Genomic DNA, 57671 nt, shown 5'->3' on the forward strand with positions numbered 1-57671 from the left:
TCGCTTTCTCCGCCGCCTCGCGCGCTTGCTCCACACGCGCTAACGCCGACCGCGCTTCCTCCAGGAACACTTTCCCCGCATCCGTTAATTCAACGTGCTGCTTGCTTCGGGAAAATAACGAGAACCCGAGCTCTTCCTCCAGCTTGCGGATTTGCTGGCTTAACGGGGGCTGCGCCATGTTGAGGCGTGCAGCCGCCCGGCCGAAATGCAGCTCCTCCGCAACGGTAACGAAGTATCGTAAATGACGCAATTCCATTGTGCCTCTCCCCTTTGATTTTTCAATCCTTCAATTTTACTTAAATTATACAATAGGGACGAATCATTTTGGAAAATGTAGCATAAAAAGGAATAGGACCTGACCCAAAAAGGCCAAGTCCTGCATTATTTTTAGGTTAGCGGAATTAAGATGCGCTTCAGCCCATGGCTTTGGCAAGGAGGGCATATAAATCCGGCACTTCTCTGTCGATCCGCACCGGCTTCCAGTCCTGGTTCAACCAGACATGCTGCGTTCCCCCGGTAACCAGCAACTCCTCGCCGCGTTTAATTTCATAAGCAAACCGGATCCGAAGACTCGTCAACTCAACAACTTTGGTATCAATCGTCACCAAATCGTCGTAACGGGCGGGCGAGCGGAATTTCAGGTCCGCCTCGATCACCGGCAGCAGCAGGCCGCGGGTCTCCAGCGCTTGATAAGGCATACCCAGCTCGCGGATCATCTCGGTCCGGCCGACTTCAAACCAATTCAAATAGTTGGCGTGATACACGACGCCCATCTGGTCCGTCTCCTGGTAGCGGACGCGTAAAGTATGCTGCATACAAACCTCCTGAATCCCCATGGAAGAAATTTATAAAGCAAAGGAGCGAAACCGCTGTTCGATTTCGCTCCGATTATTCTGCTATCGTAAGGCTTCGACGACGTTTTATTACAGCACGCGGGCGCGGCCGGAATAGATGACGCCGACTTCCGGATAAATGGATACTTCGTCGTTGTCTTTCAAGATGCCCAGCGCGTTGTTTACACCGACGATGACCGGTTTGCCCAAGCTGATGCCGACAACCGCCGCATGGGACGTAATGCCGCCCGTTTCGGTAACCACTGCCGCCGCTTTCTCGAAAGCCGGCATGTAGTCTTTATCGGTCGTCACGGTAACCAGAATGCAGCCCTCGGTCGTCTTCGCATTCGCTTCTTCGGCGGAGCGGGCCGTCACGACGTGGCCTGTGGCGATTTGCGTGCCGATTCCTTGGCCTTTGGCAATCATTTCACCGATTTGATGAACTTTGATCAAGTTGGTCGTTCCGGAGCGGCCGACCGGTACGCCTGCGGTGATAACGACGAGATCGCCCAAGCTGACGAGGCCCGCCTTCACGCTGGCGTCTACGGCATGCTCGAACAATTGGTCCGTCGAGGTGCAGGTCTCGCCCTTCACCGGAATAACGCCCCATACGAGCGACAGACGGCGCAGCACGCGATCGTTCGGCGTTACCGCGATAATCGGCGCTTTCGGACGGTACTTGGACACCATACGCGCCGTATAGCCGCTTTCCGTGGAAGTCAGAATCGCTTTGGCGTCCAGATCAAGCGCCGAGTTCGCTACCGCTTGGCTAATCGCCTCGGTTACGGTCGTTTGCTGCGCATTGCTTTGACGGATGAAAATTTCACGGTATTCCAGCGCCGTTTCCGCACGCTCGGCGATGCGGGCCATTGTCTGAACGGACTCTACCGGATATTTCCCTGCCGCCGTTTCACCGGACAGCATCACGGCATCCGTGCCGTCAAAGATCGCGTTCGCCACGTCGCTCGCTTCCGCACGCGTCGGGCGCGGGTTGCGCTGCATGGAGTCCAGCATCATCGTAGCCGTAATAACCGGCTTGCCGACCTGATTACATTTTTTGATCATTGCTTTTTGCACGATCGGCACGTCTTCGGCCGGAATTTCCACACCGAGATCACCGCGCGCTACCATGAGGCCGTCGGATACCTCCAGAATTTCGTCGAGGTTTTCCACGCCTTCCTGGTTTTCGATCTTGGAAATGATTTGAATATGCGTTGCGTTATGGCGGTCTAGAATTTCACGGATTTCAAGGACGTCGCTCGCTTTGCGCACGAAAGAAGCAGCGATAAAATCCACTCCCTGCTGAATGCCGAAAATGATATCGTTCGCGTCTTTTTCCGTGATGCCCGGCAGGTTGATTTTCACCCCCGGCACGTTCACGCCTTTCTTGCCTCCGAGCATTCCTCCGTGTATAATCCGGCACACGATATCGGTTCCGCGGATATCCTCAACCGTCAGACCGATCAAGCCGTCATCGATCAGAATGGTGGAACCGATCTTTACATCTTTGTAAAGGTCCCTGTATGTGATGGAAACACGCTCGGCATCGCCGAGTACTTCCTCCGTCGTTAGAGTGATCAGGTTGTCCTGAAGCAGTTCGACTTTTTGATCGTCCTTCAGCTTGCCGGTCCGGATTTCCGGTCCTTTGGTGTCAAGCAGAATGGCTACGCTTTTGCCGAGCTCCTGACAAGCTTGACGCACGTTCTTGATTCTGTTGCCATGCTCTTCGAAATCGCCGTGGGAGAAGTTCAGCCGAGCAACGTTCATCCCTGCATCAATGAGCTTCTTGAACATGTCCAGCGATTCGCTGACCGGTCCGATGGTGCACACAATTTTTGTTTTACGCATGATTTCCCTCCTGGATGGTGGTGAACCGACCGATTTGTCTAAATTTGTTATAGCGGTCTTCTATTAATTCATTCTCTGTCATCTTCAGCAATTCCTGCAAGTGAGTCCACAACATTTGCTTAATTGATTCTGCCTGCAGGACAACATCCCGATGGGCACCGCCCTTCGGTTCGGGAATAATCGCATCGATAACGCCGAGCTTCAAAATTTCGTCCGCCGTGATCTTCATCGCTTCGGCTGCTTCCATCGATTTTGAAGCGTCTTTATATAATATCGAGGCCGCGCCTTCCGGGCTGATGACCGAATAAATCGCATTTTCAAGCATAAATACGCGGTTGCCTACGCCAAGCGCCAGAGCGCCGCCGCTGCCGCCTTCGCCGATGACGACGCACAAGACGGGCACCCGTAAGGACGCCATTTCCATCAGGTTCCGGGCGATCGCTTCCCCTTGCCCTCTCTCTTCCGCCGCATTGCCGGGATAAGCGCCTTTCGTATCGATGAACGTGATGATCGGGCGCTTGAACTTGTCCGCCTGCTTCATAAAGCGCAGCGCTTTGCGGAAGCCTTCCGGATGCGGGCTGCCGAAGTGACGCGCAATGTTGTCCTTCGTGTCTTTCCCTTTCTGATGGCCGACCACCGTCACCGGGATCCCGTTAAACCGCGCAATGCCCCCTACAATGGCCAGGTCGTCGCCAAATAAACGGTCCCCGTGCAGCTCGATGAAATCGGTGAACAAATGCTGAATGTAGTCAAGTGTCGTCGGGCGCTGCGGATGACGGGCTACCTGCATTTTTTGCCGGGTCGACATGCCGGCGTACAATTCCGTTTCGAGCTGCTCCAGCCGCTGCTCCAAGCGCTTGATCTCCTCGGAGAAATCGATCTGCTTGTCCGCTCCGAACTTGCGCAGCTCGTCGATTTTGGCGCGAAGCTCGACTAGCGGCTGCTCAAAAGGCATTTCACTAGCCATTAACGGTTTCCTCCTTTACCGCGTGCATGCTAAGAAGACGGGTCAGCGTACTGCGCATTTCTTTGCGGTGCGAGACCAGGTCCACTTGTCCATGCTTCAGGTTGAACTCCGCCGTCTGGAAGCCTGGCGGCAGCTTGATTTTCATCGTCTGTTCGATGACGCGTCCGCCGGTAAAGCCGAACGCCGCGCCCGGCTCAGCAATAATGTAGTCTCCGAGCATCGCGAAGCTCGCGCTGACGCCGCCGAAGGTCGGGTCGGTAATGACGGAAACGTACAGGCCGCCCTGCTCGTTCAGCTTGGCGAGCGCCGCGCTTGTTTTCGCCATCTGCATCAGGCTGAGAATGCTTTCCTGCATCCGCGCGCCGCCCGATGTGGAGAAAATGATAACCGGCCGGTTCGTCCGGGTCGCAATCTCGATCGCGTTCGTCACCTTTTCGCCGACAACCGATCCGAGCGATCCGCCCATAAAGTCGAAGCTCATCACCGCTACGACAACCGGATACCCTCCGATCGTTCCTTCGCCGGTAATGACGGCGTCCTGCATACCGGTAGCTTCGACCGCTTTGTTGTACTTGGCTATGTAGTCGGGGAATTCAAGCGGGTCCTGGGATGCCATCTCGCTGTCAAATTCCACAAAGCGGCCTTCGTCCATCGTCATCTGGATGCGCTCTACGGCATTCAGCTTGTAATGGTACTCGCAAGCGGTACATACCTTTAAGTTTTTATCAAGCTCTTTGTTGTACTGGATCGTCCCGCACTTGGGACACTTGTTCATCAGGCCTTCCGGGATTTCACGCTTCGGACGCTCTTCGGGAACGTCGATAGCTCCGTCCATCACCCGGTTCGGAGCCGTTCTGTCCACGGAAGGAACCGTGGCATATTTTCTTTTTTTTTGAAACAAGTCTTTAAATTGCACAATTACACCTCACTTGTGATATTGGGACTTGTTTAGGATCTATGCAAAATGGAGTTCAGCACTTCCTGAACCTCTTCCAATTCGCCTTCGGGAACGACGATTTCAAACTGGTTTTTGGTCATGTTGATAGCGCGGACTTGAACAAGGAAGCCTTCTTCCGTAAGTCTTTGCTTGATTCTTTCAGCGATTTTAGCGGTCGGAGCGATATAAATAACCGTCCACATGAAAAAAGACCTCCCGAACATAATGCAATAATGATATCATAAGTGCACTTTTTCCCGCAACCGAAGTTCGGTATGCCGGAAGGGGAGGTCTTTAGCCTTATAGTCTGCGCCGTCTCGGTGACGTCAGGTTTGCGGCGAGAGGCCATCCGCCTCGTCCTGATGCTTGTGCGCGATCCGGGCCGAAGCCGCGGCGGCCAGCCCCGCCACCAGATCGTCCAAAAACACGTGAATGCGCTTCGGATGGTCGTTCAGCTCGCGGATGATGCCCGGCTTCTTCTTATCCAAATACCCGAAGCTGGTCAGCCCGACCATGCCATATACGTGAACAATTCCGAGCGCCAATGTCTCATCCACGCCGTACAAGGGTGCGTCCGTCTCCATCAGTTCCTGCAGCGGTTCGGGCAGCCCCTTCCGTTCGGCCAGCTCGTCCAGCGCGATTCCGGTATAAAGCACGTATTGGACCTCTCGCTTTTGGAGAACCGTCATCACGCTCTCGATGCACGCCTCCGCGGAAAGCGCGGGATTATAGGGAAGCTGCAGCTCGCGCACAATGTCCGCTATGCGTTCGACGGTTACGCCGCGCTTCTTCAAACATTCGACAATAGGTTCGCAGGACATAAAAACAACGCCTCCTCCGGTTCCATTCGTAACTCGTGCAAACCGGCGAGTCTCACGTCTCGCCGAATGGGTGCGGGTTACTAAATGTATGCGGGGGAGGCGCGATTTATTTCACTTTAACACTCTCTTTGCCGAGCAGCTCCTCGATACGGGCGAACAGCTCGGGTGACGGCTTTACCTTGTATTGGTCGCTTAAGCCAAGCGTTTTCTGTGTCCGCTCGTAGTATAGCACAACCGGCAACGGACCGCCATGTCCGGCGATCAGCCGCTTGAGCGATTCCAGCACCGCCGGCTGCTCGCGCTGCGGGGAGATGCGCATGTAGACGCGCTGCCCCGTCGTTGCGGCGCGGGGGCCGCGGGTTGCGGCAGCTTCAGCGGCCCGGGCAGGCTGATCCGCAGCCCTGCGCTCCGCCCCGCCCGGCGAGGGCCCGGGCGCTTGATCTGCCGCCGGGGAAGCCCCCGCTGCGTACCGGCTTCGCGACTCGCGCGCAGCCTCCGCCGAAGCTGTGCCGCGGGGCGTGAAGCCGGAAGCGCGCCGCTGACCGCTTCGCGAGGAGCCCGCCGGAAGCGGGGCCGGCTTGACCGCCTTCTGCTCCAGGAGCGGATCGTCCAGCGCGATAAGCTGATCGGCCAGCAGCTTGTAGTCTTCGTCCCCGAGCTGAAGCTTGGCGACGACCAGCACGGGCTTGCCCTTCTGCACCAGCGGGGCGTACTTTTTCCACGTTTCCGGGAACAGCACGACCTCCGCCTTGCCGACACGGTCCTCCAGCTCCATGAACGCCATCGGCTGGCCTTTTTTCGTGACGATCGTTTTGTTCGAGATGACCAGACCGGCAACCATGACGTCACTGCCATCCGGATACTCCTGAAGCCGGGACAGCAGGTCCGTCTCCAGCTTCTGCAGCGCCGCATCGAAGTCGTCGAGCGGGCTGCCGGAAATGTACAGGCCAAGCAGCTCCCGCTCCAGCTCCAGCTTTTGCGTCAGCGTGAACGGAGGAATCTGAGGGTATTCGACCTCCCAGCTGACCTCCTCCGTGAAGCCGTCGAGCACAAGCTGCAGATCTTCGCGGTCCTTGCGCCACTTGACCGCCGCATCGACGGCGTCTTCCAGCATCGCAAGCTGCTGGGACCGGTGGCCCGGCAGCGAATCGAGCGCGCCGCCTTGAATCAGCGACTCCATCACGCGCTTGTTGCAGACGCGCAGATCGACGCGCCGGCAGAAGTCGATCAAGCTGGAATAGGCGCCTGTACGTCGCTCTGCGATGATCGATTCGATCGCGTGCGTCCCGACGTTCTTAATCGCCGCGAGGCCGAAGCGAATCGCGCCGCCCTTCTCCCCCGCAACCGGCGTAAACAGAAAGCCGCTTTCGTTCACGTCGGGCGGAAGCACGGCGATGCCCATGCGGCGGCATTCGTCAGCGTATTCCGCGATTTTATGATGGCTTCCCGTCACGGCAGTCAGCATCGACGCCATGAACGGCACGGGGTAATGAGCCTTCAGATACGCCGTCTGGAACGCGAGCACGCCGTAAGCCGTCGCATGCGCCCGCGGGTATCCGTAGTCGGCGAAGCGGACGATCATGTCGTATACCCGGTTCGCCTCGGCTTCGCTGTAGCCCTGGCTGAGGCTCCCTTTCACGAAGTGGTCGCGCTCCTTGTCCAGCACTTCCCGCTTCTTCTTGCTGACCGCCCGGCGCAGCAAATCCGCTTCGCCGAGGCTGAATCCGGCCATCTTCGAAGCGATCTGCATGATCTGCTCCTGATAAATGATGATCCCGCACGTATCCCGAAGAATCGGCTCCAGCGCTTCATGAGGGTATTCCACCGGCTGCTGCCCGTGCTTGCAGGCGATATATTTCGGGATGAATTCCATCGGACCCGGCCGGTAGAGCGCAAGCACCGAGATGATGTCCTCGAAGTTCGACGGCCGCAGCTCCTTCAGCACGCGGCGCATCCCGGCCGACTCCAGCTGAAAAATGCCCGTCGTATCGCCCCGGCTGAGCAGCTCGTATGTCGCCGGATCGTCGTCCGGCACTTTCGTCCAATCGAAGGGCGCTCCCGTCTGCTCGCAAATCCATTCCAGCGTACGTTCGATGATCGACAGCGTCCGCAGGCCTAGAAAATCCATCTTCAGCAGGCCGATCGCTTCCAGATGCTCCATCGTATACTGCGTCAGCGCCGTCTGCTCGGTTCCTTCCTGCAGCGGCACGTACTGCGTCAGCGGCTCGCGCGAAATGATGACGCCTGCGGCATGGGTAGAAGCGTGGCGGGGCATCCCCTCCACCTTCATCGCCAGCTCCAGCAGCTCCGCCGTCTTCGGCTGCTTGGCGGCAAGCGCCTTCAGGTCGGGGCTCGTGCGCAGCGCCTCCTCCAGCGTCATGCCAAGCTGATGCGGGATCAGCTTGGCGGCGCGGTCCACCTCGCCGTAAGGCATGTTCAGCACCCGGCCGACGTCGCGCACCGCCCCTTTGGCGGCCATCGTTCCGAAGGTGATAATCTGCGCCACCCGGTCCCGGCCGTACTTGCGCACGACATAGTCGATCACCTCGTCGCGCCGGAGGTCGCTGAAGTCGATATCGATATCGGGCATCGATACCCGCTCGGGGTTCAGGAACCGTTCGAAAAGCAGGTTGTAGCGGATCGGGTCCACATCGGTGATGCGCAGCACGTAAGCGACGATGCTCCCCGCCGACGACCCCCGTCCGGGTCCGGTTGCGATCCCCTGCTCGTGAGCGAAGCGGATGAAGTCCCATACGATCAGAAAATAATCCGAATACCCCATCCGCTCAATGACGGTCAGCTCGTAATGCAGCCGTTCTTCCAACTTGTTCCGCCATTCGGCGTCGTTCCATTCCTCAACCGCACCGTAGCGCTGCTCAAGGCCCTGCCGGCAAAGCCGGGCAAGATACGTCCCGGCCGTCATGCCGTCCGGAATCGGGGCGAATTCCGGCAAAATATACTGCCCGAATTCAAGCTCGAGGTCGCACCTCCGAGCTACCTCCAACGTATTGGCGAGCGCTTCCGGCGCATGGGCGAACAGTTCTGCAATTTCGTCCGGACTCTTCAAATAAAGCTGCGACGTATGAAACTTAAGCCGCGCTTCGTCGTCGATCGTTTTGCCCGTACCTATGCAAATAAGAATGTCCTGGACCGCATGGTCCGGCTCGCGAACATAATGCACGTCGTTGGTCGCGACCAGCGGAATGCCGGTGTCGCGGGCTAGCCGGAGCATGTCCTGCATCACTTTCTTTTGCTCCGTCAGGCCGTGGTCCTGCAGCTCCAAAAAGAAATCGTCCCCGAAGATCGCCCGGTAACGCAGCGCCGCCTCCTTCGCTTCGTCGTAGCGCCCGTGCAGCAGATGCTGCGACACCTCGCTGCCAAGGCACGAGCTTGTGCAGATCAGCCCTTCCGCATAGCGCTCCAGATGCTCCAAATCGATCCGTGGCTTATAGTGATAGCCTTCCAAATGTCCGATGGAGCACAGCTTCATCAGATTTTGATAGCCGGTTTTATTTTTGGCGAGCAGAATCAGGTGATAGATCGGCTGTTCCTGACGGCTGCCTTTTTGCCGGATGGAGCCCGATGTGAAATAAACCTCGCACCCGATAATCGGCTTGATCCCCCGCTGCTTGCACGCTTTATAAAAAGGAATGGCACCGTACATCACACCGTGATCCGTCAGCGCCAGCGCCTTCATGCCGAGCTCGGCCGCACGGCCGACCAAATCGTCGATGCGCGCGGCACCGTCGAGCAGACTATATTCGCTGTGCACATGCAAATGTACGAAATCGCCCATCCGGGCCGCCTCCCTGCGTTTGAAATATTTATCCATAGTTTAGCATAATGCGAACAAGTGTGCCATATATTTAGTAAGGCGAAGTCGGCCAAGCCCCGAACGGCTGGGAACGGCTCAACAGGTCCGGAAAGGATGAGGAACGATGTCTCCATTTGTATCCAGATGCTTTCTTGATTTTTTCGTGGCGTTCGGAGTCGTGCTCGGGGGGACGATGCTGGCCGGCATCAGCGCCGTATTGACGCTCGAACCGCCGGTGTACCGGATGACGAGCGTCGCGGAGCAAATCAAAATTTGGGCGATCGTCGCCGCCATCGGCGGAACGATCGATCCGATCCGCGCGATTGAGACGCATTTTATCGAAGGACACATCTCCCCGGCGATCAAACAAATCTTGTACATCGTCTGCGCCTTCGTCGGCGCGCATATGGGCTCGACCCTGATCCAGTGGATCTGCAAAGGAGGTAGCGAAGGGTGAAGGCGCCCGCTTCCGGTTCGTCCGGCGGTTTTTTGCGTGCGGCGGGCCTTCTTGTCGCCGGAATGGTCATCGGCGCCGCTTTGTTTCTAAGCGTGTACAATCAACGCTTGAATATGATGATCGAGCAGAACCGGGAGCTTCTCTCCGCCAAGGTGGATCTGGAGGTCAAAATCGCCGATTTGACCAAAACGAAAAATCAGCAGACGACGATTAATCTCCTGAACATTTATATCGAGCCCGGGGAGCACACGACGCTCGACAAGGTGACGGAAAGCGAGCTGAAGCGCCGCATTCACGGCGATTTGAAAAAAATCGTCGTCGGCCGCAAAATATCGGATTTTGCCGCCATGCCCGACGTGTACGAGCAAATTTTGACAGAGAAGCCTTACGTCGGCGTAATGGATAAGGATTATATCGTACAGGACGTCAAATGGATCGTGCTGACGCAAACGGAGCTTAAGGTATGGGTCACGGTCAAAGAGTGGAAGCGCATCCCGCTCTCGTATTCTCCTGCTGCCGGTTGATTTCCCTGGCGGAAATCGCTAAAGTGGAAGCAGAACCCGTACATAAGGATGTGCCGCTCAAGATGCAAACCATTCAATGGACGCTCAGCGTGCTGATCGTCATCTTCCTCGTATTGTCTTTATATTTCAGCATGCGTTACCGCCGGGAAGCGGAACCGAAGCAGCGCGGCCTGTACTCGGCCCGGATGAACATCTGCATGGGACTTATGCTTGTCGTGATCGCCGTATCCCAGCTGTTCTTCTTCGAAGATTCCGCAACCCGCCGCATCTTCGGAACCGTCTGCCTGCTGCTCGGCTTGTTCAATCTGTTTGCGGGCATCCGCAATCACAATCTGTTCAGCCGGAAATAAGCCGGCCCCGCCTAAAACGCTCCGAAAGGCACCGGAGGACGATAGTCCTTCCGGCCGCCCGCCAAGCCCGTGAAGCCATTGGCGGGCTTGAACGGCTCCGCAGCCGCCCTTGTTCCCGCTCCCCTCTAAGGCTCGAATACTTGCGCCGTCAGCATCGCCTTGGCCACCAAGACGCCATCGAGATGCATCTCGACATCGATTTTGCCGAATTTGCGGCTCACCTCGATGATGCGGGGACGAATTTCCACCGCGCTGTCGATCTGCACCGGCTTGATAAAATACGAAGCCATGTTGTCCAGCACAAGATCGCCCTTCTTGACATCCTGCACCGCGTGATAAGCGGCCTGCGTCATCAGCACCGTCAGCACGCCTTCGGAAACGGTGCCGAGCCGGTTCGTCATCTGCGGGGTAATCGTCCCGCGGAAGACGGTATGCCCGTCCCCGCCCTTCTCCTCGCAGAAGCCCGACCAGATCAAATCCTCGAACGTCTCCCCGTGCTGCGGCTGGCGCTGTATATGCTGCATCGCCTTCAGCACGTCCTTGCGGCTGATGACGCCGGTCAGCTTGCGGCTCATGTCGATGATCGGCAGCAGCTCGATGCCCTCCCATACCATCAGATGGGCCGCCGCCGCCACCGACGTGTTTACGCTTGCCGTCACCGGTCCCCGGGTCATCCGCTTGTCGATCGTCTGATCCGGCTCGGCGCCGATCAAATCCTTCGACGTAATCATGCCGATGACGCGGTTCCACTCGTCCACCACCGGAAACCGGCTGTGCCCGGTTTCCTCGTGCAGCCGCTGCCAGTCTTTCAGCGTATGATGCGCCTTCAACGCGTACACCTGCATCGATTGGGGGACAATATCCTCGATCAGCAAAATTTTCTTCTTGATCAGCCGGTCGTAAATCGCACGGTTGATCAAGGATGCGACCGTGAACGTATCGTAGCTGCTGGAAATGATGGGAAGCTCCAGCCGGTCGGCAAGCTCCTTGACCTCCTCGCTTGTTCCGAAGCCGCCCGTAATCAGCACGCCCGCCCCTTGCTCCAACGCGCCCAGATGCGCCGTGCTCCGGTTTCCGACGATCAGCAGGCTGCCCGGATCGATATAGCGCATCATCGCATCCTGCTCCATCGCGCCGATGACGAACTTGTTCAAGGTCTTCTCCAAGCCCGTCATGCCGCCGAGCACTTCACCGTCGACCATATTGACGACTTCCGCGAACGTCAGCTTATCCATCTGGTCGCGCAGCTTTTTCTCGACGCGGACCGTGCCTACCCGCTCCTTCGTCGCCACCAGTCCGATCGCATCCGCCTCCTTGATCGCGCGGTAAGCCGTCCCTTCGCTGACCCCCAGCATCTCGGCGATTTTTCGGACGGAGATTTTGCTGCCGATGTTCAAGCTCTCGATATATTTCAAGATTTGTTCGTGCTTGGTTGCGGCTTCCTGCACGTTGATCGTTTCGTTTTCACTCATCTGTCTCACCAATCCATTCTAATTCTGTATCACTCTGTACTATATCTTATCATTTTTTTTGCACGAAAAAAACTGTGCCCAGGACTAGAAAATGAGCCCGTCAGCATACAATGGATTAGGCAAAACCCCATAGGAGGTGTGGAATCCATATGCCAGACAGTCTACTCGCAGGCGAGACGCTGACCGTCTATGAGCTTGAAACGCGCGACGCGGAAGCATTCAACCGGTGCAAGGAGCGCATTCACAGCATATGCACCGAATATTTGCAGAGACCCGTGCGCGTATATACGGTTCACGGGCACAGCTACGAAGGCGTGATCGTGAAAGTCGACGATCATTACGTGTATTTGCAAATGTCTCCGGAGCACGGCCGCGCCCTGCTTCCCGGCCCTTATGCTTATCCGTACTACAATCCCTACTACAGCAACGTGGTATTGCCGCTCGTCCTATTCGATTTGCTGGCCATCTCGCTCATCGTGTAGCTGGAGCAGAAAAAAAGTCCGTTTTCCACCGCACAAGGGGTGAAAACGGACTTTTTTCGCTATTTTTTGATCTGCAAAAGGCTGCGCCTGCCCTGCAGCGATTGCTCCAGCCGCCATTTTTTCATTCGTTTGATCTTGAGCAGCTCCCGCTTCGTCTCCTCCTCCACGCCAAGCAGCTCGTGTAAATGCGCGGCCGTGACGAGCAGCGCAAAGACGATCCATCCTGCGCCGAATACGGCAGGCAGCGTCCAGCCCCCGCCGAAATCGAGCCTCGGTACGGCATATAGCATCATGCCCAGCGCCAGGGCCAACCCAACGATATTCCGGGTCCCCTTCAAAATTCCAGCCTCCCCTCGTACAACTTGTACGATACATTGTATGAGGGTCCCGGCCAAAATAGCACCTTATCGGCTCCTTAACTTCGCTAGGCGCTCCCTCCGGGGCTCGGCTTCGGCTTCTTGCGCCGGAACGGCCGCATGGCTTGTCCGTACAGGACCGTAGCGATCCACGGAACCGTCAGGCTAAGCGCGAACGCCCCAAATACATAGGCATGATAAGCCGACATGGCGCCGCTGTACGGGAGGACATGCGTTTTGTAATAGGTAAGCACCGCCGGATGCGCCAGATAGATGCCGAACGAGGCGGCTCCGAGCGCCATGAGCACACGCGCCGCCGCTTTTGCCCGCTCCAGCAGCAGTTGGCCCAACCGGATCAAGCTCATGGCGGCAAAACCCGCATAAGCGAAAAACAAAACCTGATACCACGGGTGGGCCAAAACGATGTTCAACCGCACTTCCATCTGGAACAAGCCCATGAAGCCGAAGCCCAGCACAGCCGTCAGCGGCAGCACCCAGACGAAGTGCTTGCGAATCCAAGCCGAAAACGCTTCGTAATGGAGGCCGATCCACCCGCCCAGCGTAAACATGCTGAAATAGTTGATGCAGAGCGAAGGCATATGGCCGAACGGCTCCACCCAGTTGTGATACGCATAAAACCCGGCCTGAATGAGCAGGCCGATCCAGATCAAGCCGCTGCGGAACCAGCGAAATGCCCGGCACAGCCACATCAGCAGCGGGAACAGCAAATAAAACTGGACGATGATGACCATAAAATACAAGTGATACGAAGCATCCGCCCACGGCAGCAAATCCAAAAATTCGCCCGTGTTCCAATGCAGGTTCGCCCGGAAATAAATCCACTGGTTGTACAAGTAATAAAAGAACGACCAAACCAGATACGGGTAGAGCACCTGCTTGACCCGCCTCAAATAAAACTGCAGCGCCTGCTTGCCGCCGAAGTCGTCCTGGTAGCGGTAAAACAGCACCAGACCGCTGACCAAAATAAACACCGGCACGGCAAAATTGGCAAGCTTGTTGAGCGCCAGATACACCGCCTGGGAGCCGCTGCCCGGCGGCAGCTCGACCGTGGCGTCGGACGTCGAGTGAATGAGCACGACCGCGAGAATGGCGATGGCCCGGACGATGTCCAGCTCCAGCAGCTTCGGTTTCGATTTTCTTTTCGTTTCTGTCACGTGCGTTTCTTTTCCCTTCTTGCGTAAGTTCATAGGCATTTGTACGCTTCAGCCATTGTAACATAACGCCCTCGCGGAATGCATCCGTTCGTTCAAATGATTTCCAGTACGTATTTTACTTACCTTTACTTATTATCGCTTGCAACATTTAAGTACTTTCGCTTATAATGCGGTTAAAGATATTGTCATCCTGCATCGGAAGGAGCCTGTCATGTATCAGGAGGAACGGTTAATCGCCATTTTACAGCACATGCAAGCGCATCAGCGCATTTCCGTGGAAGAGATCTGCGAGCTGTTTCAGGTTTCCCGGGATACGGCCCGCCGGGATATCGTCAAGCTGGAGGAGCAGGGAAAAATTTTGCGCACGCGCGGGGGAGCGATCTGGCCTTCGCTGAATAAAGACATCTCGGGCTACCGCGACCGGCTGCAAGCGGAATCCGACGTGAAACGGGCGATTGGCCGGCTCGCCGCTTCGCTGATCCACAGCGGCGACTACTTGTTCATGGACGCTTCCACGACGGTGCTTCATGCGGCGGAGCAGCTTCGAACCGACGGCCACGTCATCGTGACCAACTCGATCGACATTGCCGGTCTCCTCTCTCCCAAACAAGGCAGCACCGTGCATTTGCTCGGCGGAGTCGTCCACCCGCACCACCGTTTTATTTCCGGCGCGCGAACGCTCGAGATGCTTCGCGACTATCAGGCCGACAAGCTGATCCTCGGCACCAGCGGGCTGACGCCGGACGGGCTGACCAACCCCTTCGAGGAGGAAGGCTATGTTATGAAGGAGATGATCCGCCGCGCCGATCAAGTGATCGTGCTGGCGGATCATACGAAGTTCGGTCTCCGCCAATTTTACCGGGTAGCGGGACTGGATTGCATCGATATTGTCATTACGGACCGGCCGCCTGCAGAGCCGATGAGCGAAGCGCTGCGTCGGCACAATATCGAAATTCTGATCGCCGAAGGAGTGGACGAACGATGATTAAACTGATCGTTAGCGATTTAGACGGCACGCTGCTGCTCGGGCACCGGACAATCCGTCCGGAGGACCGTCAGGCGCTGCACGACGCGATCGGACGCGGGGTTGACGTCGCTTTCGCCTCCGGACGCATGCGTCCGGAAATTGCGAAGGTGATGGAAACGGTCGGAATCACCGCCCACTGCATCTCGCAAAACGGCGCCTACGTGCACGCAGCCGGCGGGGAGCTGATCCGCCACCACGCGTTCGAGCGCGAATTGATCGTCGAGCTCTCGCAGGCGGCAGCCGGCCTGCCGTTTCTGACGCTGCTCGCCGGACCCGACCGCTACATGACGGAACGGTGGAGCGAGCATGCGCAGCGGCTCGCCCCGCGGCTGATGGCTCCTTTCGAGGCGGTGGAGGGCCTCCGGGAGCGGCTCGGACGCGACCTCGTCTGCGGCAAAATTTCGTTCATGGGCGATGTCGGCCGACTCCGCGAATTTCAGCAAACGCTGCTGGCGCGATACGGGGAAGCGGTTGACGCGTATATTTCGGATATCGATTGTTTGGATGTCATGCCCAAGGGAAGTTCCAAAGGTAGCGGCCTGCTTGCCCTCCTGGAGAAGCTGAATATCCGCCCGGAAGAAACGGCCTGCTTCGGCGACGCCTTCAACGATTTGTCCATGTTTGCGGTAACGCCGCACAGCTTCGCCATGGCTTCAAGCCACCCGGACGTGCAAGCCCGCGCTTCTTGCACTGTACCGTATATCTCCGAAGCGGTACGGTGGATCGACGGGTACAACGCCGGGGCAGTTGCCTCCGCCGGCAACCGCTAATCCGTCTGGCCGGTCCGCAAAATTTTCGTGCTCACCTCGACACGCACCTTGGCTTTCGGATACAGCTGCTTCCATTTGTCCACAGTCAGGCCGCTGCCCCGGTGCTGCGCCCGGTACTTCTCTCCGAAGCCGACGGGATCGACGTTCAGCTTCTGCGTTTTTTCGATAAACGCCATCGCGTTAGCTTGAACCGCCTTGCTCGCTTCGCGCTCCAATAGTTCGATCACCTGCCGGTTCCGCAGATTGACCGGTGACGAGATCTCCTGCAGCCTCCCGCTCAAGCGAACTTGCACCGTGAATGCCAGCTGCTTCGCATTGGTCAACCGGATCCGGCTTTCGCTTTTCACCGAATCGAGCACAAGATAAATCTGCTTCTGCCCTTTGGACGGGGAGACGATCGAGCCGAGCGCTTCCGGCGATAGGCCAATCTCCGTCATCCCGGAGTAGAATCGATCCCGCAACAGCCGGAGATAAAAAATTTTGCGCAGCGGCATCGTCGCGACCATCCGGTCTCCCCGGAACAGAGCAGCTCCGTATAAAATAATCTCGTTATTCCGTTGAACGATGTACGGGAGCACCGGGTCTCTCCCCGGTGAGTACAGATCGCGGATGTATTCATGCAGAATCGGAGAGACCATCTCCTCGCTTTCTACGTTTTGCCGGATCGATTGAAACAAATATTCGCCGACATTGCCGATCTCGGGATAGCGTCTTGTCATCAGATCGTAGGCCCGTCCTTTGGAAACGGCCAAATAGACAGCCGAGCCGACCTCCGGATCGCGCAGCATCGTATCGACGAGCTCGGTCAATCCTTTGCGCGCCAAGTCCTCATGGTATACGACGACCCGGAGCTGGCCCGAGGTCAGTTTTTTGCGCGATTCGATATTACTGTTGTACCGGAGCCCCTTGCTCGTATATGCGGTCGACGTAATGACATTGGAGCGCTCCTTTGCTCCCGGGTCAATCTCGTAGAGCACCGAGGTGCCAAGAATTTTGTCTCCCGGGGCTTCGTCGTATCCGGCGGCAATGACCAGCCCGAGTCTCTCCAGCACCCGGGCCTGCACACAGCCCGCCACGACGGAAGCCGCCAGCAGAAGCATGGCCGCCGTCATGGCCGTTCGTTTCAGCTTCATGCCCCCGCTCCTTTCTTCTTCCCGCGGCCGCGCTTCCACCGGACAAGCACAAACAACGCGATGGGATACAGCCAGACGAGATAAATTCCGATTTCTCCAAGCAGATTGGACATCCACTCCACATCCTCGTGCGTAAAAAGCAGCTCCGACGACAGCACGAAGATCAAGCAGCAGGCATAGAGAGCGTACTTTTGCTTCAGCTTGAAGAGAGAGCGCATGCCGCGCGTCGATGCCCACAGCAGCACCAGATTGTTCGGCAGCACCAGAATCATCCAATAGGCGGCCCCGACGATCTCAAACCGCTCAACGAACGGAATTTGCGCGATTTTGTACCAGGAGTAAGTTGCCCATACCGTGTGCTTCAACTGCTCTCCCGCATAAAACACAATGGCATTGATCAGCAGCGTGCAGTAAGTGAACACCGTAAAAACGATAGCCAGCTGGGAATACTTCTGCACGTTGTGCTTGTCCCGGATGAACGGGTACAAAAAGCAAACCAGCTCGTAGCCAAGCATCGGATAAGTAGCAGCCCGCATGCCGTTTACAATTTGCCCGGGCTTGGCCTCCAGCAGCGGAAGCAGTTGATCGACCTGCGCATATTTCCACGGAAAATAGTACAGCAGGAACACCCAGAGCCACAATATAAACGACACGACCGCAAACCCTGCGATAACCTGTATTCCCCCGGTCACGCCGTACAGAAACAGCAGGCTCATCAGCGTATTGAACAGCCAGCTGTTCATGTCCGGAAAAAGCCAGGTATGGACGACTTCGGTATACGAATGGAGCACGGTAAAGCAAAGCACAAAAAAATACAGCACGAACGCAAAATTGAACAGCTTGCCCAGCCAACGGCCGAACAGCTCCTGATGGATCTGATACAGATCGTTGTCCGGATAATACTCCATCGTTTTGATCATCGCATACAAAGCTGCGCTGACCAGCAAACCGTTTAAAATCATGCACACCCAGGCGTCGTGGCCGGCCGCGATGTAGACGTTTCGTTGAAAGTTTTGCGCGGGATCGCCAAGCTGCGTCCCCGAAATGATGAAGAAAAGGACGTAAGCGTTGAGCGGCTTCGTCCGTTTGCTGGTCCTCACCGGGAATCACCTGCCGGTTCTTCATAAATGTCCTGACTCAGGCTCCGGAAGCTGATCGGCAGCTTGGCTCGCATCTTGCCGATATGAAACGGATAGAGCGGATGCAAGTAGGATTGGCCGATAGTCTTGACGCGCAGCAGATGAATCAGAACGAAGCTGACTCCCGTCATGATCCCGACCGCCCCCCACGCCCCGGCCAGCAGCAGCATCGGAAAGCGCAAGATTCGGATCGCCGCACCCATAATGTAGACCGGCGTAATAAAAGACGAAAGCGCAGCCAACGCCACGATGATGATCAGAATATTGCTGGTAAATCCGGCTTGAACCGCCGCCTGTCCGATCACGATACCTCCGACGATACCCATGGTCTGACCGACCTTGGTCGGAAGCCGCGCTCCCGCTTCCCGCAGCAGTTCGATGATGAATTCCAGCAGCAGTGCCTCCATCAGCGGAGGAAAAGGCACCTTGGAGCGCGATTGCGCCAGCGGTACCAGCATATTGGAGGGAATGAGCTGGTAGTGGTACGTCAAGGCGGCCACATACAGCGGCGTGAAAAAAACCGAGATGAAAATAGCGGCCAAGCGGAGCAGCCGCAAAAACAAGGCCATATTGGTGCGTATATACCGGTCTTCGGCCGATTTGAAAAAGTCGAAAAAGCGCGACGGTCCCAGCAGCGCGAACGGACTGCCGTCGACGAGAATAACCAGACGGCCTTCGATCAAGTTCAATACGATCCGGTCGGGCCGTTCGCTGGAAATCATTTGCGGAAACAGCGACTCCGGATTGTCGTCGATTTTTTGCAAAAGCATCGAGCTGTCGGTAATGCCTTTGAATTTCACGTTCGCCAGCTTGTCTTTCATTAAGGAAACTTCGTCGACTGGGGCAACGCCCTCCATGTAAAGCAGCATCACTTCGGTGTGCGTGCTTTCGCCGATCTGATACGACGCATAGCGGAGCCGCGTGTCCGGTAAATATTGCCGAATCAAAGAGATGTTCGTTTGCAGCGATTCGGTCAGTGCCACCTGCGGGCCCGTGATCTGTGATTCGACCTCGGGGCTCGTGGCGCTGCGGTCGATCTTCAACGCCGTGTTGAGCAAATAGCCTCCGCGTTCCACGCTGGAGAGGAGCAATGTCCAGCCGGAGATCAACCGTTTCACCACCCGGTCGATATCCCCTGCCTTCTCCTGCTGATCCACCGGCAGATGGCGAATGAGCGTTTCCAAGGAGACTCCCCCGGGCGCTTTTTCCTGCATGGGAGGAATCACTTGCGTCTGCAAAATTTTGGCGTCGGCCAAGTCTCCGTAATACATCAGCATCCATGTCCCTTGCGCATTCGGGATGCTCCGCGTCTGCAGCTGACCGTGTTTTTCCAGAACGGAACGCAAAGGCTCAAAAAGATCTTGCTCCGACATAAGTTCCCTCCTCCCGGCAGTACATATCGCTTGTTAGGTTTTCCCTCCTCCGGCAAATGTATTCCAGTTATGGCGGGAGTCGACGGGCCTGCGGGCACTTGCCCGATATAGGGAGTTTTTTTTACCAAGGCTTAAACGCCCTCATATGATGCAGTAGTTCGCTTCTCAATGTTCAAAGCATGTTGCGGCATGTCTTGCGGCAAGCCGGTGCTGGGAAGGAGTTCCGCATGAAAAGAACAAAGGTGAAGATCCAGATCCAAAGCGCCGGCAATTCCTCGGACGGCTCCGTTCTGACGCTCAGCGAATCTGTCGTAAAAAAATGGAAGATTCCGCTGCAGCAGCCTCTCCAACTCCGTTTCGGTTCTGCCCGGGAGGAGATTTCGGTCATCTCTTCGTCCAAGGCCGGCGTGCTGCGCTTGAGCGGTTCGTTAGCTTCCAGGTGTGGGCTTGCCCACGGGGATGAGCTCTGTCTTCAATACAAAACCGGAACCCATACGATTCATCTCGGCCCGCTGATCGGTGTCATGGTCAGCCGCGTTTACGCCGATTCCGCCGACAGGCTGTTCGGGGCGAACACCGCCTTTAGCCGCGAGCTCTCCGAAGCATGCAGACTGTATGGCGCATCGGTGTTTTTCAGCACGCCCGAGGATTTACGCGGACAGAACGACCATGTTCGGGGATGGCGCGTCAAGGCAACCGGCGGCTGGGAAAAAACGACGTTCCCGGTGCCGCACGTGCTGTATAACCGTCTGACCTCGCGCAAGCTGGAAAACCGTCCCAACGTGCAGTACTTTGTGACGCAAGCCAAGAGCCGCCATAATGCGGTGCTCTTCAATGAAAAGTATTTAAACAAGACGGAAGTGTTCGATGCCCTCCGCAAGGAAACGGGTCTGCATCCGTACTTGCCGGAGTCGTATTTGCTGCGGAACCTCCAGCTTCTCAAATCGATGTGCGCCAAGCATCCGACCGTGTTTCTCAAACCGATTACCGGCAGCCTTGGAAAAGGCATCATTCGGATTAAAAAACAGCCGGGCGGATACGTTTGCCATTTCACGAATCTGGGCGGCGCCCGTAAGCAGTCCTTTCCCACCCTTGGCAAGCTGTACAGCAGCATCTCGGGCAAATTGAAAACCCAACGCTATCAAATTCAGCAAGGGCTCAGCTTGCTGACCGTGAACGGCCGGCCTGTCGATTTTCGGGCCTTGGTGCAGCGCGGGGATACCGGACAATGGGGCATTACGTCCATCGTTGCCCGAATCGCCGGCACGCATCACTTCGTCTCCAATCTGGCGCGGGGCGGCACGCTGACGACCGCCAAGGACGCTTTGGGACGCTCGGGGGCGGCCTCGGCGGCGGGCGGTTTAGGCAAGCTAAGACGGGCAGCCATCCAAATTGCCAAGGGTATCGAAGAGCAGGTCCCAGGCCATTATGCCGAACTTGGAATCGATCTGGCGATCGATACGAATGGCCGGGTATGGCTGCTTGAAGTCAATTCGAAACCGTCGAAGGAGGACAATACGCAGATGGCGGCCGGGCTCAAGATCCGCCCCTCCGTCAAGAAGCTGGTTCAGTACGCCCGCTTCGCGACGAAGTTTTGACCGGTTCGCCAAGCTTCCGGATCGGTGAGCCTGAAAGCGATTCTTCCCCGATAACCTGCCCCCGTATATGGGATAATTCGGGGTCCTCCGACGATGCAGCTTGAACGGATCGAGGTAAAGCGCATGATGAAACCACACCGCCCGAACAAAAGTACCGTCGGCATCATGACGACGCAAACCGATGAACATCCGCCTTTTGCCAACCGCGGTTTTTACCGCCGCTTGTGCATCCTCGGGAGCCGCAGCGGTTTGACGGTATTCGTATTTACTCCGCAGGGCATCGATTGGTCCCGGCCGCAAGTAACCGGGTATGTCTATGATGCGGCGTCCAAGGAGTGGGTCATCCTGACCTTTGAACTGCCGGCTATCGTATATGACCGCTGCTTTTTCACCGCCCGGAGGCAATACGCCGATTATCGGAACGCATTGCAGGGTCTTAAACAGCAGTCCTCCGTCCGACTGCTCGGTCACGGCTTGAAGGGCAAGTGGGACGTTCAGCAAGCGCTTCGGCGGGACGGCCGGTTTGACCGCCACCTGCCCGAGACGCAGCCGCTGCGCAGCATGCGAACGCTCGCGGATTGGCTCCGACAGCGCGGCGAAGCGATTCTGAAGCCGCGCGGCGGCTCCCAGGGACGCGGCGTGCTGCTCGTTCGCCGCGAAAGCGCGTCCCCCGCGGGAACGGCGAACGCCGCCGGAGCGGCGTTCACCGTCCGCGGGCGCGATCCGCGCAACCGCGCCGTCGCGTGCGGCTTCGCCGACGCCGGGGCGCTGCTTCGATGGCTGCGCCGCTTCGTCGCGCAGCGCAGCTATTTGCTGCAGCAGTATTTGCCGCTGCAGTCGCAAAACGGCGACGCGTACGACGTGCGCGCGCTCGTGCAAAAAGACGGCGATGGCCGTTGGAAGCTGACCGGCATGGCCGTCCGCCGGGGGCAGAACGGCAGCCTCACCTCCAATCTGCACGGCGGGGGCACGGTGGAACCCATCGGACCGTTCTTGGCCCGCGAGTTCGGACCGACACGCGCCGAGAAGCTCCTTCACGAGCTGAAACAGCTCGCTGTGGGGCTTCCGGAAGCGCTGGAATCTTGTCACGGGCGGCTCGCCGAGCTCGGCATCGATTTCGGTGTCGACACGGACGGCAATAGTTGGATTCTCGAAGTGAATTCCAAACCCGGCCGCTCCATCTTTACTTATTTACAAGACGACCAAGCCAAACAGGACGCACTGGCTAACCCGCTGCGCTACGCGCGGTATTTGCTGCGACAGCCGCGTGCGCAGGCGAACGTCAGGCAAAAGCAGCCTTAACAATGCCCGGCAAAGTGCTACCTACACTTTCGAAGAAAGTTTTGCCTGCGGCAAAACTCAGCCCATGCTTTCGAAGAAAGTTTTGCCTGCGGCAAAACTCTTAGGAGGTTCAACATGAGCTTGACAACTTGCACGATTCATGTCACCCAGCGTCAGGAGCGGGTCGTCTACCTCTCCGGCGAATTGGCGCGGGCGCTTAAAGTATCCAAAACACGAAACATACATCTGCACCTCGGAGGCAAAAGCGTATACGCAGGTTTGAAGCTGCTGAAAAAGAACGGCAACCATCTGTATTTGCCGTCATTCCTTTACACGCAGCTTCGCATTCCGCGGGCTGGCACCAGCATGATCACGTGCAGCAACGGCAAAGACATCCGCATCGGCCCGCTGATCGGGGTCTTGACCAGCGTTACGGGAGGAGGCAACGCTCCGTTCGGCAATCGGACGGAGTTTATCCGGCAGTTTATGCGCGCCGGCTCCGACAAAGCATTCTACTACGGGTTTTCCCCTCAAAGCGTCAACTGGTCTCAAGCGACCGTCAGCGCCGTTCTCCCGCGAGGCGAAGGCGGCTGGGTACGCAAGACGATGCCGCTACCCGATGTGATCTACAATCGGCTGCCCAGTCGCAAGGCGGAGCGGCTCGAGTCGATGAACGCATTCAAGCAGCGGTTTATTCGCAGAGGGATTCCGCTCTTCAACTGGACTTTTTTCGACAAATGGGATGTGTACAATTTGCTGGAAGGCACCGAAGCTTCCCGTTACGTTCCCGAGTCCCGGAACAACCCCACCCCTTCGCAAATCAAGGAAATGCTGGAAAAGCATAAATTCATCTATTTGAAACCGACCGGCGGCAGCCTCGGCATCGGCATTTTCCGCCTGACGTACAATCCGAAACGCGGCTACTATGCCCGTTTCCGGCGCGGGGGGCGCAACGTGCTGCTGCGGTTCAGCCGGTTCGAGGCCCTCATGTCGCTGCTCAACAAGCAGAGCGGAAGGTTGAACAACTACGTCGCCCAACAGGGGATTCGCCTGATCGAACTCGACAGCTGTCCGATCGATTTCCGTTTCCATATGACCAAGAACAACGCCAACCAATGGGTCGTTGCCGCCATCGGGGCCAAGAAAGCGGGCAAAGGCAGCGTCACGACCCATGTGCGCACGGGCGGGCAGCTTATGACGCCCGAACAGGTACTCCGGCAAATTTTCGGCAACCGGGCGGATGCGGTGCTCGCGAATGCCAAAGAAACCGCCGTCAAGCTGGCGGAGGACATCGAGCGGAATTACCGGCATACCTTGGGCGAGCTTGGCTTCGATATCGGGATTGACCAGAACGAACACCTCTGGATGTTCGAGGCGAATTCCAAGCCGGGACGGTCCATTTTCAAGCACCCGGCGCTGAAGGAACAAGGAAGAGCCTCGCTGCAAAACATCTACGACTACTGCCTCTACTTGAGCCGATTTCGGTCAAGGAGGGATTCCTGAGTGGATACCAACACCAACGCACCGTCCAAGCGCGAAAATCCGACGCTGGCCATTCTTACTCACTCGGATAAAACGCGAATTTTTCGCGGGAATCAAGAAAATTTTATCGACCTGATCCGAACCGGTGCAGAGCGCGGTGTTCTCGTCTACGTCATGACAACGGCTGATTTCAAGCTGTCCGGACGCAAAGTCGTCGGATACACCTACAATGAGGCCGACAAAACGTGGAAAAAAGGGGTGTTTCCCGCCCCCCACGTCATATATAACCGGATTCCTTACCGCAAATTCGAGCTGCTGCCCGAGGTGCAGCAGGTGATTCAAACCTGCATGCGGCAGAGAAGGGTCCGCTTTTTCAATCCGTCCTTCTTCAATAAATGGACCTTGTTCGAATGGCTAAATCATGCCGAGAAGACGCAGAGTTACATTCCCGACACGAGACGCCTCTCCTCCGGCGAGGAGCTCGACAAGCTGCTTGCCGAGTACCCGTTTCTGTATCTCAAGCCGATTCGCGGCAAAGCCGGCAAAGGTATCATGAGAGTAAGCCGAAGCCTTGTCGATACGAAGTCCAAAACATTTGAGCTCAGCATTCAGGAAAAGACGAAAAGCCATATCTCCCGTTATCCCAGCGTCTCCCGGCTGTGGTCGGAAGTACAGGAGCTGATCGGGGGCAAGGACTACATCATCCAACAGGGAATCCCCCTCTCCAGCTATAAGCAGCGTCCGTTCGATCTGCGGGTGCTCGTGCAAAAGAACGGCAAAGGCCAGTGGAGCGTCGCGGGAATCGGCGCCAGGCTGGCCGGAAAACTCAGCATCACGACCCACGTTCCACGGGGCGGCTCGATTGACGATCCCACCAAGCTGCTAACCTATTCCTTCGGCGGGCCCGGCAGCAAACGCATCATCACCCGCGCCAAAAAAGCGGCGCTTACCATCGCGAAGCAGATCGAGAAGTCCAGCGGCCATATGTTAGGCGAAATGTCCATGGACCTCGGCGTCGATCAAGAAGGGCACATTTGGTTTTTCGAGGCAAACTCCAAGCCGATGAAATTCGACGAGCCGCCGATCCGCAAAAAATCGCTCGAAAATCTGATCCTGTACTCCATCTATTTGGCCAAGCGCAAACCGAAACGCCCTCCTAAAAAAACGGATGCCTTCCCCCTTCTGGCTCAATTCAACACCGAGCGCGATTAATAAGAAGAACAGGCAGGTGAGCTGCACTTGAATCCCCAACTGGGCGTGCTGGCCATTTATATGCCGGGACGGAAGCTAGAAGAGCTTTCGTTTTACCGCAAACTAAGCATGTATGGACAAAAACTCGGGGTGGACGTGTTCGTATTCACCCCGGACGATGTGGATGACAACCGAACGCGGATTCACGCGCTCGTCTATAACAAAGCTACCCGATCATGGACCCGCAGGTGGGTCGGCTTTCCGCCGATCGTCTATGACCGGTGCCGGTATCACGGGGCGGACAATTACCGCAAGATCACGCGCTTCCGTCAAAAATATACCAACCTCCGCTACCTGAGCCGGCCTCTGGCCAACAAATGGACCGTGCACTGCCTGCTCTCGGAAAATGAAAACATCGCTCCGCACCTGCCTTCCACCGTTCATTACAAAAGCCGGAAGCAGCTGGAGCAGTTTCTTAAGAAGTACCCGATTGTGTACATGAAACCGAAAAGCGGCACGGGGGGACGCGGTATTGTCCGCTTGCAGCGGCTGCGGGGAAGCAGTGGGTATCTCATGCAGGGAAGGGATGCGAATCGCCGCATTTTGCCGGCGACCAAGGTGCCCGCAGCGCAAATTCCGACCCGGCTTGCCGGCTGGGGGTTGCAGAGCAAATACATCGTGCAGCAGGGCATTCCGCTTGAGCTGAAGGACGGTCGGGTGCACGACTTTCGGATGCTGGTGCAAAAAGACGGCAAAGGAATGTGGCAGGTAACCGGATGCGCCGGCCGTATCGGACCGCCGTTTTCCGTCACTTCCAATCTGCACGGCGGCGGGACGGCAATCTCGATGGAAACGATGCTCAAAAACCGCTTCAGGACGGAAGAGACAGTAAAGAGCATCAAGGAAACCGCCTATACCCTCGGGATCCATATCGCGCAGCATCTCGAAGCCAAGTTCGGCACGTTTTGCGAAGCCGGCATCGATCTGGCGGTCGATCCGTCGGGGCATGTATGGCTGCTGGAAGTCAATCCGAAGCCTTCGCGCGACGTGTTCCGATTAACCGGAGATCTTCAGACGTACCGCAGGGCAATTCGCCGCCCCATCGAATTCGCTCTCCATCTGCTCGAAAAGAAAGCGGCGCCCAAAACCGATACCAATCATTTGGACCTTGTACCGCAATCCCCACAAAGCGAATCACACCAAGACCCGTCTGTTTAAAGCAGCGGTCTTTTCTTTTGGGCCGGATTTCCGGTTTTTGTCCATAAAAAAACACCGATGCGTCATCGATGTTTTTTATACCCGGCAGCGAATCCGGGTCCGGGACTTCAAAACAAAAGTCTTTCCGTTCCTTACGCTTCGAGCAATGCCGGAAGGTCACGGAAATCCGCGATGCGAACATCGGCCTGATCCAGTTCTCCCTCTTTGCGGAAGCCCGCATAATCGCAGCCGACCACAAACAGCCCGTTCGCATGTCCCGCCTCGACGTCCGAGGAACGGTCACCGACCATCCAAGCGTTTTCGATGCCGTACTTGTCCAACAGCTGCCGCACGAGATCCACCTTGGAGCGGGTCGCATATTCCCCTGCGCTGTACAAGCCTCCGGCTTCAAAAAGCGGCTCCAGCCCTTGGTGACGGATAACGCCTTTGACGTAAGCTTCCAGACCGTTGCTGGCTATGAACAGCCGCACACCCCTCCGGCGCAGTTCCCGCAGCGTGTCGGCAACGCCGTCATACAGCTTGCCTTCGCCGCGCGCCATCCTCTCTACTTGCAGCTCCAGCAATAGCTCGTCCGCACGACGGTGAACCGCTATATCGGCATCCGGCATCACCAGCTGCCATATATGCTCCAGCAGCATGCCAAGCCCGCTCAAAATGTATTTCTCATCCGGCGTTTCCCCTTGAAACAGCCCTTCCGCACGCAGCTGTTCGAATGTAGCGTGGTAAGCCGGCAGCAGCAGCGTTTCCGTCTGAAATAGCGTCCCGTCCAAATCGAAGATCATCGCTTCCGGTGTTCTCTTGTTCGTCGTCATTCCCTTTCTCCTCCTGACATCCGCATAAACATATCACGTCTTATAGAACCATGATTGTCACAGATTGTCAAACGATGTCCTCACATAAAAAATAAACGATGGCGTACGGAGTGATTTTCCTACTCGTTCCGGACGCCATCGTTTTTAAGAGAATGAAAACGATATATGAACCCCCTCTGCCTGTCCTCCGAGCCCGGTTCCCTTAAAACACCTTTTTCGCCCCCTGCTCCGCCTTCAAAATCTCCACCGCCTCGCGGAAGCGGAGCGAATGAATGACTTCGCGCTCGCGCAAAAATTTCAGACCGTCCTGCAAATCCGGGTCGTCCGTCATGTCGATCAGCCATTGATAAGTGGCGCGCGCTTTTTCCTCCGCGGCGATGTCCTCATACAAGTCGGCGATCGGATCGCCTTTGGCCTGAATATAGGTAGCCGTCCATGGTACGCCCGCCGCGTTGTTGTAATACAGCGCCCGATCGTGATTCACGTAATGCTCATCTAATCCCGCGGCCTTCAGCTGTTCCGTCGTGGCGTCTTTGGTCAGCTTATAGACCATTGTGGCGATCATTTCCAAATGGGCGAATTCCTCCGTCCCGATGTCCGTCAGAAGTCCGATCACTTTATCCGGGATCGAATATCGCTGATTCAAATACCGCAGCGCCGCCGCCAGCTCGCCGTCCGCACCGCCGTACTGCTCGATCAGCAGCTTCGCCATGCGCGGGTCGCACTTGCTGACCCTGACCGGGTACTGCAGCTTTTTCTCATAGATCCACATCGCTCAAGTCTCCTCTCCTGGTCGGCTTTGAATCAGACCTGCCACGGCCACGGCGGCTCCCACCATTGCCAGGGATACCCCGAAAAGCTGTGGCCATACTGCAGAAGCGGTCCGAACTCGGACTCGTACCGTTGGGCCAGAAGCTGGCGCTGCTGCGCACATTGATTAAACTGCTCCAACGCCTGGGCGTCATCGGGGTGCGTATCCAGATAGAGTGTCAACTCCACCAACACGAAATCGATCGCTTGCAGCTCCTCCAGCAGCGTGTAGTAATGAGGGGGCAGCGGTTGTTTCATGCCGTTCACCTCCTATCCTTTCAGCAATGTTTGGATTCGTATGGACTGTACAGCGCAGGCCAGAGCGTACCGCACCGGAGCGCCTGAAGCGGGGGATATTGAGGAAGCCCCGGCGGTTGAAATTGAATATACAGATTTGGCGGAATAACAAAGGTCTTAACCGTAATCGGCGGACAAGGGTCGAAGGGGCTGACATACGGATACCATTCTTTCTCAAGATCCATGGCCGGAAATGCCTCCTTTTGCAATCTACCAATATTTATACATTGCCGCTCGTCCATTATGCGTATAAAATGACAACAACTTCATCTGCCCCCTGCAGAAGGAAAAAAGGAGTTGAAGCATTTTGTTCGAGAAAGCGTTTTCAAAAGGATTGCTGCTAACGATCGCCGCTTCTTGCCTGATCGCGGTCCCCTCCGTTTTCCCGGATTCGACTTACGCGGCTGGCGAACAAACCCCGATCGTCCTATCCCAGGGCACATCCGGAACGGCGGTGACGGAATTGCAGCAAAGTCTTCAATCGCTTGGGTATTTCACCTATCCGAATGCTACTGGATATTACGGCCAGTTTACGGTACAGGCCGTCCGCTCTTTTCAGCAAGCCTACAGTTTGCCGATGACCGGCGCCGCTGACGGAACGACACGGATCGCGCTATCCCGCGCTCTTGTGAAGAAATCTATCCTCACCGATGCAAAACGATACATAGGTACGCCCTACGTGTGGGGCGGAAGCACGCCTGCCGGCTTCGATTGCTCCGGTTTTATCTACTACTTGCTTTCGAAGCAGGGAGTCCCCATGAATCGGACCAGCTCGTCCGTCATGGCCGGCATGGGCTTTGCGGTTGACCGGGACCGTCTCATGCCCGGCGACTGGGTATTCTTCGGATTGAACGAGCCCGGCGTCGTCTCCCACGTCGGCATTTATACGGGCAACGGCGAGTTCATCTCCGCCACACGCTCTGCGGGAATCGCCGTTCAAAAGCTGGACAGCAGCTACTGGGGCTCCAAATATCTCGGCGCCCGCCGCTACTATTGATCGCCGTTTACAAAAAAACCGTCCACAGCCCTCGTTCCAAGCAGGCGTGCATGATGCGCTCCCTGCCTTGAAACGAATGGCCGTGACGGTTTTTCTCTTTAGTGAATATCCTTTTTCTTAAAGCGTCCGCCCTTCACGTCGTGGATATTGCCGACTGCGAGAAATGCGGCTTGATCGAGCTCCTCGACGATCGACTTCAGCTTCGCTTCTTCCAACCGGTTGATGACGCAGAAGATGACCAGCTTGTTGCCGCCGGTAAATCCGCCTTCGCCTTGCAAATAAGTTACCCCTCGGCCCAAACGGTGCATAATGGCGTCCCCGAGTTCGCGGCTGTTCTCGCTGATGATCCAGACGGATTTGGATTCATCGAAGCCTTCGATCGTAATATCGATCAGCTTGAAGGCTATGTAATAAGCGATAAGCGAATACATCGCGTGATCCCATCCGAACACGAAGCCGGCGCTGCTCAAGATGAACAGGTTAAAAAACATGACCACTTCGCCGACCGAGAACGGCGTTTTCTTGCTGAATAGAATCGCCATAATTTCCGTGCCGTCGAGCGAGCCGCCCGAACGGATGACCATGCCGACGCCGATACCGAGAATAATGCCGCCAAACACTGCCGCAAGCAGCGGATCGGTCGTCAGCGGCGGCACCGGATGAAGCAGCCATGTGCCGACGGACATGAGGGAAACCGCAAATAAGGTAGATAACGCGAACGTTTTACCGATTTGCTTATACCCGATAAACAAAAACGGAAGGTTGAATAATAAGAGAAATACACCGATCGGAATACCCGACAAATGCGAGGTAATAATCGAGATGCCCACGATTCCCCCGTCAATGATGTTGTTGGGCACCAAAAAGTTTTCCAGTCCGACCGAGACGAGCGCCGCCCCCAACAAAATAATGACGGCGCGTTTCACCAGTTTGGGCAACGATAATTTGGAATGCTGCTTGGCTTTTTCTAGACCTGCCTGCATTGCTTCTCCCCCTTAGATTGCCGTAAGACCGTAGGAACGACAAGATTTTTTTGTTATAGTTACTGTTCCAATTTGATGTTGATTTTAAGCAAACCGACCCGGCGAAGCGCCTGGTACACGATAATAAGCACCGGCCCCAGAATGAGGCCGATCACTCCGGCAAGCTGGAAGCCTACATACATGCTGACCAACGCCGCCAAAGCATTGATTCCGACGGCGTCGCCGATAATTTTCGGTTCGATCAGACGGCGAAACACCATGATGACGAGCAGGAGGATGATCAGCCCGATTCCGAGCCGCATGTCTCCCGCGAGCATGCTGTACCCCACCCACGGAACGAGTACGGCGCTTGTGCCAAGCACCGGTAAAATATCCACAAGCACGATAAGCAGCGCAACGGCAAGCGGATAATCGACATTCAAAACAAGCAAGCCGACCAACGTCACCACATACGTTAGCAAACTGATCAGCACCTGCGCGAACAGAAAGCCGATAATAGCACGGCGCAAATCGCTCAGCACCGCAGCCACCTTCGGTCTAGACTGTGTCTCGAACAGATTCAGAAACGACTGATGCAGCTTCGGCAAGCTGAACGAAATCAAGTAAAGACCGATCACGAACACGACAAAAAACACGAACAAATTCGGAATCGTTTTGGCAACGTCGAGAAAATACCCGGAGATAGCGGTCACGATGCTTTTTAGATTTTCCGTAAGCATCCCTGCTCCCGTTTCCACATAACGCTGCACCTGCTCGGCAACGTCGTACGGCAGCAGTTTATAGAACAATCGGTTTCTGACCGACGAATCTTCAATAAACAACTTGGCGTCACTTAAATAGACAGAAGCGTTCTTCCAGAATTGAATAAGCTCCGTGACAATTTTGAAGCCGATCAAATAGACGAAACCAAGCAGCGAGCCGGTAAAAAGCGTACAGACCACGGCGGAAACCGTTACGCGCCCGCCGCGGAACATTCGTGTTAGCAGCAGAACGATCGGTTCGAGCAACAGGGCAATCAACATGGCAAGCAAAAACGGGAAGCCGATGGTGAACATTCCGTACAAAAGCACGGCGCCAAGCACACAAAATACGATCGTTCTAAGCGACATCGAACGGGTACCCCCTATTATTCAGGATGGTTTTGACCGGCTAGCGGACCCGAAACGGGCTGTTTCTGAACAGGTTGAATTTTTACACGCAAAATACGCAATCGCTCGACCTCCGTAATTTCGAACAAGAAGCCGTTCTGCTCCAGCCGTCTGCCTTTGGAGACGGAGCCTTCCAACTGCTTGAACAGCCAGCCTCCGATCGAATCCACCTCGTCGTCTTCGATCCCGAGGGCAAGCCGGTCGTCGAGATCCTCCAGCAGCACGCGCCCGTCAACGGAGTAAGCATCTCCGATCTTCTCCACCTCAGGCCGCTCCGTTTCGTCGAATTCGTCGTGAATCTCGCCGACGATTTCCTCCAGAATGTCTTCGGTGGTAATCAGCCCGGCCGTTCCGCCGTATTCGTCGATCACGACGGCAAGCTGAGAGCGCTTCTTCTGCATCAGCCGCAGCACATGGCTGATTTCCATCGATTCGGGCACCATGAGCACCGGACGCAAGAAATCTTTGATATCGTGCTTCTTGTCCGGTTCGCAGGTGAGCAAGTCCGACATATGGACAAATCCGATGATTTCGTCTTTATCGTCCGTAGCCACCGGGTAGCGCGTATGCTTCGTTTCGTAAACGATTTTTAAGTTTTCCTCATAGCTGAGCTCGGTAAACAAACAATCCATATCGGTCCGCGGCAGCATGATTTCCCTCGCCACCCGATCGGAGAACTCGAATATATTGTCGAATAGCGCCAGCTCGTCTTTATCGATGATACCGCTGCGGGCGCTTTGGTCCATCAAAATCCGAATTTCTTCTTCCGTATGGGCTTCTTGCTCGGCAGCGGGCTGAATCCCGACCAGCTTCAAGAGCTTGTTCGCGGCGCCGTTCAACAGCCAGATCGCCGGATAAAAGATTTTGTAAAACAGCATTAAAGGAGCCGACAGCCATAGAGAGGTTGCTTCCGATTTCTGAATAGCCATGGATTTGGGCGCAAGCTCGCCGAGCACGATATGCATGAAGGTGATCACGGCGAAACCGATCGCAAACGACAAGGCGTTGGCATACCAAGCTCCTCCGAGTCCGAGAGCCGCCAGAGCCGGTTCTACGATCAGATGCGAGACGGCCGGTTCTCCTACCCAGCCCAAGCCCAGCGACGCCAGCGTAATGCCGAGCTGCGTGGAGGACAGGTAAGCGTCCAGCTTTTTGGTTACGGCGAGCGCATACTTGGCTTTCGGGTTACCCTCGCTCTCCAGCTGCTGCAGGCGCGTAGCCCGGACTTTCACCAATGCAAACTCCGCTGCGACAAAAAAACCGTTCAGCAGCACCAAAAACACGACCAGTAGAAGATTAAGCGAAATTAATCCGAAATCGAACCCTGTACTGTGACTTTCCAAGAAGGATCAGTCTCCTTTGCAAAAGTAAAATGGAATAATGGCTGAATTACACAAGAGCTTTCCGCTGGCCGAAATCGACATCTTTATAATACGTATCGACGACCAGAAGATTCGGTCCGCAGCAGTTGGCCGCCGGACAATGACAGTTTACGGTCTTGCTCAGACGATGATCTTTCCAGCGCGCGAATACTTGATCGAGCCGGTCCGCATGAATGTTGCCGAGCGCAGGCACATCCGCAAAGTCGGTGACGAAAACGTCGCCCGTGAACAGGTTCACGTTGAGGCGGTTGCGCCCGTCCGGGTCGTTGCGCACAGTTACGTTCGGCTCGCGGCGAAGACGTGTTACCAGCTCCCGGTCCTCCTCCAGCGGGCTGCAAGCATAAAACGGGAGCGTCCCGAACAGCATCCACAGATCACGGTCGCGGTCGTCGAGCAGCCGATGAATCGCAGCCCGGGTCTGATCCAGCGTCAGCACCGGCAAATTGGAGGCGAAAGCGCTTGGATACATCGGGTGCACCTCATGGCGGCGGCATCCCATCTCTTGAATCAGCTTATGGATTCCGCTCAGCTTCCCGTGCGTCCGGTAATTGATCATCGATTCCGCTGAAACGAACATCCCGCCGCTGGCGAGCGCTTTCGCATTCTCGACCATCCGTTCATATAATTTAGCCGCCGTCGTGGCGGAAACTCTTCGGTCTGTCCGGACAAACCCGACTTCGTAAAAATCGTCGGCGTTCAAATAGTTGAACGAAATATGCATCACGTCGAGATAAGGAGCCATCGCTTCGTACCGCGAAAGGTCCAGCGTCACGTTGGAATTGATCTGCGAACGAACTCCCCGTTCCCGGGCGTAACGCAACAGGGGGACGATATACTCGCGCACCGTCTGCTCGTGATAGCTCGGTTCCCCGCCGGTGATGCTGATCGTCTCTAATCCCTCGACTTCATCCAGCCGCTTCAAGATGACATTCAGCGGGATGCGCGGTCCTTCCGATACCATGAGCGATTCGCCGACGGCGCAGTGCTCGCAGCGCATGTTGCATAAATTCGTCACGGTCAGCTCGACGCTCGTCAATCGGTGTTCGCCATGCGTTTGCAAACAGCGCAGCGGGTCCCACGGATCGTATTCGGGCGTTATCTGGGGCAATACGGGCAAATCGTTGACGATTAAGCGATCGGACATGTTGTTTTTTCACACCTGACTTCTTTAAAAAGTAAAATCTAACAATAATATATTACCCATTGTATCGTAATACGATTGAAAAGAAAACCGACGTCCTGTCGCGCCGCACCTTACTCCCGCTGTTCGGAAAGGCCGATGCCGCGCGGCTTTCCCCATTTTCTTGCCCAATTTCCCATTTCCACAAGTATGGTTTGAAAGTCTTTGCCTTTATCCGTTAAGGAATATTCGACGGTTACCGGTACCGTAGGAAACACTTGACGACGGATAATCTCATGCTCCTCCAGATGACGCAAAATATCGGTCAGCGATTTGGTGCTGATATGGTCCAGATTGCGGCGCAATTGATTGAACCGCTGCGGACCTTTAAACAGTTGGCGGAGGACCAGGAACGACCATTTTCCTCCGAAAATTTGGAGCGCCTCCTCCACGGAAGCCATGCATTCCTCTTCGTTTGAAATTGGGTCCACTCGATCACCTCCTTACGAAAGAGAAGTTAGTTTATAATTTAACATTATACTAAAAAATAAGCTATGCTTCAAATTAAAATCTAATTGTATACAGTCGTCCCTACTTTCCAAACCATCGCCAACATCAAAAAAGACAGCTTCCGGGAAGCTGCCTCTGCACGACTTGACACTATATAGGTTTATAGTTGACGCCGGTAATCATGACCGACAGCATTTTGGACAAATCGATTTCGGGCGTATCCTTCAGCTCCTGTCCCTCCGCATCCAGCAGCAGCCGCACGACCGGACGCTGAGGCACGTTCGCATTCAAATCGACGACCACTCCCGTTTCACCCGTGTTTAGAGTCACGGTGATGCCGATCGGATAAATGGCGATTTTATCGCGGAACAATTCGATCTGCCGGGTTTCGTACAAGGTGCCCGATCCGGCAAACAAAATTTCCATCGCCTGATGCGGAAGCATGGCGCTTCGGTACACGCGGTGGGTCGTCATGGCATCATAAGAATCGACCAAGCCGATCCAGCGCGCGTATTCGTGTATTTCCGAGCCCTTGAGTCCGCGCGGATACCCGCTGCCATCCAGTCTTTCGTGATGCTGAAATGCGCAGTGTGCGGCGAGCAACGGAATGTTGGGCTCGTCCTTCAGAAATTGAAAGCCGAATACCGTATGATGCTTAATCCGCTCATATTCGCTTTCCGACAGCTTTCCTTTTTTGCGCAGCAGTTCAAGCGGGATTTGAGTTTTGCCCACATCGTGGAGCAGCGCCCCCAGGCCGAGCGTCATCAGCTCTTCCCGGTCGTAGCCGTGCGCCATGCCGAGCATCGTCGCATAAATGCACACATTAAGCGAATGCTGGAACAAATATTCGTCCATGAGGCTGATATTGGTCAGCATGATCATGGCATCCTTGTGCTGGCTCAAGTCGTCCAAAATCATGCTCATCATCCCGCGAAACGCTTTGCCGACCTGCATTTGGCCCACCAATTTGCGCTTGACCTGATCCTCCATCATTTTGCGGAAGGACGTCCGGATCCCTGTAATCGCTTGGAGCCGCGTCTCTTCGCTAATGACATCTTGGACAATCAGATCCCGGGTTCGCGGATCGTCGATATATACAAAATCCACGCCATGCTCGCCCAGGCGGGTAATAAGCGCCTGCGTTAATTCCACCCGCTCGCCCAGCAGCGTCAACCCGTCCGAGTTGTATATTTTTTTCCCAAGGCGCATGCCGGGTTTGACCATGCTCAGCGGAAGCAAACGCATCAACGAACCACGTCTTCTTTCTAAAGAAAAATTTAGAAAATACCGATATGATTAAGCGTATCGAATTCGAATCAAAAGAGCAATATGTTTTTTCACGTTTTGACAAAATTTATATGAACATCGAACGAAAAAAGCCGGAAACAAGAGAATATCCCCTATTTCCGGCAAAATATCGTCGAATTCCGAACAAGCTACCGCAGCACGAACATCCAGAACAGCGCGGCAGCGGCAAAGCGATAATACGCAAAATACGACATGCTGAACTTTTGTACGAATTTGATGAACGTGACGACCGCGAGCAGCGCTACAACGAACGAAACGATGAAGCCGATGGCAAAAAATCCGACATCTCCGGAAGAGAACGCATCGAGGTTTTTGATCAGCTCGTACCCGGTAGCGACGACCATGACGGGGATGGCGATAATAAACGTGAAGTCGGCGGCGGCACCGCGGCTCGCCCCGGCCAGCATCCCTCCGGCGATCGTCGATCCCGAACGGGAGAAGCCAGGCCAAATCGAAATGATCTGCCATAGTCCGATGAAGAACGCCTGTTTGTACGTCAGTTCGTCGACATCGTGCGCCGTTACTTTCGGTTGGAATTTCTCCCCGATGATGAGCAGCACGCCGCCAAGGATCAGGCCGATAAGCACGGTTTCCGGCGAGAAGAGGTAGGCTTTAATAAAGTCTTTCGTCAAATACGCAATCGCCAGCGTCGGCACGATCGCCAACATAATGTGCAGCAAGTTCATCCCTTTGCCCGCTTTGGGCTTTTCCTTGCTGAGGCCGAACAGCCGCAAAATCCGCTTCCAGTATACGACGACCCCCGCCAGTATGGCGCCGAGCTGGATGACGATCTCGAACGTTTTGATCAATTCATCCGTATCCGGAATTCCCAGCAGCGTGCTCGTCAAAATCATGTGGCCCGTGGACGAAACGGGCAAAAACTCCGTCAAGCCTTCCACGATGCCAATAATCACCGCTACCCACCAATCGTACATGCGTTACTCCTACTCTCTCCCTCGGATTGATCCAGTTCGTATCATGATTAGCTTTTTATATTCTAGCTCGTTTGCTGCGGTTTGTACACACCAGGAATTAAGTAGCGTGCGGCGATTGTCCGACCGGGCGCCACCGCCGGGAAAAGCTGCGCTGAAGCGACGATTCGTCGCGAAGCTCCCGAAGCAGCACATCGCGCAAAAATTCCGGCAGGAAGAACTGCGGTTCCGCCCCTTCTCCAAGGGACGTGAAGCCCACCCGGAACGTAAACATGTCGATGGAGCCGACCAAATACTGCCGCTCCGCCTCCAGCGGCTGCCCGCCGACGTCCACGGCGCGAATCTTCGCATAATCGGCCCCTTCCGGGTCGTATTGTACGGTGAGTCCGTCCACGCACAGCGTTCCGAGCACTTTGCCGCGAAAGCCGTAGCCGTACAGCGGTTTGTCCATGAACTCGGGAAGCAGCGATTCCTCCAGCGCGCGAAGCAGCTGCGCCCCGGTCAGCTTCATCCGGCACGGGTTGATCGGCGACGGGCACAATTGAAGCAGCATGCCGGCCGAGACCGGGCCTTGCGGCAGCCCGCCGAGCAGCTGTCCGGCATTGACCAGACCGATCTCGGCTCCCATCCACTGGCGCAATCCCCCGGCTAGCAAATTCCCGAGCGGCGATTCGCCATACCAATCGTACGGCATTTCGACAGGCAGGCGGACGACCTCTCGGTCCAATTCGGCGGCCGCACGAACGCCATACTGCCCGATCAGGCTGCGGATCTCCTCATCTTCCGGCTCGATAGCCACCGCTTGTACGGATGCCTCCGCACCCATCAGCTTCTGTTCGGCCGGGTCCCATTCCAGATCGACGACTCCGACGTATTGTCCGAATTTGCCCGTGGCGCAAACGAGCGTCCCGCCGATGCGCAGCGGTTCTTCCAGCAAGTGATGCGTGTGCCCGCCCAAAATCAGATCGATGCCCGGTACTTCGGCCGCCATGCGCTCGTCGTTGCGCAGCCCGAGATGGGACATGACGATGAGCACGTCCACCTGGGGACGAAGCTGCCGGACAAGAGGCGGCACGACGTCGAACGGCTCCCGCACGTCCCATCCGAGCAGATTGTAAAACTCGGGAAAGCAGGCGGTGACTCCGATCAGCCCGATGCGCACTCCCGCTTTGCGGACGATATGATATGGCACCGCCCATGGCGGCAGCGCTCCCGTTGCCGATGCCGGCAGGTTGCAGATGACGGTGGCGAAGCTCGCCTGCTGGCCGTACAGCTCGGAAAGCACGTCCTCCGTGTAGGACAATCCCTCATTGTTGCCGAGCGTGACCGCTTCATACCCGGATGCATTCAGCACCGCGATGTTCGTCCGGCCGTCCGTCCCTTCGGTTTCCGGGCGCATCCGGTCGATATGATCCCCGATATCGAGCGTAAGCGTCCGCTCTTCTCCGGCTTCCGCGCGAAGCCTCCGCAGGGCGGAGGCGATGCGGGGCATTTGTTCAAAGTGGCTGTGGATATCGTTCGTATGAAGGACGCGCAGCCTCATTCGTTCGATCACAAAGGCACCTTCCTTCAAGTAGCGAGTAGATGAACGGAGCGCGTGCTGTCAAGAACGTGGCTTGAACAGCTGCTCCGGTGTTATCGTATTTTTGAACCCGTACGTCGCCGCTTTTTCCGCGGCCTCTTCATCGTAGAGAATCCGGATCCGCACGATGCTTTTCACATTGAGGCATTCGCTGCTTCCGTCCGGAACGTACAAGCGGATCGGATACCCTTTGGCCAATGGGCTGCCATCTTCCTGTTCGTAGAGCACCAGGGCTTGCTTTAACTCGCTCCAAGGAATGCCCGCTTGAAATTCGTCCGCTCCTTCGACCTCCAGACGGGTCGGGGTCCGTCCCGGCTCCGCCTGCTGCGCTTGGACCCAAGCTTCGTACCACGCCAGCCAGTCGAACGCATTTCCCGTGACGCCGTTCACCCGCTCCTGTACCGGAAACCTCCGCGGAGCGATGGCCGCCAGCTCGCTTACGGTATACCGGATGCGGCCGACGTACTCATCTGCGATTTCTATAGTCATGCTACGCCTCCATCTCCCCTCGAAACATCACCAACCATTATATCATTTTTCGCTAAAAATATGGTATGCTGAAACTTAAAAGAACAGCCCGCAAAAGCCGGTGAATCACGAGCTTGGCAGCGGCCGGAGCAGCAATCCGCCACACAGAAGCCTCATTCGCCGGACTTCGAAAGGCCGCTAAAACGAAGGAGTAGACAATCATGAAGCTGAAGCTGCTGCTTTTCGCCGGATTGGCCGAGCATTTCGGTTCCCCGGTACTGGAGCTGGACATAGAACAAGACGGGCTGACGCCGCCGGAGCTCAAAGCCCTGCTGGCCGCCCGCTACCCCGCGGCATCGGACGTGCTTAAGCAAGCGTTCGTCGCGGTGAATCAGCAGTACGCGGACGATGCGGTCCGCATCACCGGGCAGGACGAAGTAGCGCTCATCCCGCCGGTTTCCGGCGGCGAGCCGGAGCCCTACGCCATCACCCGCGATCCGATTATTGCCGATGAGGTGACGGCCAAAGCATTGCATCCGGACCATGGCGCGACGCTGGCATTTGTCGGCACTACCCGGGAGTTTACCCATGGCAAAAGGACCACGATGCTGGAATACGAAGCCTACGAGCCGATGGCGCTGAAAACGATGCGTCAAATCGGCGACGAGCTGTCCTCGCGCTGGCCGGGTACGCGGCTCGCGATTACGCACAGGCTCGGTACGGTGCCCGTAGGCGACACGAGCGTCGTCATTGCCGTGTCTTCCCCGCACCGCGACTCCGCCTATGAAGCGAGCCGGTATGCCATCGAGCGGCTGAAGCAGATTGTGCCGATCTGGAAGAAGGAAATATGGGAGGACGGCTCGGAGTGGAAGGGACATCAGCAAGGCCCCTGGAATCCTGCAGCCGGTCTTCCGCAAGAAGGAGAGTCGTTAGCATGAACGTATCCGACAGCATGACGGAGCAGGAGAACGTACACGTTGCGGATCGGGAACGGTATTCGCGCCAGATGCTGTTCGCCCCCATTGGCGAAGCCGGCCAAGCCAAGCTGCTGCAAGCCCGCGTCGCCATCGTGGGCATGGGCGCGCTCGGCACGGTGCTCGCCAATCATATGGTGCGCGCCGGCATCGGCTTCGTGCGCCTGATTGACCGCGACTTCGTCGAGCGAAGCAATCTGCAGCGGCAGATGCTTTACGACGAAGCGGACGCGGCCGGCTCCGCGCCCAAAGCGGAAGCGGCTGCCGCCCGGCTGGGCGCGGCGAACTCCGGCGTTGTCATCGAGCCGGTCGTGGCCGACTTGAACTTCGCCAATGCCGAGCAATTGCTGGCTGACGTTCAGCTTATCCTGGACGGTACGGATAATTTTGCGGTGCGCTTTTTAATTAACGACGTCAGCGTCAAGCACGGAATTCCGTGGATCTACGGCGGCGCCGTAAGCTCCCGCGGCGTCTCGCACACCGTCATTCCCGGCGAAACGCCTTGTCTGCGGTGCTTGTTCGACCAACCGCCGGCCCGGGGCACGACGGAGACATGCGATACGGCAGGGGTGATCGGATCGATCATTCATACGGTCGCCTCCCACCAAGCGGCCGAAGCGCTGAAGCTGCTTGTGGGGGCCCATCAGCAGTTAAATCGCAAAATGGTCCACTGGGACCTTTGGTACAACCAATACGCCGCGATCGACGTATCAAAAGCCCGCAAAGCGGATTGCCCCTGCTGCGCAGCTCGTCAATTCGAATACCTGGATGCTTCGCTGGAGGAAGATACGATCCAGACGCTGTGCGGCCGGAATTCCGTCCAAATCCAGCCCGTTTCCCCTGCCGCGCTATCTTTGGAAGAATGGGCGGAACGGCTTCAGCCGCTTGGACGGGTCGAGAAAAATCCGTTTCTCCTCAAGCTTCATTTGGACGAAGCGTTGACTTTAGTGCTTTTCCCGGACGGCCGGATGATCGTACAGGGCACCGAAGACCCTACCGTGGCCAAAAGCTTGTACAGCCGCTATATCGGAATGTAATTATTACAAAATAGATTAAATATTAATTAATTTTTACCTTTTATTCGACAAAATTCGAGTACTTCGGGTTCATTTTCCTGTTATCATGAGACAAAAGGGACAACTTTTACATATCGGTAAACGTCCCGTGACCCCAGGACAGAGGTGAACCCGTTGTGCTCATATCGATCCATCAAGTCAAAGTTGGCGATCGGCTCGGCTCGGATACGTTTAACGGGTACGGACTGCTGGTCCTATCCGCACATACCGAGCTTTCCGTCGATGATATTGAGAAGCTGAAGCTGCACCATATCGACGAAGTGGACATCGCTTTTTGTACGGATGACCCAGAGCCCGACGCAGCAAGGGACGAATCTCCACCCGCGCAGACGGAGCACGCTGCCTCAGCTGCCGCAGTAGCAGCTTATCATGAAGCAGTGGACGGCATGAAAAGCATATTTGAGCAAGCGATCCAAAAAGGCATTGTGTACAAGGATCAAATTGACAACGGTTTCAACCCGCTTGTCCAGCAAGTTCACGAGGAGAGGGACGTCGTTTCGCTCCTGCTCGTGTTAAACAGCACGGACGATTATACGTATCAGCACAGCGTGCAAGTAGGCATGATCTCCTACTATATCGCCAAATGGCTCGGGCAATCGGAGGCGGATGCTGAACTCGCCGGCAAAGCGGGCTATTTACATGACATCGGCAAAGGCCTCATCGATCCGGCCATTCTTCAGAAGCCCGGAAAATTGACGGCGGAAGAATATGAACGCGTGAAAAAGCATTCGATCTACGGATACGAGCTGCTGCAGCGTTCGGGGCTGCCCGCGGAAATATGCTTGACTGCTTTGCAGCACCATGAACGGCTCGACGGGTCCGGCTACCCGTACGGCCTGCGCGGTGATGAAATTCATCCGCTGGCCAAGATCGTCGCGGTCGCGGACATTTACAGCGCGATGATCTCAAGCCGGGTATACCAGAAAAAACGCGATCTGCTGTTCGTCCTGCGCGAGCTCCACCGGTGCAGCTTCGGACAAATTGATCCTCATATTACGCAATTGTTTATCCAGCACATGGTCCCGAATTTTATCGGGAAAAAAGTTCAGCTGGTCTCCGGCGAAACGGGCACGATCGTACTCACCCATCCGACCGATGTGTTCCGGCCGCTCGTCAATTTTGACGGTATGTTCATCGATTTGTCGGAACGGACGGACTTGGAAGTCGAGCACATTTTCGCGGATTAAGAAACGTTTGCCTTACATACGAAAGAACAGCCCTGACGGACAACCGGCCGGGCTGTTTCTTTTTATGAGGATACCCGCTTGGCAGCCAAAAACGTCTGCTTCCAATACGCATTGTTGATGTGGGTCATCTGCACGCCGTCTTTCGGCTCCGGAGCCGAGTGAATCATTCTTTGGTTCCCTAAATAAATGCCGACATGACCGACCGTCTTCTGGCTGCGAAACTTACCGGGAACGTAAAAGAACAACAGATCGCCCTTCCGCAATTGTTTTCGGTTGATAGCGGTCCCTTGCTTGGCTTGGGCCCGGGCCGTCCGGTTCAGCGTGATACCGGATTTGGCGAACACATATTGCGTAAATGTGGAGCAGTCGAACTTGCCGGAGGTCGAATAAGGTGCGGCGCCGAACGAATAGTTCACGCCGACGTATCGCTGTGCCCGGGTCAGCAAAGCGTTCATATCGACCTGCCTCAGAACGGGGACTGCCATGTCATCCTTGCCGAAAAAACCGTCCAGCCCCTTCATGGCCTCGACAGCATCGGAAGCCTCCAGCAGCGGGTCGCGCCCCAGCCTCATCGTCGAAGTCCCTCCCGCTGTTTGAAACGGGTCCTTCGGATCGTCGCCGAAGTCAAGCTCCGCTCCCGTACTCGCCTCCAACGGGCCATCGATCGCCCCGCTCACCGCCCAATCCGTCGCTTGGACGACCGCCGCCTGTTCCTTGATCTCGAATGAAAAATCTTTCGCAAACACGGGATTTAACGCCGACACGGGGATATGTATCTGGGAATTAAAAAGAACAGGCGCTTCCTTAAGCGCCACCGTCTCATCGTCTCTCAGCGCTGACGTCTGGCCCGGCTTCAGCTCGTAAGACGCATCGTGCTCCCCTAACTGAAATACTCCCCTGGTTTGATCCCAATTAGACCGGAACCCGACAATTTTGGCAAAATCGGAACCTACCACATAAGAGGTCCCGCCTATAGTGACAGTGGGAATCGTCATTTCCACCCGGCCTTGCGTCAGCATGCGAATAAATCCGCCGTTCAGGCCGATCGTTGTCGTTTTTCCGTTGATTTCTTCGCTTTTTAACCGGTTTGCGGCTTGACCGTGGTTGCTCGGAATCCCCTGTTGATTCGAAAGCCGCTGTTCCTTCGATAATTGAGGCCCGCAGCCTGCCGCCAGCAAGCATGCAACCAACGAGGCCGCCACCGGACGCCGCCATGATCCGATCATCGCACCATGCTCCTCTCATTCGTGAATTCGCCGGAATTCGGTCCCTTTATAGGATGAAGCAGGAGTCAGGGGGCTATGCATCCGGTTGGCTGGAAACAAATAAGCGCAATCCTCCTGCATAAATTGCCGGAAGATTGCAGTCTATAGAAAAACTTCATATAAAATTAAGGTAAACTTTATAGACACTAGGATTAACGGTAATGTATGTTTATTGCAACAGCCCAGAATATCCCAATGACTCTACTATTGGGAGGTGTTCGGCTAACCGGCAAAATCCAAATTGAAAGCGAATTCAAAACGTTGAGGACCATCCGCCTGGAACAAATGAACCAACGCATGTGGAATTCATTCTATGAAAAAAGGAGCTTGAGATGGTATGAAAAGAAAAATCGCGTCTATCGCTTTCGTGCTTGTCCTGCTGTTCAGTTTTGCTTCCTCTGGTCTGGCGGCCTCGAGCGGACCGGGTACTGGCAACGATACTTGGGCGCCGGTCCAAGCCCATGGCAATATTTATATCGAAGGCAACTTCATAAACGTCGGGCAGATCAGCCTCGGGGTTAATTTTAAGCTGTACCGGGTTACCCCGACCGGAGATGTGCTGGTAGGCAGCAACTCGACAGGAACCATTGTGGCCGGTCAATATGCGCGTCTCAAGATTCCTTTGGCTTCGAATCAGCCCGACGGACAGTATAGACTTGTCTTAGACTCACCGGGTGATTTCACTGTCGTTGCCTATCTGGGCTATAATTAAACATCAAAACCTCCATAGCCGCTTTGCTCGTTAAGGTGGCGATGGAGGTTTTTCATTTTCAGTTTAAAGCAGTTACTCCTTCGATTTTCTCAGTAAGCTTCTTGTCGCCCTGGCCACGATTCGTTTCGTCTCTTTCGTATCCGAAGCTTCCAGCCATGCATCGCATATCCGACGCACCCAGTCCGGATTCGTTTTACCGGCATCGTTCAGCCAATTTCCCACCGAATCTTGAACATATTTGACCGGGTCTGACTTGACCTCCTCCAAAAGCGAAAGCGCCAATTGAGGCTGCTCTTTCAATACGGAAAGGTGCTTGGCCCAAACGCCTTGCGGACGGAGCGATTCTACGGCAAACCTTCGGATATTCGAATCCTCATCGCGCACCCACTCATGCAGAATATCGATGGCTTGCAATAATTCGTTAGAAATCGATTCCCTGACCGCCATCCAGGCCATCTCGCGCACGCCAAAATGGGAATCGGCAGCAAACGGACGAATGCCTGTTAGTTTCTGCATGACCGTTAATCGTTCGTCCAATCCGATCATATAAGCCGCCCAACAGCGCACGCTGTCTGAACGATGGTCAGCTAATGCATGGAAGATTCGAAAGCCTTCCTTTTCCGGTACATGGTCCAACAGGCTAAGCCACTTTCTCGCAATGGCGGGGATTATACTCATAATCTTCTTTTGGTTCAATCGTTCCAAACCGGATAACATCTCATCCGACTCTTTATGCAATTCGAGCGTGCAGAGTATATGCCGCAACAGCTTGAGATGATCGATAGCCAGCCACTCCGTAAGATTGACGGTCTGCAGCTCCCCCCTTTGCAGCAGTTGAATCACGGCTTTCGGGATATCGGCAGCCTTTCGAGCTCCCTTCCGCTGTAAAATCACGTCGGATATAATAACTGTCTTTTCCTGATCCATCGCTACCCCCTGCTACGACGAAATCGAGTTCAAAATCTGTATGATTTCGGCAGGCTCCATGCGTTTTTTGTAATCTGCATCCACCTGCGCCGCACGGATGATTCGATTTTTATCGATAACAAAAGTAGCCGGTACAGGAAGTTCCCATGAATGATCTCCGTTAAAGGCATCCAGTGTAATGCCTAGCGACCTGTAGATGTCGTGCAAATGATCGGGCATTTTAAATTTCAGATTGTATTTCTCCGCTGCTTGATTACGCACATCGCTTAAGAGCAGGAAGCTGAATCGGTGCTTTTCGTTGAGGAGTATGGATTGATCCGGAGTTTGGGGACTGACTGCAATGAGCTGAGCGCCGGCTGCTTGAATGTCTTTCCATATTCGCTGATAGGCCAGCAGCTGCAAGTTGCAGAAGGGACACCATCCGCCGCGGTAAAAGATAAGAACAACGGGACCTTTAGCCGTTTCCTCGGACAACGTGATCTCGTTCCCTATGTGATCGATCAAAGTAAAGTCAGGCGCTTGAATTCCAAGCTCCAATCCTGTACCAACACCGGATTCCCGAAGCTCCCGGATCGACATTTCGAACGCATCCAGCACTGCTTGAGGGAGCATCTGCTTCATTTGTACCGTCGCTGCTTCTAATTCAGATTGCAATGTGTGAAACGGCATCTTTTCCATGAGATCATCTCTCCATATCGTATAGGTTTTAGCCTTTATACGATACTTCTTTTTCTTAAGGGAAAGATGTAATCCAGTTTACAACTGCAGCCGGAAGCCTTACATGATGCTCCTTTCCGAAAGCTTGCCTCGATGAATGTAGATTGTTTTGAATCCGGTCTTAATCACTTGTTCTTTCACAAGATCCTGCAAGGCTGCCGTGACGGCCTCTCGGGTTGCGCCGACGAAATTAGCGATTTCTTGATGGGAAAGAGGAATATCGATTTTGTAAAACTCGCAATCCTCCGTGACTCCAAACTGATCGAAAAGCTTAACAAGAATAAACAAAATTTTATCATGCAGCTTCGCAAGTGCCAGATTTTGAGCCAAATTGCTCATATCGATCATCCGTTCGCTCAATACTTTCATTAAGTTCATCATAAAGCGGGGATGATGAACTAAAAAACTCTCGAATCTATCCTTATTCATCAAGCAAATATGAGATTCTTCTACCGTTTCTATGTATAGCTCCCGTGTGCCAAATGAAATTCCGGCCATTTCGCCGAATACGTTCCCTTCGCTTAAGATGTCCAGAGTGAACTGCTTGCCTTCAGCGTTAAGCTTGTACAGGCGGACCTTCCCTTTCTTCACAAAGTAAAGCCCCTCGGCAAAAGTATCCGGTGTTTGGATATACTGACTTTTCCCAACCGTTGTTATTGAAGTTAATTGATCCATTTCGACCAAATCTTCCATCGACAGCGAGTTCAGCAGATTGAATTGTGACAGGTATTGAATTTTGTCCATTTCTCTCCCTCATTCGTCCTAAAAAAAATACGTATCCGGGCGACGTTACACCTAAGCGTAAACGTCGTCGCGGACACGTATTGCATGCTTCCCCGAAAATTAAAACTTAGCCGATCGAGCCTTCCATCTCGAACTTGATGAGACGGTTCATTTCGACCGCATATTCCATCGGCAGTTCTTTCGTGAACGGCTCGATGAAGCCCATAACGATCATTTGCGTCGCTTCTGCTTCCGTCAATCCGCGGCTCATCAGGTAGAACAGCTGATCTTCGGATACTTTCGAGACGGTCGCTTCGTGCTCCAGCGTAATGTTGTCGTTCATGATTTCATTGTATGGAATCGTATCGGACGTCGATTCGTTATCCATAATGAGCGTATCGCACTTGATGTTCGCCTTGGACCCTTCCGAGTTGCGTCCGAACGAAGCCAAGCCGCGGTACGTCACTTTGCCGCCGTGCTTGCTGATCGACTTGGATACGATCGTCGATGTCGTGTCCGGCGCCAAGTGCGTCATTTTCGCACCGGCATCCTGATGCTGGCCTTTACCCGCTACGGCGATGGAAAGCACCATGCCTTTCGCGCCGCGGCCTTTCAGCACAACCGCAGGATATTTCATCGTCAGCTTGGAGCCGATGTTACCGTCGACCCATTCCATTGTCGCGTTTTCTTCCGCAACCGCACGCTTCGTAACCAGGTTGTAAATGTTCGGCGCCCAGTTCTGAATCGTGGTGTAGCGGACGCGGGAATCTTTGAGGCAGATGATCTCGACGACGGCGCTGTGCAGCGAGTTCGTGCTGTAGACCGGAGCCGTACAACCTTCGACGTAATGCACGAAGCTGCCTTCGTCGGCGATGATGAGCGTACGCTCGAACTGTCCCATGTTTTCCGAGTTGATCCGGAAGTAAGCCTGCAGCGGAATTTCCACCTTCACGCCCTTCGGCACGTAGATGAAGCTGCCGCCGGACCATACCGCGCTGTTCAGTGCGGCGAATTTATTGTCGCTCGGAGGAATGATCGTCCCGAAATACTTCTTGAAAATTTCCGGGTGCTCTTTAAGCGCCGTGTCCGTGTCCATAAACAGCACGCCTTGCTCTTCCAGATCCTTCTGCATGCTGTGATAAACGACTTCGGACTCGTACTGGGCGGATACACCCGCCAGGAACTTCTGCTCCGCCTCCGGGATACCGAGCTTGTCGAACGTTTCTTTGATTTCGGTCGGCACTTCTTCCCACGTTTTCCCCTGCTTCTCGGAAGGCTTCACGTAGTATTGAATGTCGTCGAAATCCAGATCGTCCATATTGCCGCCCCAACGCGGCATCGGCATTTTCAAAAACTGTTCCAGCGACTTCAGGCGGAACTCCAGCATCCATTCCGGTTCGCCTTTCATTCTGGAAATCTCGGTCACGATTTCACGGGTCAAGCCTTTTCCGCTCTGAAACACGGCTTTGTGCTCGTCGCGAAACCCATATTTATATTCTTCCATCTCGGGCATTTTCTTTGCCATGGGTACCGTACCTCCTTATTTGTTGGTGTTCACTTGGTCGATTCCTTTGCGCAGCGCGTTCCAAGCCAATGTCGCGCACTTGATCCGGGCTGGGAATTTGTTTACGCCGGACAAAGCTTCCAGATCTTCGTATTCGAATTCCACAGGCTCGCCTTTCATGAGGCCGGAAAATTTCTCGGCCATTTCCAGCGCCTCTTCCAACGTCTTGCCTTTTACGGCCTCCGTCATCATCGAAGCGGAAGAAAGGCTGATCGAACAGCCTTCGCCTACGAATTTGGCCGCCTTGACCTTGCCGTCCTCGACCTGCATTTGAAGCTGGATTTTATCGCCGCAGGTCGGGTTGTTCAGATCGATACTGACGGACTGATTCTCGAAAGTGCCGCGGTTGCGGGGGTTTTTGTAATGATCCATAATGACTCTGCGGTATAAATCATCCAATTGCATAGCCGAAGTACTCCTTTGTTTTAATAAGGGAAGCGACCAACCGGTCTACATCGGCTTCGGTATTGTACAGATAGAAGCTCGCACGGGCGGTTGCCGTGACATTCAGCCAGCGCATCAGCGGCTGGCAGCAATGGTGGCCGGCACGGACGGCGATCCCGTCGGCGTCGAGCACGGTGGCCACGTCATGCGGATGCACGTCGTCCAAGTTGAACGTGATCAGCCCCGCACGATTTTGCTGCGGACCGTAGACCGTTAAGCCATCGATTTGCAGCATCCGTTCCATCGCGTAAGCCGTCAGCTGCTTCTCATGCTTCTCTACGGCATCCAAACCGATGCTTTCGAGGAAATCGATTGCCGCTCCCAGGCCGACGGCGCCCGCGATAATCGGCGTGCCGCCTTCGAACTTCCATGGAAGGTCTTTCCAAGTAGAGTCGTACAAGCCGACATGGTCGATCATTTCGCCGCCGAATTCGATCGGCTCCATTTCCAGCAGCAGCTCTTTCCTGCCGTAAAGCGCGCCGATTCCGGTAGGAGCGCACATCTTGTGACCGGATAACGCATAAAAATCGCAGCCCAGCGCCTGCACGTCCACTTTGAGGTGCGGCGTGCTTTGTGCGCCGTCCACCATCACTTTGGCGCCGTGGCGATGGGCGATTTCCGCGATTTCCTTCACCGGGTTAACAACACCGAGCACGTTGGACACGTAAACAACCGATACCATTTTGGTGCGCTCGGTAATTGTTTTTTCCACATCCGCCAGATGAATCGTACCGTCCGGCTGCAATGGAATGTATTTCAAGACAGCGCCGGTCGCTTTCGCGACCTGCTGCCATGGAATGAGATTGCTGTGGTGCTCCATCGGCGTAATGACGATTTCGTCCCCTTCGCCGCATACGGCCCGCGCATAGCTCGAGGCGATCAAGTTGATCGCCGTCGTCGTCCCGCGGGTAAAGATGATTTCTTCCGTAGACGAAGCGTTGATGAAGCGGCGCACCTTCTCGCGCGCGCCTTCATAAGCGTCCGTTGCGCGGGAGCCGAGCGTGTGAACGCCGCGGTGCACGTTCGCATTATCAAGCTCGTAATAGCGTTTGACGGCTTCGATAACCGACACCGGCTTTTGCGATGTGGCTGCCGAGTCCAGATAAACGAGCGGATGTCCGTTCACATCCTGGTGAAGAATGGGAAATTGACTGCGTATGTCCGCCGTATTCATTGTCCCAGCTTCCTTTCCACAAGAAGCTGCAGCTGTGACGCGATCTGCTCCAGTGGAATTTGAGACACCACCGGTGCCAGGAAGCCGTAAATGATCAGCCGTTCGGCTTCTTCACGCGAAACGCCGCGCGACATCATATAGTATACCTGTTCTTGGTTCACTTGACCCACGCTGGCCGCATGGCCCGCCGTAACGTCGTCCTCGTCGATCAGCAGAATCGGGTTGGCGTCGCCGCGCGCTTTCGGGCTGAGCATCAGCACTTTTTCCGTTTGCTCGCCGTTCGCTTTGGTCGCGCCCTTCTCGATTTTGGTAATGCCGTTGATGATCGCCGTTGCCCCGTCACGCATAACTGCGCGGGTAATCATCTGGCTGTCGGAGCTTTTGCCGAAGTGAACCGCCCGGGTGGACACGTTCAGCTTCTGCTCGCCGGTACCGACGCAGATCACCTTCGCATCGGAGGTGGAGCCATTGCCTTTCAAAATCGACGTCGTATCCGACATCGCGTTCCCGTAATGCATCTCGCCGACGATCCACTCGATGCTTCCGTCGTTCTCTACGAGTGCGCGGCGGTACGTCAGGTCGGTAACCGATTCGTTCAAATTATGAACCGAGGCAAAGGTTACCTTGGCGCCAGGCTTGACGACGACTTCCACAACGCCGTTTTGCACAAGGCCGTTCAAGCTGCCTTCGGAAACGAAGTTGTCGACGTAAGTCACCGACGCATGCTGCTCGGCAACGATCAAGACGTGCGGCGAAAAGCTCGCTTCGGCGTCGTCCGTCACGAACAGAGCTTGAACGGGTACTTCCACCTGCACGTTTTTCGGAACGTACAGGAACACGCCGCCGCTCCAAAGCGCCGTATGCAGCGCCGTCAGGCGGTTTTCGTCCTTGCCTACGACAGACATAAAATATTTCTGTACCAGCTCGCCGTGGGTTTGGAGCGCTTCTTCGAGGCTCGTAAACACGACGCCCTGCTGCTTCAACGTCTCGGAGACGCTGCTGTACACGACGCCCGAGTTTTTCTGTACGATCAGATTATCCGGGTGCCCTTGCCCGTCGTTCTGCAGCAGGCTCTTGGCAGAGGCCGGCAGCTCTTCGAGCGATGCGAGCTTGGCGCCCGCTTTATAGGTTCCGAAGGAAGCGAGGTTCCAACGGTCGATTCTTGTTTTCTCCAATGTCGGCAATTCGAGCGTTCCGGCAAGCTCCAGCGCTTGCCCGCGCAGAGTCGTCATCCACTCCGGCTCTTGTCTCGCTTTGGACAGCTCTACCAAGCTTGCGCGATCGATCGGAAGAACGGTTTGTGTACTCATGGTTAATCCTCCTGTTCCCTTTCGATAGCTTAGTATTTCGGAGCCGTCGTATTCATCGGAATCTTGAATTCCTCTTCGTCCTGGCCTACCCGCTCGTCCACGATTCCAAGCTCTTCTTTGACCCAGTCATAACCTTCGTTTTCCAGACGCTGAGCCAGCTCCGGTCCGCCGGATTTCACGATGCGTCCTTGCATCATAACGTGAACGTAGTCCGGGGTGATGTAGTTCAGCAGGCGTTGGTAGTGGGTGATGATCAGGAAGCCGCGCTCTTCGGAACGCATCGCGTTCACGCCCGTCGCCACGATACGCAGCGCGTCGATATCGAGACCGGAGTCGATCTCGTCAAGAATAACAATGTTCGGATCCAGCATCATCATTTGCAGGATTTCGTTGCGTTTCTTCTCGCCGCCGGAGAAGCCTTCGTTCAAATAGCGGTGCATGAACTCGGGGTTGATCTCCAGCTCCTTCATTTTCGCTTCCATCTGGCGGATGAACTTGATCAGCGAAATTTCGCTGCCTTCCTCGCGGCGGGCATTAATCGCGCTGCGCAGGAAGTCCGCATTCGTCACCCCGGTAATTTCACTCGGATACTGCATCGCAAGAAACAGGCCGGCACGCGCTCTTTCGTCGGTCGCCATCTCAAGCACGTCCTCGCCGTTCAGCGTCACGCTGCCTTCCGTCACTTCGTATTTCGGGTGGCCCATGAGGGTGGACGCCAGCGTACTTTTGCCCGTTCCGTTTGGACCCATGATCGCATGCACTTCGCCGCCCTTAATCGTCAAGCTGAGACCTTTCAAAATCTCTTTGCCCTCGACAGTCGCTTTCAAACCGTCTATAGTAAAATGCGGTACGTTTGCCATAGTTTCGTGCCTCCGAGTTTTAATTATTCTTTATTGATAATCATTACAAACTGATTATCAATGATTCTCAATAATAATATTATATCTCAATATGCAAAATCAAGAAAGTCCCGTCCGCGGATTCCCCGGAACTATTTTTGCTCAAGCGCCTCCCGAATCCGGTTGGCCTCCATCACAAAAGCTTCGTCCGTCAGCACCGGCCGGCGTGGAGCCCCATGCAGCGATTCGGGAAGCCCGATCCAAGACTTGCAGCCATTATATTCGTTCAGCACCGGAATGCGCACAGGCTCGTCCAGCGCATAAACCCTGAGCAGCATAACATGCAGCGGCTTCGTCCGCTTCCATTTTAGCCTCTCTTCGGCAAGCCGGTCCGTCCAGATGTGAAACGGCTTCAACCTGGCGAGCTGTTCCTCGGTCTCGATCAGGATATCCTCGGCAAGCTCGGCGTAGCATCCGATCTCCGCTTGCTCGCCGCTCCATTCCGGCGCCCGGTCGTCCACCCGATCCGCGAACTCCGGCTTGATCAGCTCTTTACGCTGGTGCTCGTAGGTCGGATACAAATAAAAGCTATCCGATTCCACTTGAAAATCCCGGGTTTCCTCGCGGATGCCGCCTTTGCGCATAATCAGGATTTGCTTCCCCTGCTTCAAAGCCTCGACGGCCACGGCCCATTCCTTCAGTCCGACCGCCTGTCCTTGCGGTATCATCTCTTGCGCTTTCCTCCCTTGTAAGTTTTGCCATTCGTTTACGCTATTATAGATTTCCAGCCAAAACATTGCAATTCCGAAAGAGCATAAAAACGATCGCAAAAATCGATGCTAAAAACGCTACATCATTCAAATCCGCTGCGAGGAGACTGAAGAGCTATGCGCGAAGGTTGATTCCAACCGTTCTCGGTACAGCTGTCGCAGCATCCGGCGCCGCGATGCGAAACAAATATCCGATGGCGGCCGCGGCGGTCGTCGGGTTTGGGCTCGCACACGTCGTGCTGGGAGCCATTGACTTGGTGGAGCATCGCAGAAGAACGGAGTAGCCTCCGGGCTTTTGCTCCGGCAAACAAAAAGGGAAGGCGCCCATGCCTCCCCTTTTACCTATGCAATCGTTCGCTCGATCAGTTTCCGTTCTGTACATAATAATTTGAAGCCGAGATTCGTTGGTGCTGCTCGTGACTCGCTTTTAAAGGATTGGCATTCAGAGCTACGGACGGATTTTCCGACGAGGTCCACCCGAGCACGCACAGGATGGCGAAGCACGACGCAACCAACAGCAATTTACCGAGCAGTTTCTCCATATCAAAAACCTCCAGCTCCGCGTATTTACCTTTATTGTATCCCCTAGCGTTAAAGCCATATTATCGGGGTATGAACATTTTGTAAAAGACACGGCCCGGACCTGACAAATCGCGTGTTCGGAAAACACATTTCCTCTATTCCAACGCAAACCAAATTGATTTATACTAAGAGAATGGCAGTTTTCATATGGAAAAAGGAGGAATTCATCCCATGTCCGCATATCATCCGCTGACGGAATCGGAAGCTATCGAATATGCAAGAAGTTTGCCCGACCTGTTTCAACCCGATTCCGAGCTCGCGAGCCGCGAAATCGGGGACGGCAACTTGAATCTGGTGTTCCATATTTCGGAGCCTTCCACCGGGAAAAGCATCATTTTAAAGCAAGCGCTCCCCTATGCCAAAGTCGTAGGCGAATCGTGGCCGCTGACCTTGGACCGCGCCCGGATCGAGAGCGAAGCGCTGATGATACAGGAATCGCTATGCCCCGACCTTGTCCCGCATGTATACGCTTATGAGCCGGACTTGGCGCTTACGGTCATGCAGGATTTGAGCGACCATACGATTATGCGCAGAGGCTTGATCGAGCGGAACAAATACCCGCTGTTCGCCGGGCATATTGGAATGTTTTTGGCCCGTACTCTTTTTTACACGTCCGATCTCGGCATGAACCAACAGGAGAAAAAAGAACGGGTCAAACGGTTCATCAACCCGGAGCTGTGCAAAATTACCGAGGACCTGATTTTTGACGATCCGTATACGGATTCGCCGAACAATAACGTTCCTCCGGCCATTCGCGACGCCGTTGCGGCCATCTGGCAGGATACCGGGCTTCATCTGGAAGTGGCGATTCTTCGCGAGAAGTTTTTGACCCATGCCCAATCGCTGCTGCACGGCGATCTGCATACCGGCAGCATCTTCATCAAGCCGGATTCGACCAAGGTCATCGACCCGGAGTTCGCATACTACGGTCCGATGGGCTTCGATATCGGCGCGGTTCTCGCCAATCTGCTGCTGAACTTCGCCGCGCAGGAAGGCTGGGGCGAGGACGAGGCTTCGCGCCAAGATTTCCGCGGCTACTTGACGGGCACAATCCGCGACGTATGGGAGACGTTCGACCGCGAGTTCCGGGCGCTGTGGAACGAGCATGGTAACGACCGGATCGCACGGACGCCGGGCTATCAGGACTGGTACATGAAAGAAGTGCTGCGCGACACGTTCGGCTTCACCGGCAGCAAGATGGTGCGCCGCGTGCACGGCCTGGCGCAGGTGGCCGACATCAATCAAATTCAAGACGAAGCGGCTAAAGAGCGCGCCCAGCGGCTGGCGCTCGCCATCGGGACGTCGCTCATTAAATATAACCGGCAGGGGTCTTCCATCGAAGAAATGATCGAAATCGCCGAGAAGGCCGTGAAATAGATAAAGGAGAGTGCTGTACCATGACTACGGAACAAACCAAACAAGCGGACTGGCTGCAATCGGTCCGTTGGAATTCGCTGGAGGACCGCTTGGATCTGCTCGACCAGCGGCTCCTGCCGGACGAAATCGTCTATTTGGAGCTGACGACCTCTGAGCAAGTCTGGGATGCGATCAAGCAGCTTGCCGTCCGCGGCGCGCCGGCCATCGGGATCGCGGCGGCGTTCGGCGTCTACCTCGGCGTACGGAGCTTCTCCGGAAGCCGGGACGCGCTGTTGGCGGAGGTGAACCGCCAATGCGATTACCTCGCAACGTCGCGTCCGACGGCGGTGAATTTGTTCTGGGCGCTGGACCGGATGCGGGCGCGGGCCGAGGCGCTGCTTGGCGCAGCCGCACCGGAGGAGACGACGGTGGAGAGCGCGCAGCAAGCGCTGCTGGACGAGGCCCGGGCCATCCAGGCCGAGGACGAGGAAACGTGCCGCTTGATCGGCGAGCACGCGCTGTCTTTGTTCGAGGACGGCATGGGTGTCCTCACGCACTGCAACGCGGGCGGCCTCGCGACGGCCAGGTACGGGACGGCGCTGGCGCCGATGTACCTGGCGCTGGAGAAAGGCATCACGCTTAAAGTGTTCGCGGACGAAACCCGTCCGGTATTGCAGGGAGCGCGCTTGACGGCGTTCGAGCTGCAGCAGGCGGGTGTCGACGTGACGCTCATCTGCGACAACATGGCCGGCGCCGTCATGGCGAAGGGCTGGGTACAGGCGGTCATCGTCGGTACCGACCGCGTAGCCGCCAATGGCGACGTCGCCAACAAGATCGGCACCTACAGCGTCGCCGTGCTGGCCAAAGCCCACGGCATTCCGTTCTACGTCGCGTGCCCAATGTCGACGATCGACCTGAACACGCCGACCGGAGCCGATATTCCGATCGAGGAGCGGCACGAGGACGAGATTACGCAAGGGTTCGGCAAGCGCACCGCGCCGCAGGGCGTGAAGGTGTTCAACCCGGCGTTCGACGTGACGCCGAACGAGTACGTGACCGCCATTATAACGGAAAAAGGCATCGTCCGGGCTCCATACGGGGACAATTTGCGGAAGCTGTTTACAGATTAATCGCGGCATTTTAGCAACGACAATATGGCCGTTTCCTATGCATCGCTGCACGGGAAACGGCCGTTTTCAGTTTATGGGGCAAGCGAATTTGAGGAATCCGGCACTTTCATGTAAACCGGATGAATCATCTTCAAAATAAAGAGCACATCGTCCCGGTCGAACTTGCCTTCGCCGGTAACGTCCGTTTGAGCGCGGATCGCTTTCATAGCCGAATCCAAATCGGTGACGACCGGTAAATGAGGTCTTACCCGGTCGATAAAGATGGTGTATAATGCCGTATTTCCGTTCTCGGCCGTCACTTGCAGCTCGACGGGAAGCCTTTGTCCCAAAATGAGCGATTTTGCATGCAGCATGCCGCCGCTCCATTCGACGTTGGCTTGCTGATTTCTAAGCGCCAGCTGTGCCTTCGGATCGTCCGGAACGATCTGCAAGCTTACGGCGTCCGTCTCGGGACCAACGGTTAACAGATATTGATCGGCTGCGACCCGTACAAGCGGAGCCGAATTGTAAGTTACGGAACGAAGAACCGTATTCCCGGATGGACCGGATTGCCGGGTGACCTCCACATGGAAGCTGCTTGTAAAGCCGCTCCCGATTTTCGCGACAACGGAAAACGATCTCGTCTGGTTCTCGATGAGATCCGATACCGTAATCGTCCGCCCGTACACGTCGTAGGTTACCCCGGTCACCGTGGACGGGACATAGAACGTCGCATTCGGATCGTACAGCGTAACGCCGAGCTGCACTTGAGTCACATTCCCGGGCACGCTTTGCGAGTACGTCCGGGTATCCGGTTTGTAGGTCAAGGGAGCGTTGGCGTACGAAATGCTCATCTCGTTCAAGGTGATTTCATACGGCTGCCCGTCCGAACCCGATCCGCCCGTTAGCACGACGCCTTCCTTCAGAGCGATCACCGGCAGCACCGAACGCGTGCCGTTGTCCTCCTGATCCCGGTTATCGAACCACGCCTCGCCCTCGGCGTTGACAAACAGCGGATACGCTTTGTTCGCTTGAGCATCGTTCAGCGGATTGATCAACCAGTGACCGGAAAGCAGCTTGGGATTTATGAGTCCTGATAATTTGGCAAACTGATCTTTGCTCAAAAGTCCGACATTCGCGTTAACGGTAAACGAACCCTTTTCCACCAGTTGATAGTTCACAAAGTCATAGGTCTTGATATCGAACGGCGAAGCGGCAATCCATCGCTTCGTTTCGCCCAGGCTGTTGTAAAAATCCTGGTTCAAATACTTGCCTACGGAGCCTTCCGCTGCCGGATCGAAGCGATGAGCCGGATTGTCGGCATTAAATATATTGCTTTTATAGGCATTATTCCAATATTGGCTGGCGACCTGCGTCCCCGGCTTCAAGACCATGATCCGGCGCGCAGGGTCTATCATCAGCCATTGCTTTCCGGCGTAGGTAACGATGTCGCCAACAGACAACAACGTTAAGGAATCGCCCGCGGCGGGCTGCCTCACAATCGTAATTTCATAAGGAACCTTGGTTCCGGTAACTGAGTCGGCCACTTCGAACGTAATGCTGCTTTTCCCAACAGGCAGTTGCCCGATGGAAAGCCGGTTTCCGGAATAAGATGTCGTTGCGCCGGAGGAGCCCGCTGAAACTTTTTCGACGGTCATCCCGGAATGGCTCAGCACCATATCGAGGGCCACAGCATTCGTTTCGCGAGGAAGACGAAGGCTGTAGGCTCCCGTACCTTCACGGTTAGTTACTTTTTGAACGGGAATTCCGTTCGTTGCGGTCAATGACTTGATTGGGGACAAATCGAGTTCGATTGGGGCCGCGCTGTACTCCGGAGCCATCGTTTTCCCCGTTCCGAGCTGGCCGCGGCGGTTATCTCCCAAACCGTACAGCTTGTTTTCGCTTGAGAGCACATAGGTCGCTTTCGCTCCGCCGACAATGCCGTCGATTTGCCCCGTTCCCGTTCCGGAACCTCCGGTCCCCGGCAGCGGAACCGCAATCGGATAGGCAGCGTTGGAACGATCCGGACGACCGGCCTGCCCGAAATCGTTAAGCCCTGTGACGTACAACGTGCGCGGAGCAGCCTCTCCGTCCCCGCGAATGAGCAGCGTATGATCGCCGCCGGCCGCCGCGCCCCTCGCGTCTCCGACCGGATTGCCGCTCTCCGTTATCATGCGGCTGGCGTAGCTTCGATGGCCTACGGTCGGGCCGATGCCCAACTGCCCATGCTCGTTGCTGCCCCAAACGTAGACGCTCTGCCCGTCGCCCTTGGCGACCGAATGCTCGTTCCCCGCCGAAATGCCGTAAATGTTCGTCAGCATGTCGCCTAACGTTTCCGACCGGAC

Annotated in this window: 58 protein-coding genes (1 of these 58 running past the window's edge); 19 read left to right on the forward strand and 39 right to left on the reverse strand. The window is 55.5% G+C overall.

Features of this window, described 5'->3' with window-relative positions:
* The 8 genes from QJ48_RS22795 to QJ48_RS22830 all read right to left on the reverse strand — a co-directional run.
* Positions 1-256: LysR family transcriptional regulator (locus QJ48_RS22795; RefSeq protein ID WP_157261728.1), on the reverse strand; the 256-nt coding region annotated here is incomplete at its 3' end.
* A gap of 157 nt (positions 257-413) precedes the next feature.
* A complete protein-coding gene (locus tag QJ48_RS22800; RefSeq protein ID WP_082420643.1) occupies positions 414-815 on the reverse strand; it encodes a thioesterase family protein in 402 nt (133 codons plus the stop codon).
* Between the two features lie 108 nt (positions 816-923).
* Positions 924-2681 (reverse strand): pyruvate kinase, encoded by a 1758-nt coding sequence (pyk, locus tag QJ48_RS22805; RefSeq protein ID WP_054975781.1) that lies wholly within the window; start codon positions 2679-2681, stop codon positions 924-926.
* Complete coding sequence (gene accA, locus QJ48_RS22810) at positions 2674-3648, reverse strand: acetyl-CoA carboxylase carboxyl transferase subunit alpha (RefSeq protein ID WP_054975782.1); 975 nt, start codon at positions 3646-3648, stop codon at positions 2674-2676. Before accA ends, pyk begins: the two co-directional genes overlap by 8 nt.
* Positions 3641-4564, reverse strand: a complete 924-nt coding sequence (accD, locus tag QJ48_RS22815) for an acetyl-CoA carboxylase, carboxyltransferase subunit beta (RefSeq protein ID WP_054975783.1) — start codon at positions 4562-4564, stop codon at positions 3641-3643. The genes accA and accD overlap by 8 nt, the downstream gene beginning before the upstream one ends.
* A gap of 32 nt (positions 4565-4596) precedes the next feature.
* On the reverse strand, positions 4597-4788 hold the full coding sequence (locus QJ48_RS22820; protein ID WP_010496159.1) for a hypothetical protein: 192 nt from the start codon (positions 4786-4788) through the stop codon (positions 4597-4599).
* Between the two features lie 123 nt (positions 4789-4911).
* Positions 4912-5406 carry a phosphatidylglycerophosphatase A gene (locus tag QJ48_RS22825; protein ID WP_054975784.1) on the reverse strand — a complete coding sequence of 165 codons (495 nt, stop codon included), beginning with the start codon at positions 5404-5406 and terminating at the stop codon, positions 4912-4914.
* Between the two features lie 106 nt (positions 5407-5512).
* A complete protein-coding gene (locus tag QJ48_RS22830; protein ID WP_054975785.1) occupies positions 5513-9202 on the reverse strand; it encodes a DNA polymerase III subunit alpha in 3690 nt (1229 codons plus the stop codon).
* Between the two features lie 142 nt (positions 9203-9344).
* Between QJ48_RS22830 and QJ48_RS22835 the strand changes: the two genes are divergently transcribed.
* The 3 genes from QJ48_RS22835 to QJ48_RS22845 all read left to right on the forward strand — a co-directional run bounded on the left by QJ48_RS22835 (position 9345) and on the right by QJ48_RS22845 (position 10551).
* The gene (locus QJ48_RS22835; RefSeq protein ID WP_054975786.1) at positions 9345-9677 is read left to right on the forward strand and encodes a YtrH family sporulation protein; all 333 of its coding nucleotides are present in this window, start codon (positions 9345-9347) and stop codon (positions 9675-9677) included.
* On the forward strand, positions 9674-10201 hold the full coding sequence (locus QJ48_RS22840; protein ID WP_054975787.1) for a hypothetical protein: 528 nt from the start codon (positions 9674-9676) through the stop codon (positions 10199-10201). The genes QJ48_RS22835 and QJ48_RS22840 overlap by 4 nt, the downstream gene beginning before the upstream one ends.
* Before the next feature lie 62 nt (positions 10202-10263).
* Entirely contained in the window at positions 10264-10551 is a 288-nt protein-coding gene (locus tag QJ48_RS22845) for a YtpI family protein (protein ID WP_054975838.1), read from the forward strand.
* A gap of 125 nt (positions 10552-10676) precedes the next feature.
* On the opposite strand, the gene QJ48_RS22850 is transcribed toward QJ48_RS22845, so the two are convergent.
* The gene (locus QJ48_RS22850; RefSeq protein WP_054975788.1) at positions 10677-12023 is read right to left on the reverse strand and encodes a DRTGG domain-containing protein; all 1347 of its coding nucleotides are present in this window, start codon (positions 12021-12023) and stop codon (positions 10677-10679) included.
* A gap of 149 nt (positions 12024-12172) precedes the next feature.
* Between QJ48_RS22850 and QJ48_RS22855 the strand changes: the two genes are divergently transcribed.
* The gene (locus QJ48_RS22855; RefSeq protein ID WP_054975789.1) at positions 12173-12505 is read left to right on the forward strand and encodes a hypothetical protein; all 333 of its coding nucleotides are present in this window, start codon (positions 12173-12175) and stop codon (positions 12503-12505) included.
* Between the two features lie 59 nt (positions 12506-12564).
* Here the strand turns inward: QJ48_RS22855 and QJ48_RS22860 are convergent, their stop codons facing one another.
* Entirely contained in the window at positions 12565-12846 is a 282-nt protein-coding gene (locus QJ48_RS22860) for a hypothetical protein (RefSeq protein ID WP_054975839.1), read from the reverse strand.
* Positions 12847-12929: 83 nt separating this feature from the next.
* A complete protein-coding gene (locus QJ48_RS22865) occupies positions 12930-14036 on the reverse strand; it encodes an acyltransferase (RefSeq protein WP_237763033.1) in 1107 nt (368 codons plus the stop codon).
* Positions 14037-14247: 211 nt separating this feature from the next.
* Between QJ48_RS22865 and QJ48_RS22870 the strand changes: the two genes are divergently transcribed.
* Together QJ48_RS22870 and QJ48_RS22875 are read left to right on the forward strand one after the other, a co-directional pair.
* Entirely contained in the window at positions 14248-15021 is a 774-nt protein-coding gene (locus QJ48_RS22870; RefSeq protein ID WP_054975791.1) for a DeoR/GlpR family DNA-binding transcription regulator, read from the forward strand.
* Complete coding sequence (locus QJ48_RS22875) at positions 15018-15833, forward strand: Cof-type HAD-IIB family hydrolase (RefSeq protein WP_054975792.1); 816 nt, start codon at positions 15018-15020, stop codon at positions 15831-15833. The genes QJ48_RS22870 and QJ48_RS22875 overlap by 4 nt, the downstream gene beginning before the upstream one ends.
* On the opposite strand, the gene QJ48_RS22880 is transcribed toward QJ48_RS22875, so the two are convergent.
* From QJ48_RS22880 to QJ48_RS22890, 3 genes are read right to left on the reverse strand one after another with little or no spacing between them, the layout of a single operon-like run.
* A complete protein-coding gene (locus QJ48_RS22880; RefSeq protein ID WP_054975793.1) occupies positions 15830-16966 on the reverse strand; it encodes a Ger(x)C family spore germination protein in 1137 nt (378 codons plus the stop codon). The two genes, QJ48_RS22875 and QJ48_RS22880, sit on opposite strands and share 4 nt — an antisense overlap.
* On the reverse strand, positions 16963-18066 hold the full coding sequence (locus QJ48_RS22885; protein ID WP_054975794.1) for a GerAB/ArcD/ProY family transporter: 1104 nt from the start codon (positions 18064-18066) through the stop codon (positions 16963-16965). Before QJ48_RS22885 ends, QJ48_RS22880 begins: the two co-directional genes overlap by 4 nt.
* Complete coding sequence (locus QJ48_RS22890; protein ID WP_054975795.1) at positions 18063-19478, reverse strand: spore germination protein; 1416 nt, start codon at positions 19476-19478, stop codon at positions 18063-18065. Before QJ48_RS22890 ends, QJ48_RS22885 begins: the two co-directional genes overlap by 4 nt.
* A 227-nt stretch (positions 19479-19705) precedes the next feature.
* On the opposite strand from QJ48_RS22890, the gene QJ48_RS22895 reads away from it, so the two are divergent.
* The 5 genes from QJ48_RS22895 to QJ48_RS22915 all read left to right on the forward strand — a co-directional run bounded on the left by QJ48_RS22895 (position 19706) and on the right by QJ48_RS22915 (position 26248).
* Complete coding sequence (locus QJ48_RS22895; RefSeq protein WP_054975796.1) at positions 19706-21076, forward strand: YheC/YheD family protein; 1371 nt, start codon at positions 19706-19708, stop codon at positions 21074-21076.
* A gap of 93 nt (positions 21077-21169) precedes the next feature.
* A complete protein-coding gene (locus QJ48_RS22900) occupies positions 21170-22378 on the forward strand; it encodes a YheC/YheD family protein (RefSeq protein WP_237763034.1) in 1209 nt (402 codons plus the stop codon).
* A gap of 114 nt (positions 22379-22492) precedes the next feature.
* Positions 22493-23860, forward strand: coding sequence for a YheC/YheD family protein (locus QJ48_RS22905; protein WP_054975797.1), 1368 nt, complete (start codon positions 22493-22495; stop codon positions 23858-23860).
* Positions 23861-25051, forward strand: coding sequence for a YheC/YheD family protein (locus QJ48_RS22910; RefSeq protein WP_054975798.1), 1191 nt, complete (start codon positions 23861-23863; stop codon positions 25049-25051).
* Between the two features lie 27 nt (positions 25052-25078).
* A complete protein-coding gene (locus QJ48_RS22915; protein ID WP_054975799.1) occupies positions 25079-26248 on the forward strand; it encodes a YheC/YheD family protein in 1170 nt (389 codons plus the stop codon).
* A 131-nt stretch (positions 26249-26379) separates the two neighbouring features.
* Here QJ48_RS22915 and QJ48_RS22920 read toward each other — a convergent pair whose 3' ends face one another.
* The 4 genes from QJ48_RS22920 to QJ48_RS36200 all read right to left on the reverse strand — a co-directional run bounded on the left by QJ48_RS22920 (position 26380) and on the right by QJ48_RS36200 (position 28352).
* On the reverse strand, positions 26380-27060 hold the full coding sequence (locus QJ48_RS22920; RefSeq protein WP_054975800.1) for an HAD family hydrolase: 681 nt from the start codon (positions 27058-27060) through the stop codon (positions 26380-26382).
* A gap of 202 nt (positions 27061-27262) precedes the next feature.
* Positions 27263-27832 carry a manganese catalase family protein gene (locus QJ48_RS22925; RefSeq protein WP_054975801.1) on the reverse strand — a complete coding sequence of 190 codons (570 nt, stop codon included), beginning with the start codon at positions 27830-27832 and terminating at the stop codon, positions 27263-27265.
* Positions 27833-27864: 32 nt separating this feature from the next.
* Positions 27865-28128, reverse strand: coding sequence for a spore coat protein CotJB (locus QJ48_RS22930; RefSeq protein ID WP_054975802.1), 264 nt, complete (start codon positions 28126-28128; stop codon positions 27865-27867).
* A 20-nt stretch (positions 28129-28148) separates the two neighbouring features.
* Positions 28149-28352: a spore coat associated protein CotJA gene (locus QJ48_RS36200; RefSeq protein WP_082420644.1), complete on the reverse strand. Its 204-nt coding sequence runs from the start codon at positions 28350-28352 to the stop codon at positions 28149-28151.
* Between the two features lie 122 nt (positions 28353-28474).
* On the opposite strand from QJ48_RS36200, the gene QJ48_RS22935 reads away from it, so the two are divergent.
* Positions 28475-29164, forward strand: a complete 690-nt coding sequence (locus tag QJ48_RS22935; protein ID WP_054975803.1) for a C40 family peptidase — start codon at positions 28475-28477, stop codon at positions 29162-29164.
* Between the two features lie 98 nt (positions 29165-29262).
* On the opposite strand, the gene QJ48_RS22940 is transcribed toward QJ48_RS22935, so the two are convergent.
* From QJ48_RS22940 to QJ48_RS22980, 9 genes are all read right to left on the reverse strand, one after another.
* On the reverse strand, positions 29263-30147 hold the full coding sequence (locus tag QJ48_RS22940) for a YitT family protein (RefSeq protein WP_054975804.1): 885 nt from the start codon (positions 30145-30147) through the stop codon (positions 29263-29265).
* A gap of 59 nt (positions 30148-30206) precedes the next feature.
* On the reverse strand, positions 30207-31256 hold the full coding sequence (gene ytvI, locus QJ48_RS22945; protein WP_054975805.1) for a sporulation integral membrane protein YtvI: 1050 nt from the start codon (positions 31254-31256) through the stop codon (positions 30207-30209).
* A 17-nt stretch (positions 31257-31273) separates the two neighbouring features.
* Positions 31274-32638 carry a hemolysin family protein gene (locus QJ48_RS22950; RefSeq protein WP_054975806.1) on the reverse strand — a complete coding sequence of 455 codons (1365 nt, stop codon included), beginning with the start codon at positions 32636-32638 and terminating at the stop codon, positions 31274-31276.
* Positions 32639-32684: 46 nt separating this feature from the next.
* Positions 32685-33821 (reverse strand): radical SAM/CxCxxxxC motif protein YfkAB, encoded by a 1137-nt coding sequence (gene yfkAB / locus QJ48_RS22955; protein WP_054975807.1) that lies wholly within the window; start codon positions 33819-33821, stop codon positions 32685-32687.
* A gap of 110 nt (positions 33822-33931) precedes the next feature.
* Positions 33932-34288 carry a helix-turn-helix domain-containing protein gene (locus QJ48_RS22960; protein WP_082420645.1) on the reverse strand — a complete coding sequence of 119 codons (357 nt, stop codon included), beginning with the start codon at positions 34286-34288 and terminating at the stop codon, positions 33932-33934.
* A gap of 169 nt (positions 34289-34457) precedes the next feature.
* Positions 34458-35552, reverse strand: a complete 1095-nt coding sequence (locus tag QJ48_RS22965) for an HD-GYP domain-containing protein (RefSeq protein WP_054975808.1) — start codon at positions 35550-35552, stop codon at positions 34458-34460.
* Between the two features lie 191 nt (positions 35553-35743).
* The gene (locus QJ48_RS22970; RefSeq protein ID WP_054975809.1) at positions 35744-36550 is read right to left on the reverse strand and encodes an undecaprenyl-diphosphate phosphatase; all 807 of its coding nucleotides are present in this window, start codon (positions 36548-36550) and stop codon (positions 35744-35746) included.
* Between the two features lie 97 nt (positions 36551-36647).
* Positions 36648-38090, reverse strand: a complete 1443-nt coding sequence (locus QJ48_RS22975; RefSeq protein ID WP_054975842.1) for a bifunctional UDP-sugar hydrolase/5'-nucleotidase — start codon at positions 38088-38090, stop codon at positions 36648-36650.
* Between the two features lie 60 nt (positions 38091-38150).
* Positions 38151-38618 carry a hypothetical protein gene (locus QJ48_RS22980; RefSeq protein ID WP_054975810.1) on the reverse strand — a complete coding sequence of 156 codons (468 nt, stop codon included), beginning with the start codon at positions 38616-38618 and terminating at the stop codon, positions 38151-38153.
* 200 nt (positions 38619-38818) lie between these two features.
* Here QJ48_RS22980 and moaD point away from each other — a divergent pair, with 200 nt between their 5' ends.
* From moaD to QJ48_RS22995, 3 genes are all read left to right on the forward strand, one after another.
* A complete protein-coding gene (gene moaD / locus QJ48_RS39260; RefSeq protein WP_054975811.1) occupies positions 38819-39535 on the forward strand; it encodes a molybdopterin converting factor subunit 1 in 717 nt (238 codons plus the stop codon).
* Positions 39532-40608: a ThiF family adenylyltransferase gene (locus tag QJ48_RS22990; protein ID WP_054975812.1), complete on the forward strand. Its 1077-nt coding sequence runs from the start codon at positions 39532-39534 to the stop codon at positions 40606-40608. Before moaD ends, QJ48_RS22990 begins: the two co-directional genes overlap by 4 nt.
* 155 nt (positions 40609-40763) lie before the next feature.
* On the forward strand, positions 40764-41834 hold the full coding sequence (locus QJ48_RS22995) for an HD-GYP domain-containing protein (RefSeq protein ID WP_054975813.1): 1071 nt from the start codon (positions 40764-40766) through the stop codon (positions 41832-41834).
* A gap of 62 nt (positions 41835-41896) precedes the next feature.
* Here QJ48_RS22995 and QJ48_RS23000 read toward each other — a convergent pair whose 3' ends face one another.
* On the reverse strand, positions 41897-43060 hold the full coding sequence (locus QJ48_RS23000; protein WP_054975814.1) for a C40 family peptidase: 1164 nt from the start codon (positions 43058-43060) through the stop codon (positions 41897-41899).
* A 376-nt stretch (positions 43061-43436) separates the two neighbouring features.
* Here QJ48_RS23000 and QJ48_RS23005 point away from each other — a divergent pair, with 376 nt between their 5' ends.
* On the forward strand, positions 43437-43811 hold the full coding sequence (locus QJ48_RS23005) for a hypothetical protein (RefSeq protein WP_054975815.1): 375 nt from the start codon (positions 43437-43439) through the stop codon (positions 43809-43811).
* Between the two features lie 72 nt (positions 43812-43883).
* On the opposite strand, the gene QJ48_RS23010 is transcribed toward QJ48_RS23005, so the two are convergent.
* The 9 genes from QJ48_RS23010 to QJ48_RS23050 form a co-directional block, all read right to left on the reverse strand.
* Positions 43884-44738: a DNA alkylation repair protein gene (locus QJ48_RS23010; protein WP_193394483.1), complete on the reverse strand. Its 855-nt coding sequence runs from the start codon at positions 44736-44738 to the stop codon at positions 43884-43886.
* A gap of 12 nt (positions 44739-44750) precedes the next feature.
* Positions 44751-45416: a peroxiredoxin-like family protein gene (locus QJ48_RS23015; protein ID WP_054975816.1), complete on the reverse strand. Its 666-nt coding sequence runs from the start codon at positions 45414-45416 to the stop codon at positions 44751-44753.
* A gap of 99 nt (positions 45417-45515) precedes the next feature.
* Positions 45516-46199: a Crp/Fnr family transcriptional regulator gene (locus QJ48_RS23020; RefSeq protein WP_054975817.1), complete on the reverse strand. Its 684-nt coding sequence runs from the start codon at positions 46197-46199 to the stop codon at positions 45516-45518.
* A 106-nt stretch (positions 46200-46305) separates the two neighbouring features.
* On the reverse strand, positions 46306-47703 hold the full coding sequence (gene sufB, locus QJ48_RS23025; RefSeq protein WP_054975818.1) for a Fe-S cluster assembly protein SufB: 1398 nt from the start codon (positions 47701-47703) through the stop codon (positions 46306-46308).
* Positions 47704-47718: 15 nt separating this feature from the next.
* Positions 47719-48147 (reverse strand): Fe-S cluster assembly sulfur transfer protein SufU, encoded by a 429-nt coding sequence (gene sufU / locus QJ48_RS23030; RefSeq protein WP_010492177.1) that lies wholly within the window; start codon positions 48145-48147, stop codon positions 47719-47721.
* The gene (locus tag QJ48_RS23035; protein WP_054975819.1) at positions 48134-49360 is read right to left on the reverse strand and encodes a cysteine desulfurase; all 1227 of its coding nucleotides are present in this window, start codon (positions 49358-49360) and stop codon (positions 48134-48136) included. The genes sufU and QJ48_RS23035 overlap by 14 nt, the downstream gene beginning before the upstream one ends.
* Positions 49357-50670 carry a Fe-S cluster assembly protein SufD gene (gene sufD / locus QJ48_RS23040; RefSeq protein ID WP_054975820.1) on the reverse strand — a complete coding sequence of 438 codons (1314 nt, stop codon included), beginning with the start codon at positions 50668-50670 and terminating at the stop codon, positions 49357-49359. The genes QJ48_RS23035 and sufD overlap by 4 nt, the downstream gene beginning before the upstream one ends.
* Positions 50671-50699: 29 nt before the next feature.
* Entirely contained in the window at positions 50700-51530 is an 831-nt protein-coding gene (sufC, locus tag QJ48_RS23045; protein ID WP_054975821.1) for a Fe-S cluster assembly ATPase SufC, read from the reverse strand.
* A gap of 131 nt (positions 51531-51661) precedes the next feature.
* Complete coding sequence (locus tag QJ48_RS23050) at positions 51662-52237, reverse strand: DUF1802 family protein (RefSeq protein ID WP_054975822.1); 576 nt, start codon at positions 52235-52237, stop codon at positions 51662-51664.
* Positions 52238-52407: 170 nt separating this feature from the next.
* Between QJ48_RS23050 and QJ48_RS23055 the strand changes: the two genes are divergently transcribed.
* The gene (locus QJ48_RS23055; RefSeq protein WP_054975823.1) at positions 52408-52563 is read left to right on the forward strand and encodes a hypothetical protein; all 156 of its coding nucleotides are present in this window, start codon (positions 52408-52410) and stop codon (positions 52561-52563) included.
* A 78-nt stretch (positions 52564-52641) separates the two neighbouring features.
* Here the strand turns inward: QJ48_RS23055 and QJ48_RS23060 are convergent, their stop codons facing one another.
* Positions 52642-52821: a hypothetical protein gene (locus tag QJ48_RS23060; protein WP_054975824.1), complete on the reverse strand. Its 180-nt coding sequence runs from the start codon at positions 52819-52821 to the stop codon at positions 52642-52644.
* A gap of 211 nt (positions 52822-53032) precedes the next feature.
* Between QJ48_RS23060 and mtnK the strand changes: the two genes are divergently transcribed.
* Together mtnK and mtnA are read left to right on the forward strand one after the other, a co-directional pair.
* Complete coding sequence (mtnK, locus tag QJ48_RS23065) at positions 53033-54238, forward strand: S-methyl-5-thioribose kinase (protein WP_054975825.1); 1206 nt, start codon at positions 53033-53035, stop codon at positions 54236-54238.
* Positions 54239-54258: 20 nt separating this feature from the next.
* Positions 54259-55347, forward strand: a complete 1089-nt coding sequence (gene mtnA, locus QJ48_RS23070; protein WP_054975826.1) for an S-methyl-5-thioribose-1-phosphate isomerase — start codon at positions 54259-54261, stop codon at positions 55345-55347.
* Between the two features lie 71 nt (positions 55348-55418).
* Here the strand turns inward: mtnA and QJ48_RS23075 are convergent, their stop codons facing one another.
* Positions 55419-57671 carry the 3' portion of a hypothetical protein gene (locus QJ48_RS23075; protein ID WP_054975827.1) on the reverse strand. It continues 822 nt past the right edge of the window, so 2253 of the gene's 3075 nt are visible here — the last part of the coding sequence; its start codon lies off the right edge, out of view; its stop codon occupies positions 55419-55421.

Origin of the sequence: Paenibacillus sp. A3 (assembly GCF_001399685.1) — a bacterium.
Lineage (GTDB): Bacteria > Bacillota > Bacilli > Paenibacillales > NBRC-103111 > Paenibacillus_G.

Coding starts and splice junctions, on each gene's coding strand:
- QJ48_RS22800 (WP_082420643.1), bottom strand. CDS start 815: ATGCAGCATACTTTACGCGTCCGCTACCAGGAGACGGACCAGATGGGC.
- QJ48_RS23020 (WP_054975817.1), bottom strand. CDS start 46,199: ATGGACAAAATTCAATACCTGTCACAATTCAATCTGCTGAACTCGCTG.
- sufD (WP_054975820.1), bottom strand. CDS start 50,670: ATGAGTACACAAACCGTTCTTCCGATCGATCGCGCAAGCTTGGTAGAG.
- QJ48_RS22830 (WP_054975785.1), bottom strand. CDS start 9,202: ATGGGCGATTTCGTACATTTGCATGTGCACAGCGAATATAGTCTGCTC.
- QJ48_RS22875 (WP_054975792.1), top strand. CDS start 15,018: ATGATTAAACTGATCGTTAGCGATTTAGACGGCACGCTGCTGCTCGGG.
- QJ48_RS22855 (WP_054975789.1), top strand. CDS start 12,173: ATGCCAGACAGTCTACTCGCAGGCGAGACGCTGACCGTCTATGAGCTT.
- sufU (WP_010492177.1), bottom strand. CDS start 48,147: ATGCAATTGGATGATTTATACCGCAGAGTCATTATGGATCATTACAAA.
- QJ48_RS22965 (WP_054975808.1), bottom strand. CDS start 35,552: ATGCGTTTGCTTCCGCTGAGCATGGTCAAACCCGGCATGCGCCTTGGG.
- mtnK (WP_054975825.1), top strand. CDS start 53,033: ATGTCCGCATATCATCCGCTGACGGAATCGGAAGCTATCGAATATGCA.
- moaD (WP_054975811.1), top strand. CDS start 38,819: ATGAAGCTGAAGCTGCTGCTTTTCGCCGGATTGGCCGAGCATTTCGGT.
- QJ48_RS22920 (WP_054975800.1), bottom strand. CDS start 27,060: ATGACGACGAACAAGAGAACACCGGAAGCGATGATCTTCGATTTGGAC.
- pyk (WP_054975781.1), bottom strand. CDS start 2,681: ATGCGTAAAACAAAAATTGTGTGCACCATCGGACCGGTCAGCGAATCG.
- QJ48_RS23010 (WP_193394483.1), bottom strand. CDS start 44,738: ATGGATCAGGAAAAGACAGTTATTATATCCGACGTGATTTTACAGCGG.
- QJ48_RS22980 (WP_054975810.1), bottom strand. CDS start 38,618: ATGACTATAGAAATCGCAGATGAGTACGTCGGCCGCATCCGGTATACC.
- QJ48_RS23000 (WP_054975814.1), bottom strand. CDS start 43,060: ATGATCGGATCATGGCGGCGTCCGGTGGCGGCCTCGTTGGTTGCATGC.
- QJ48_RS23015 (WP_054975816.1), bottom strand. CDS start 45,416: ATGGAAAAGATGCCGTTTCACACATTGCAATCTGAATTAGAAGCAGCG.
- QJ48_RS22850 (WP_054975788.1), bottom strand. CDS start 12,023: ATGAGTGAAAACGAAACGATCAACGTGCAGGAAGCCGCAACCAAGCAC.
- QJ48_RS22825 (WP_054975784.1), bottom strand. CDS start 5,406: ATGTCCTGCGAACCTATTGTCGAATGTTTGAAGAAGCGCGGCGTAACC.
- QJ48_RS23060 (WP_054975824.1), bottom strand. CDS start 52,821: ATGGAGAAACTGCTCGGTAAATTGCTGTTGGTTGCGTCGTGCTTCGCC.
- yfkAB (WP_054975807.1), bottom strand. CDS start 33,821: ATGTCCGATCGCTTAATCGTCAACGATTTGCCCGTATTGCCCCAGATA.
- mtnA (WP_054975826.1), top strand. CDS start 54,259: ATGACTACGGAACAAACCAAACAAGCGGACTGGCTGCAATCGGTCCGT.
- QJ48_RS22880 (WP_054975793.1), bottom strand. CDS start 16,966: ATGAAGCTGAAACGAACGGCCATGACGGCGGCCATGCTTCTGCTGGCG.
- QJ48_RS22930 (WP_054975802.1), bottom strand. CDS start 28,128: ATGAAACAACCGCTGCCCCCTCATTACTACACGCTGCTGGAGGAGCTG.
- QJ48_RS23050 (WP_054975822.1), bottom strand. CDS start 52,237: ATGATACCGCAAGGACAGGCGGTCGGACTGAAGGAATGGGCCGTGGCC.
- sufB (WP_054975818.1), bottom strand. CDS start 47,703: ATGGCAAAGAAAATGCCCGAGATGGAAGAATATAAATATGGGTTTCGC.
- ytvI (WP_054975805.1), bottom strand. CDS start 31,256: ATGTCGCTTAGAACGATCGTATTTTGTGTGCTTGGCGCCGTGCTTTTG.
- QJ48_RS22975 (WP_054975842.1), bottom strand. CDS start 38,090: ATGAGGCTGCGCGTCCTTCATACGAACGATATCCACAGCCACTTTGAA.
- QJ48_RS22835 (WP_054975786.1), top strand. CDS start 9,345: ATGTCTCCATTTGTATCCAGATGCTTTCTTGATTTTTTCGTGGCGTTC.
- QJ48_RS22905 (WP_054975797.1), top strand. CDS start 22,493: ATGAGCTTGACAACTTGCACGATTCATGTCACCCAGCGTCAGGAGCGG.
- QJ48_RS22900 (WP_237763034.1), top strand. CDS start 21,170: ATGCAGCTTGAACGGATCGAGGTAAAGCGCATGATGAAACCACACCGC.
- QJ48_RS22940 (WP_054975804.1), bottom strand. CDS start 30,147: ATGCAGGCAGGTCTAGAAAAAGCCAAGCAGCATTCCAAATTATCGTTG.
- QJ48_RS22820 (WP_010496159.1), bottom strand. CDS start 4,788: ATGTGGACGGTTATTTATATCGCTCCGACCGCTAAAATCGCTGAAAGA.
- QJ48_RS36200 (WP_082420644.1), bottom strand. CDS start 28,352: ATGGATCTTGAGAAAGAATGGTATCCGTATGTCAGCCCCTTCGACCCT.
- QJ48_RS22990 (WP_054975812.1), top strand. CDS start 39,532: ATGAACGTATCCGACAGCATGACGGAGCAGGAGAACGTACACGTTGCG.
- QJ48_RS22970 (WP_054975809.1), bottom strand. CDS start 36,550: ATGTACGATTGGTGGGTAGCGGTGATTATTGGCATCGTGGAAGGCTTG.
- QJ48_RS22870 (WP_054975791.1), top strand. CDS start 14,248: ATGTATCAGGAGGAACGGTTAATCGCCATTTTACAGCACATGCAAGCG.
- sufC (WP_054975821.1), bottom strand. CDS start 51,530: ATGGCAAACGTACCGCATTTTACTATAGACGGTTTGAAAGCGACTGTC.
- QJ48_RS22895 (WP_054975796.1), top strand. CDS start 19,706: ATGAAAAGAACAAAGGTGAAGATCCAGATCCAAAGCGCCGGCAATTCC.
- QJ48_RS22890 (WP_054975795.1), bottom strand. CDS start 19,478: ATGTCGGAGCAAGATCTTTTTGAGCCTTTGCGTTCCGTTCTGGAAAAA.
- QJ48_RS22845 (WP_054975838.1), top strand. CDS start 10,264: ATGCAAACCATTCAATGGACGCTCAGCGTGCTGATCGTCATCTTCCTC.
- accA (WP_054975782.1), bottom strand. CDS start 3,648: ATGGCTAGTGAAATGCCTTTTGAGCAGCCGCTAGTCGAGCTTCGCGCC.
- QJ48_RS22925 (WP_054975801.1), bottom strand. CDS start 27,832: ATGTGGATCTATGAGAAAAAGCTGCAGTACCCGGTCAGGGTCAGCAAG.
- QJ48_RS23035 (WP_054975819.1), bottom strand. CDS start 49,360: ATGAATACGGCGGACATACGCAGTCAATTTCCCATTCTTCACCAGGAT.
- QJ48_RS23005 (WP_054975815.1), top strand. CDS start 43,437: ATGAAAAGAAAAATCGCGTCTATCGCTTTCGTGCTTGTCCTGCTGTTC.